The sequence below is a fragment of the Pseudomonas sp. 1 R 17 genome (assembly GCF_900067035.1).
GTDB classification, from domain to species: Bacteria; Pseudomonadota; Gammaproteobacteria; order Pseudomonadales; family Pseudomonadaceae; genus Aquipseudomonas; species Aquipseudomonas marginalis.
In genome coordinates this window covers 1-56792 of record NZ_FKLB01000021.1, presented here as the reverse complement: position 1 = coordinate 56792, position 56792 = coordinate 1, and the positions used below count along the sequence as shown (strand labels likewise).

At 61.4% G+C, this 56792-nt stretch carries 57 protein-coding genes (1 of these 57 running past the window's edge); 47 read left to right on the top strand and 10 right to left on the bottom strand.

The annotated features are described in order from the left end of the window. From BFP99_RS05615 to BFP99_RS05605, 3 genes are all read right to left on the bottom strand, one after another. Nucleotides 1–647, bottom strand: the start of a protein-coding gene (locus BFP99_RS05615) for a hybrid sensor histidine kinase/response regulator (RefSeq protein ID WP_065946838.1). The gene continues 2824 nt to the left of window position 1, outside the view; only the first 647 of its 3471 coding nucleotides appear in the window; the start codon lies at nt 645–647; its stop codon lies beyond the left edge, outside the window. Nucleotides 648–766: 119 nt separating this feature from the next. After that, the gene (locus BFP99_RS05610) at nt 767–1150 is read right to left on the bottom strand and encodes a YbaN family protein (RefSeq protein WP_065946837.1); all 384 of its coding nucleotides are present in this window, start codon (nt 1148–1150) and stop codon (nt 767–769) included. Between the two features lie 20 nt (nt 1151–1170). Further along, nucleotides 1171–1758, bottom strand: a complete 588-nt coding sequence (locus tag BFP99_RS05605; RefSeq protein ID WP_027603822.1) for a UPF0149 family protein — start codon at nt 1756–1758, stop codon at nt 1171–1173. A gap of 279 nt (nt 1759–2037) precedes the next feature. Between BFP99_RS05605 and recQ the strand changes: the two genes are divergently transcribed. Beyond that, nucleotides 2038–4164, top strand: a complete 2127-nt coding sequence (gene recQ, locus BFP99_RS05600) for a DNA helicase RecQ (protein ID WP_065946836.1) — start codon at nt 2038–2040, stop codon at nt 4162–4164. Between the two features lie 121 nt (nt 4165–4285). Then, the gene (locus BFP99_RS05595; RefSeq protein WP_065924937.1) at nt 4286–4720 is read left to right on the top strand and encodes a MarR family transcriptional regulator; all 435 of its coding nucleotides are present in this window, start codon (nt 4286–4288) and stop codon (nt 4718–4720) included. Nucleotides 4721–4927: 207 nt separating this feature from the next. On the opposite strand, the gene BFP99_RS05590 is transcribed toward BFP99_RS05595, so the two are convergent. Further along, nucleotides 4928–7117, bottom strand: a complete 2190-nt coding sequence (locus BFP99_RS05590; protein ID WP_065924938.1) for a patatin-like phospholipase family protein — start codon at nt 7115–7117, stop codon at nt 4928–4930. 84 nt (nt 7118–7201) lie between these two features. Here BFP99_RS05590 and BFP99_RS05585 point away from each other — a divergent pair, with 84 nt between their 5' ends. After that, on the top strand, nt 7202–7489 hold the full coding sequence (locus tag BFP99_RS05585; RefSeq protein ID WP_065924939.1) for a SelT/SelW/SelH family protein: 288 nt from the start codon (nt 7202–7204) through the stop codon (nt 7487–7489). Nucleotides 7490–7530: 41 nt separating this feature from the next. Here BFP99_RS05585 and BFP99_RS05580 read toward each other — a convergent pair whose 3' ends face one another. From BFP99_RS05580 to BFP99_RS05570, 3 genes are all read right to left on the bottom strand, one after another. Continuing rightward, the gene (locus tag BFP99_RS05580; protein WP_027603827.1) at nt 7531–7812 is read right to left on the bottom strand and encodes a hypothetical protein; all 282 of its coding nucleotides are present in this window, start codon (nt 7810–7812) and stop codon (nt 7531–7533) included. A gap of 131 nt (nt 7813–7943) precedes the next feature. After that, complete coding sequence (locus BFP99_RS05575) at nt 7944–8828, bottom strand: DMT family transporter (RefSeq protein WP_065946835.1); 885 nt, start codon at nt 8826–8828, stop codon at nt 7944–7946. A gap of 99 nt (nt 8829–8927) precedes the next feature. Next, a complete protein-coding gene (locus BFP99_RS05570) occupies nt 8928–9677 on the bottom strand; it encodes a helix-turn-helix transcriptional regulator (protein WP_065946834.1) in 750 nt (249 codons plus the stop codon). Nucleotides 9678–9814: 137 nt separating this feature from the next. Between BFP99_RS05570 and BFP99_RS05565 the strand changes: the two genes are divergently transcribed. Further along, nucleotides 9815–10624 carry a UDP-2,3-diacylglucosamine diphosphatase gene (locus BFP99_RS05565; protein WP_065924942.1) on the top strand — a complete coding sequence of 270 codons (810 nt, stop codon included), beginning with the start codon at nt 9815–9817 and terminating at the stop codon, nt 10622–10624. 136 nt (nt 10625–10760) lie between these two features. Here BFP99_RS05565 and BFP99_RS05560 read toward each other — a convergent pair whose 3' ends face one another. The 3 genes from BFP99_RS05560 to phhA form a co-directional block, all read right to left on the bottom strand. Next, nucleotides 10761–11954 carry an amino acid aminotransferase gene (locus BFP99_RS05560; RefSeq protein ID WP_065946833.1) on the bottom strand — a complete coding sequence of 398 codons (1194 nt, stop codon included), beginning with the start codon at nt 11952–11954 and terminating at the stop codon, nt 10761–10763. Next, nucleotides 11954–12310 carry a 4a-hydroxytetrahydrobiopterin dehydratase gene (locus BFP99_RS05555; protein ID WP_010208721.1) on the bottom strand — a complete coding sequence of 119 codons (357 nt, stop codon included), beginning with the start codon at nt 12308–12310 and terminating at the stop codon, nt 11954–11956. The genes BFP99_RS05560 and BFP99_RS05555 overlap by 1 nt, the downstream gene beginning before the upstream one ends. A 105-nt stretch (nt 12311–12415) precedes the next feature. Then, nucleotides 12416–13207, bottom strand: a complete 792-nt coding sequence (phhA, locus tag BFP99_RS05550) for a phenylalanine 4-monooxygenase (RefSeq protein WP_065924944.1) — start codon at nt 13205–13207, stop codon at nt 12416–12418. 257 nt (nt 13208–13464) lie between these two features. Here phhA and BFP99_RS05545 point away from each other — a divergent pair, with 257 nt between their 5' ends. From BFP99_RS05545 to BFP99_RS05335, 43 genes are all read left to right on the top strand, one after another. Next, nucleotides 13465–15027, top strand: a complete 1563-nt coding sequence (locus BFP99_RS05545; RefSeq protein WP_065946832.1) for a sigma-54-dependent transcriptional regulator — start codon at nt 13465–13467, stop codon at nt 15025–15027. Between the two features lie 232 nt (nt 15028–15259). Next, nucleotides 15260–16000 (top strand): flagellar basal body rod protein FlgF, encoded by a 741-nt coding sequence (locus BFP99_RS05540; protein WP_065924946.1) that lies wholly within the window; start codon nt 15260–15262, stop codon nt 15998–16000. Nucleotides 16001–16072: 72 nt separating this feature from the next. Continuing rightward, nucleotides 16073–16858 (top strand): flagellar basal-body rod protein FlgG, encoded by a 786-nt coding sequence (flgG, locus tag BFP99_RS05535; RefSeq protein ID WP_027603835.1) that lies wholly within the window; start codon nt 16073–16075, stop codon nt 16856–16858. A 52-nt stretch (nt 16859–16910) separates the two neighbouring features. Further along, entirely contained in the window at nt 16911–17606 is a 696-nt protein-coding gene (flgH, locus tag BFP99_RS05530; RefSeq protein ID WP_065946831.1) for a flagellar basal body L-ring protein FlgH, read from the top strand. A gap of 27 nt (nt 17607–17633) precedes the next feature. After that, nucleotides 17634–18722, top strand: coding sequence for a flagellar basal body P-ring protein FlgI (locus BFP99_RS05525; protein WP_033901075.1), 1089 nt, complete (start codon nt 17634–17636; stop codon nt 18720–18722). A gap of 4 nt (nt 18723–18726) precedes the next feature. Further along, on the top strand, nt 18727–19995 hold the full coding sequence (gene flgJ / locus BFP99_RS05520; protein WP_065924948.1) for a flagellar assembly peptidoglycan hydrolase FlgJ: 1269 nt from the start codon (nt 18727–18729) through the stop codon (nt 19993–19995). A 10-nt stretch (nt 19996–20005) separates the two neighbouring features. After that, nucleotides 20006–22054 (top strand): flagellar hook-associated protein FlgK, encoded by a 2049-nt coding sequence (gene flgK, locus BFP99_RS05515; RefSeq protein ID WP_065946830.1) that lies wholly within the window; start codon nt 20006–20008, stop codon nt 22052–22054. 14 nt (nt 22055–22068) lie between these two features. After that, nucleotides 22069–23670: a flagellar hook-associated protein 3 gene (locus BFP99_RS05510; protein ID WP_065924950.1), complete on the top strand. Its 1602-nt coding sequence runs from the start codon at nt 22069–22071 to the stop codon at nt 23668–23670. Nucleotides 23671–23944: 274 nt separating this feature from the next. Beyond that, a complete protein-coding gene (locus BFP99_RS05505) occupies nt 23945–24874 on the top strand; it encodes a ketoacyl-ACP synthase III (protein WP_065924951.1) in 930 nt (309 codons plus the stop codon). 274 nt (nt 24875–25148) lie between these two features. After that, nucleotides 25149–26573 carry a flagellin N-terminal helical domain-containing protein gene (locus BFP99_RS05500; protein ID WP_065924974.1) on the top strand — a complete coding sequence of 475 codons (1425 nt, stop codon included), beginning with the start codon at nt 25149–25151 and terminating at the stop codon, nt 26571–26573. A gap of 74 nt (nt 26574–26647) precedes the next feature. After that, complete coding sequence (locus BFP99_RS05495) at nt 26648–26998, top strand: flagellar protein FlaG (protein WP_065946829.1); 351 nt, start codon at nt 26648–26650, stop codon at nt 26996–26998. A gap of 80 nt (nt 26999–27078) precedes the next feature. Then, nucleotides 27079–28470, top strand: a complete 1392-nt coding sequence (gene fliD, locus BFP99_RS05490) for a flagellar filament capping protein FliD (protein ID WP_065924953.1) — start codon at nt 27079–27081, stop codon at nt 28468–28470. A gap of 141 nt (nt 28471–28611) precedes the next feature. Beyond that, nucleotides 28612–29016: a flagellar export chaperone FliS gene (fliS, locus tag BFP99_RS05485; protein WP_065924954.1), complete on the top strand. Its 405-nt coding sequence runs from the start codon at nt 28612–28614 to the stop codon at nt 29014–29016. Nucleotides 29017–29057: 41 nt separating this feature from the next. After that, a complete protein-coding gene (gene fliT / locus BFP99_RS05480; protein ID WP_027603846.1) occupies nt 29058–29354 on the top strand; it encodes a flagellar protein FliT in 297 nt (98 codons plus the stop codon). 168 nt (nt 29355–29522) lie between these two features. Beyond that, nucleotides 29523–30998 (top strand): sigma-54 dependent transcriptional regulator, encoded by a 1476-nt coding sequence (locus BFP99_RS05475; protein WP_027603847.1) that lies wholly within the window; start codon nt 29523–29525, stop codon nt 30996–30998. A gap of 110 nt (nt 30999–31108) precedes the next feature. Next, nucleotides 31109–32320, top strand: a complete 1212-nt coding sequence (locus tag BFP99_RS05470; protein WP_065924955.1) for a sensor histidine kinase — start codon at nt 31109–31111, stop codon at nt 32318–32320. Between the two features lie 4 nt (nt 32321–32324). After that, nucleotides 32325–33701, top strand: coding sequence for a sigma-54-dependent transcriptional regulator (locus BFP99_RS05465; protein ID WP_065946828.1), 1377 nt, complete (start codon nt 32325–32327; stop codon nt 33699–33701). 128 nt (nt 33702–33829) lie between these two features. Further along, the gene (gene fliE / locus BFP99_RS05460) at nt 33830–34159 is read left to right on the top strand and encodes a flagellar hook-basal body complex protein FliE (RefSeq protein ID WP_005790083.1); all 330 of its coding nucleotides are present in this window, start codon (nt 33830–33832) and stop codon (nt 34157–34159) included. A gap of 16 nt (nt 34160–34175) precedes the next feature. Continuing rightward, nucleotides 34176–35954, top strand: a complete 1779-nt coding sequence (gene fliF, locus BFP99_RS05455; protein ID WP_065924957.1) for a flagellar basal-body MS-ring/collar protein FliF — start codon at nt 34176–34178, stop codon at nt 35952–35954. Further along, nucleotides 35947–36963 carry a flagellar motor switch protein FliG gene (gene fliG / locus BFP99_RS05450; protein ID WP_017527617.1) on the top strand — a complete coding sequence of 339 codons (1017 nt, stop codon included), beginning with the start codon at nt 35947–35949 and terminating at the stop codon, nt 36961–36963. Before fliF ends, fliG begins: the two co-directional genes overlap by 8 nt. 10 nt (nt 36964–36973) lie before the next feature. Next, on the top strand, nt 36974–37738 hold the full coding sequence (gene fliH, locus BFP99_RS05445) for a flagellar assembly protein FliH (RefSeq protein ID WP_065946827.1): 765 nt from the start codon (nt 36974–36976) through the stop codon (nt 37736–37738). Next, a complete protein-coding gene (gene fliI / locus BFP99_RS05440; protein ID WP_027603852.1) occupies nt 37728–39086 on the top strand; it encodes a flagellar protein export ATPase FliI in 1359 nt (452 codons plus the stop codon). The genes fliH and fliI overlap by 11 nt, the downstream gene beginning before the upstream one ends. 3 nt (nt 39087–39089) lie before the next feature. Next, nucleotides 39090–39539 carry a flagellar export protein FliJ gene (fliJ, locus tag BFP99_RS05435; protein ID WP_027603853.1) on the top strand — a complete coding sequence of 150 codons (450 nt, stop codon included), beginning with the start codon at nt 39090–39092 and terminating at the stop codon, nt 39537–39539. 95 nt (nt 39540–39634) lie between these two features. Next, nucleotides 39635–39940 (top strand): STAS domain-containing protein, encoded by a 306-nt coding sequence (locus tag BFP99_RS05430; RefSeq protein WP_027603854.1) that lies wholly within the window; start codon nt 39635–39637, stop codon nt 39938–39940. Then, nucleotides 39937–41655 carry an ATP-binding SpoIIE family protein phosphatase gene (locus tag BFP99_RS05425; RefSeq protein WP_065946826.1) on the top strand — a complete coding sequence of 573 codons (1719 nt, stop codon included), beginning with the start codon at nt 39937–39939 and terminating at the stop codon, nt 41653–41655. The genes BFP99_RS05430 and BFP99_RS05425 overlap by 4 nt, the downstream gene beginning before the upstream one ends. A gap of 30 nt (nt 41656–41685) precedes the next feature. Then, nucleotides 41686–42030 (top strand): Hpt domain-containing protein, encoded by a 345-nt coding sequence (locus BFP99_RS05420; protein ID WP_065924960.1) that lies wholly within the window; start codon nt 41686–41688, stop codon nt 42028–42030. A gap of 86 nt (nt 42031–42116) precedes the next feature. After that, on the top strand, nt 42117–43457 hold the full coding sequence (locus BFP99_RS05415; RefSeq protein WP_065946825.1) for a flagellar hook-length control protein FliK: 1341 nt from the start codon (nt 42117–42119) through the stop codon (nt 43455–43457). A 273-nt stretch (nt 43458–43730) separates the two neighbouring features. After that, nucleotides 43731–44237, top strand: coding sequence for a flagellar basal body-associated protein FliL (gene fliL, locus BFP99_RS05410; protein WP_065924962.1), 507 nt, complete (start codon nt 43731–43733; stop codon nt 44235–44237). A gap of 9 nt (nt 44238–44246) precedes the next feature. Next, the gene (fliM, locus tag BFP99_RS05405; RefSeq protein WP_065924963.1) at nt 44247–45215 is read left to right on the top strand and encodes a flagellar motor switch protein FliM; all 969 of its coding nucleotides are present in this window, start codon (nt 44247–44249) and stop codon (nt 45213–45215) included. 38 nt (nt 45216–45253) lie between these two features. Continuing rightward, nucleotides 45254–45721: a flagellar motor switch protein FliN gene (fliN, locus tag BFP99_RS05400; RefSeq protein WP_027603860.1), complete on the top strand. Its 468-nt coding sequence runs from the start codon at nt 45254–45256 to the stop codon at nt 45719–45721. A gap of 1 nt (nt 45722) precedes the next feature. Next, nucleotides 45723–46157 carry a flagellar biosynthetic protein FliO gene (gene fliO, locus BFP99_RS05395; protein ID WP_065924964.1) on the top strand — a complete coding sequence of 145 codons (435 nt, stop codon included), beginning with the start codon at nt 45723–45725 and terminating at the stop codon, nt 46155–46157. After that, nucleotides 46157–46900: a flagellar type III secretion system pore protein FliP gene (gene fliP / locus BFP99_RS05390; protein ID WP_065924965.1), complete on the top strand. Its 744-nt coding sequence runs from the start codon at nt 46157–46159 to the stop codon at nt 46898–46900. Before fliO ends, fliP begins: the two co-directional genes overlap by 1 nt. A gap of 18 nt (nt 46901–46918) precedes the next feature. After that, nucleotides 46919–47188, top strand: coding sequence for a flagellar biosynthesis protein FliQ (fliQ, locus tag BFP99_RS05385; RefSeq protein WP_027603863.1), 270 nt, complete (start codon nt 46919–46921; stop codon nt 47186–47188). Nucleotides 47189–47192: 4 nt separating this feature from the next. Continuing rightward, a complete protein-coding gene (gene fliR / locus BFP99_RS05380; RefSeq protein ID WP_027603864.1) occupies nt 47193–47978 on the top strand; it encodes a flagellar biosynthetic protein FliR in 786 nt (261 codons plus the stop codon). Nucleotides 47979–47981: 3 nt separating this feature from the next. After that, nucleotides 47982–49118: a flagellar biosynthesis protein FlhB gene (gene flhB / locus BFP99_RS05375; protein ID WP_065946824.1), complete on the top strand. Its 1137-nt coding sequence runs from the start codon at nt 47982–47984 to the stop codon at nt 49116–49118. 116 nt (nt 49119–49234) lie between these two features. Then, nucleotides 49235–49441: a cold-shock protein gene (locus BFP99_RS05370; protein ID WP_027603866.1), complete on the top strand. Its 207-nt coding sequence runs from the start codon at nt 49235–49237 to the stop codon at nt 49439–49441. A gap of 236 nt (nt 49442–49677) precedes the next feature. Next, the gene (gene flhA / locus BFP99_RS05365; RefSeq protein WP_370737638.1) at nt 49678–51792 is read left to right on the top strand and encodes a flagellar biosynthesis protein FlhA; all 2115 of its coding nucleotides are present in this window, start codon (nt 49678–49680) and stop codon (nt 51790–51792) included. Nucleotides 51793–51804: 12 nt separating this feature from the next. Continuing rightward, nucleotides 51805–53121 (top strand): flagellar biosynthesis protein FlhF, encoded by a 1317-nt coding sequence (flhF, locus tag BFP99_RS05360; RefSeq protein ID WP_065924971.1) that lies wholly within the window; start codon nt 51805–51807, stop codon nt 53119–53121. Nucleotides 53122–53226: 105 nt separating this feature from the next. Further along, nucleotides 53227–54060, top strand: a complete 834-nt coding sequence (gene fleN, locus BFP99_RS05355; RefSeq protein ID WP_003192912.1) for a flagellar synthesis regulator FleN — start codon at nt 53227–53229, stop codon at nt 54058–54060. Beyond that, the gene (fliA, locus tag BFP99_RS05350) at nt 54057–54797 is read left to right on the top strand and encodes an RNA polymerase sigma factor FliA (protein WP_065924972.1); all 741 of its coding nucleotides are present in this window, start codon (nt 54057–54059) and stop codon (nt 54795–54797) included. Before fleN ends, fliA begins: the two co-directional genes overlap by 4 nt. 169 nt (nt 54798–54966) lie before the next feature. Then, nucleotides 54967–55341, top strand: a complete 375-nt coding sequence (locus BFP99_RS05345; RefSeq protein ID WP_160385018.1) for a chemotaxis response regulator CheY — start codon at nt 54967–54969, stop codon at nt 55339–55341. Between the two features lie 18 nt (nt 55342–55359). Then, entirely contained in the window at nt 55360–56148 is a 789-nt protein-coding gene (locus BFP99_RS05340; RefSeq protein ID WP_065924973.1) for a protein phosphatase CheZ, read from the top strand. Nucleotides 56149–56159: 11 nt separating this feature from the next. After that, on the top strand, nt 56160–56792 hold a 633-nt coding region (locus BFP99_RS05335), incomplete at its 3' end, for an Hpt domain-containing protein (protein ID WP_176719682.1).

The window sequence follows — 56792 nt, the reverse complement described above, 5'->3', positions numbered from 1 at the left end:
AGGCCGTAGGTCACAAACGCCCCGACCGCGAGAAAGGCGAACAGCTTCACCAACGATTCAAACGCAATCGCCAGCACCATGCCGCGGTGGTGTTCGGTGGCGTCGAGGTTGCGGGTACCGAACACAATGGTGAACAGCGCCAGCACCAGGGACACGATCAGCGCCGTGTCCTGGGCTCGGGTGCCGGTGGTATCGGCACCTGCGCCAATCAGCAGGTTGACCCCCAGCACGATGCCTTTGAGTTGCAGGGCGATATAAGGCAGCACGCCCACCAGGCAGATCAGCGCGACCACCACCGCCAGGGACTGGGATTTGCCATAGCGTGCGGCGATGAAGTCGGCGATGGAGGTGATGTTTTCCTGCTTGCTGATCAGGATCATCTTCTGCAGGACCCAGGGTGCCAACACCAGCAACAGCACCGGTCCCAGGTAGATCGGTAAGAACGCCCACAGCTGTTCGGCGGCCTGGCCTACGGCGCCGAAGAAGGTCCAGCTGGTGCAATAAACTGCCAGCGACAGGCTGTACACCCAGGCACGCATACGCGGCGGCAATGGCGCACGGCGACGGTCACCGTAGAAGGCGATGGCAAACATAATGGCCATATAGGCCAGGGCAACGGCGGCGATCAGCCCGCTGGACAGCGTCATGGTAACTCCGAGCATGAGAACACCCAGGCATTCCAGGCCCGGTTGGACAGTCTCGCATGATGCCTGGGGTTAGTCAGTGTCGACCAAGGTCGTGTGGGATCTAATGTCGCAGGGGGCGCTCAGCGCGGTGGCAAGGTTTTCTGGCGCAGGATGTAGATTGTCACCAGCACGGCGCTGGTCAGCATGAAGCCACGTGCCCATGGCAACGGCACCAGGTAGCAGGAAAAACCGATACTCAGCCACATCAGGCCGATGGCGTAGAACTTGCCCTTGAGCGGGATGCCGTTGCCGTCCAGGTAGTCACGAATCCAGGGGCCCAGGCGCGGGTGTTCCACCAGCCACTGATAGAAACGCGGGGAGCTTCGAGCGAAGCAGGCGGCGGCGAGCAGGAGGAAGGGGGTGGTCGGCAATACCGGCAGGAAAATACCGATCACTCCCAACGCTACGCTCAGCCAGCCGATGGCCAGCAGCACGTAGCGCAGGAGCAGCGAGCGATTGCCCATGGGTGTCACGGGCAAGCGACTCAGTGGTGGCGTGGCTTGAGGATCGCCGGTTTTTCGTCAGGGGCGTTGCACAGCAGGTACAGGGCGGTCAGCGCTTCGGGGATCTGTACGATCATGTCGTCCATCAGGTTGGCGTCGGCGGCGATGTCGGAAAATTCAGCTTCTTCCTCAAACAGCCCCGAGCCGACCATGATCGGCAAAAGCATTTCGCTGACTTCTTCCTCGGCGGTTTCGAACCAGGCGGCTTCACGCAGGAACACACCTTCCATGAAGCCGATGCACCAGCCGCGCAGGTCGGAGTCGTCCGGCTCCTCGCCCAGGTCCAGCTCGCACGGCAACTCGAACTCTTCATCGGAGGCCAGTTGGCGAGAGATGTGGGCCTTGAGGGCCAGCAGGGTGGATTCGATTTCTTCGCGCTGGGCGGCGTCGGCGTAGTGCGGCTCTTCGGCGAACAGTGCGTCGATCCATTCACGGTCGGGAACGACCTCGGAGCAGATCGACAGGGCGGTCAGGTAGCCGTGGGCGGCCACGTAGTCCAGCGCCTCGTCATGCAGCTCATCGGCGTCGAGGAAGGCTTGCAGGCGGGTTAGTTGCTCAGCGAAGGACATTGAAGGACTACCTTGGGAATAAACGATGCTGAATTCTAGGCTTTCTTGCGCGCCCAAGCCAGTCGGCGTGCATATTTGCCAGGTTTTAGAGACGGGCTGCAATTCGTCAGCGGCGCCCTTTGCCGGATGACGCTCGGGTATACTGCCGCGTTTTGTGATGCCCCTGCAGGCCAAGCGCCAGGTCGAGAAAACTTCGCTTACGGATTATTTTCCGTGAGCCCGTATTTTTTCGACCAGCCTGTACAGAGGGATTTCGGCACTATTTTGTTGGAGTTATACATGCTCGATCAGGCTCAACGCGTCCTCAAGGACATCTTCGGCTACGACAGCTTTCGTGGCCGCCAGGGTGCGATCATTGAGCGCGTGGCCAAGGGCGGTGATGCCCTGGTCCTGATGCCTACCGGTGGTGGCAAGTCGTTGTGCTTCCAGGTGCCGGCGTTGTTGCGCAACGGGCTGGCAGTGGTGGTGTCGCCCCTGATCGCGTTGATGGACGACCAGGTTGCGACCCTGGAAGAACTTGGCGTCGCTGCCGCCGCCTTGAACTCCACCCTCAGTGCCGAGCAGCAACGCGACCTGGCCGCGCGGATCAAGCGCGGTGAAGTGAAGATGCTTTATCTGGCACCTGAGCGCCTGGTGCAGCCGCGCATGCTGGCGTTTTTGCAGAGCCTGGAAATTGCCCTGTTCGCCATCGACGAAGCCCACTGCGTATCGCAATGGGGGCATGATTTCCGCCGCGAATATTTGCAGCTCGGTCAACTGGCGGAGCTGTTCCCGGACGTCCCGCGCATCGCCCTGACCGCCACGGCCGACAAGCGCACCCGTGAAGAAATCGTCGAGCGCCTGCACCTGCAGAACGCCGAGCGGTTCCTGTCGAGTTTCGACCGGCCGAATATTTTCTACCGCATCGTACCCAAGGAGCAGCCGCGCAAGCAGTTGCTGGCATTCCTTTCCGAGCGACGCAGCGATGCGGGCATTGTCTATTGCCTGTCGCGCAAGAAGGTCGATGAAGTGGCCGCGTTCCTCTGCGAGCAGGGCTACCCGGCGCTGCCGTACCACGCCGGACTGCCCAACGAAACGCGCGCTGCCCACCAGAAGCGTTTTCTCAACGAGGAAGGCCTGATCATGGTGGCCACCATCGCGTTCGGCATGGGCATCGACAAATCCAACGTGCGCTTCGTGGCCCATATGGACCTGCCCAAGTCCCTCGAGGCCTATTACCAGGAGACCGGTCGTGCCGGCCGTGATGGCCTGCCGGCGGATGCCTGGATGGTCTACGGCCTGCAGGACGTGGTGATGCTCAAGCAGATGCTGCAGAACTCCGAAGGCGATGAGCGCCACAAGCGCCTGGAGCAGCACAAGCTCGACGCGATGCTCTCGTTGTGTGAAGAGACCCGCTGCCGCCGCCAGACCTTGCTGGCCTACTTCGACGAGGACATGCCGCAACCGTGCGGCCACTGCGATAACTGCATCGATGGGGTGCAGACCTGGGACGCCACCGAGCCCGCCCGCCAGGCGTTGTCGACGATCTATCGCACCGGCCAGCGTTATGGCGTCGGTCATCTGGTGGATGTATTGCTGGGCAAGGACAACGAAAAAGTACGCAGCTTCGGCCACGAGAAACTCTCGGTCTACGGCGTCGGCAAGGCCCGTGCCGAGGGCGAATGGCGTTCGTTGTTCCGACAGATGGTCGCGCGCGGTCTGGTGGACATCGATATCGAAGGGTATGGCGGCCTGCGCCTGAACGACAGCTGCCGGCCGTTGCTCAAGGGCGAGGTGAGCCTGGAACTGCGCCGCGACCTAAAGCCGCAAACCACCGCCAAGACCAGCACCAGCCAGGCCAGCCAGCTTGTACGGGGCGAGGAGCGCGAACAGTGGGAAGCCCTGCGTACCCTGCGACGCAAACTGGCCCAGGAACACAGCGTGCCGCCGTACGTTATTTTTCCCGACTCCACGTTGCTGGAGATGCTGCGCGAGCAGCCCACCACCATGGCCGAAATGGCACGGGTCAGCGGCGTCGGTGCGCGTAAGCTGGAGCGCTACGGCCAGGCATTCCTCGAAGTGCTTGGTGGCCAGGCCGAAGCGCCGAAGGAAATCGCCGATATTCGCCATGAACTGATCAGCCTGGCCCGCGCCGGCATGACCCCGATCCAGATCGCCGGCCAGTTGCAATGCACGGAGAAAAACGTCTACACCTTGCTGGCCGAAGCCATCGGCAAGCAGCAGTTGTCATTGGAGCAGGCCCTTGATTTGCCGGAAGATTTGCTCGGCGAAATCCAGGATGCATTCCTGGACGGAGAAGGCGAATTGCCACCGGTTGCGGAGATTGCACCGCTGTTTACCGGGCGTGTTCCTGAGGGGGTTTTGTACTGCGTGCGGGCCGCTTTGCAGTCTGAATTCGAAATTTAGTGTGCCAATTACGACAATGTAACGAATCAGTACATAGCAACTCTTGCCTAGTGACATGGCTCATGCTTAGCTGACTAATAATTAGCCATACTTTATTTTCAGTCTAAACCATGAGTTTTTTATGCCGTTAACCGATCAACACCGTTTTGGCATGCAACTGGCGCAAATGTCCCGAGGTTGGCGCGCCGAGCTCGACCGCCGTTTGGCCGGGCTGGGCCTGTCCCAGGCGCGCTGGCTGGTGCTGCTGCACCTGGCCCGTTTTGAAGAAGCTCCCACCCAGCGTGAGTTGGCGCAAAGCGTCGGTGTAGAAGGGCCGACCCTGGCCCGGTTGCTCGACAGCCTCGAAGGCCAGGGCCTGGTGCAACGCCAGGCCGTGGTGGAAGACCGTCGCGCCAAGCGCATCTTGCTATGTGACACCGCCAAGCCGTTGATCGAGCAGATCGAGACTATTGCCACGGCTTTGCGCCAGGAGCTGTTTATGGGCGTTGACGAAGAAGATATGCGTGTCTGCATGCGGGTGCATGGGCACATTCTGGCGAACCTGGAAAAGTCCTGATCCCAGGTGAAGTGACGATCAAAATGTGGGGGACTTGCTGTGGTGAGCGGGCTTGCCCCGCGCTGGGCTGCGAAGCGGCCCCAATGAGCCCGCCGCGATTCTTCAGAAAAACCGCAGGGCCTGGTTTCAGGGCCGCTCCGCAGCCCAGCGCGGGGCAAGCCCGCTCACCACAATTAATAGCCGCTCCAACACGGGTGCAGCGTTGTATCAGAACGTCTGCCCCAGGTTCAGGTACACCGCCTTCTGATTATCATCGTTGAAGCCATAGCTGAAATTCAGCGGCCCCAGCGGTGTATCAAACCCGAGGAAAATACTCGCGGCGTTGATATAGCCGCTGTCGAATTCATTGTCGTTGTTCCATGCCCGGCCGCGTTCCAGGGACGCGCCCAGGTACAGCGGGAAATCCAGCGGCAGGTAGGAGCGCGGTGTCAGCCGGCGGTAGTACACCGCGCGCATCAAGCTGATGTTCTGCCCGGATATCGCATCCTGGCGGAAGCCCGACAACTGCCGCGCCCCCCCCAGCAGGAAGCTGGAAATCACCACGTCCGAATCATCCAGGGTACGCCCGTAGCGCCCGCCCAGTACCAGGGTGTCCGGACCATGGCTCATGGCCTTGTCCAGCTTGAACTCCCATTGTCGATAGCGCTGGTCCGAGCCCAACCCCGGTTCGAATTCGCGAAACGCCAAGCCAATGTCCTCGCCGCTGTGGGGGAAGTACACGTTATCCAGGGAGTCGAATGAATACTTCAGTTCATAGAAGCCTTCGCTGAAGCTCACACTTGGCAGGTCGCGGTCGCCGATGCGCACATCCGCCTTGCCCCAGGCCTCGCCGACGCCGAAGCGGATCTCACCGCTGTTGCCGATCTGCCGCCCCACGTTGAGGCCGAAGCCGTAGCGTTCCAGGCGGTATTCGGAGATGGGGTCGTTGTCCAGGATCAGCTCGACGTTCTGTGCCTGGGCGCTGATATACGGCGCGACAAAATAGCGCGAACCGGTATCCATCGGCTGGTAGAACTCGCTGTAAAGCTCCTGCCGATCACCGATCTGTACCCGCGTCAGCCACTCGGCGCCCAGGCGATTGATGCCGTTCATGCGGTAGCTGGCGCCGAGGTTGAAGGCGCTGTCGCCGCGCATGTCGTCCGACAGGTTCAGGCCCAGGCGCAGGTAGTCGGTGCCGCTGCGTTTGCCGCGCGCGCTGATCACCAGGGTGTTGTCCTGGCCCTTTTTCACCACGCGGTATTGCACCTGCTCGAAGTAATCCAGGCCATACAGGGTGCCCATGTCGGTCTGCAGGCGGCCAAGTTCCAGCGGTTGGCCCAACGGTTGGCGGATGTAGTAGCGGATCACGTCGTCGCTGACCTTCGAGTCGTTCTCCACCTTGATCGCGGTTATCACCGGGGTGCGTTCGCCCGGGGTACGCGCGGCTACCAGTTGCGGGTCGATCGGCTCGGCGGGGCGCAAATGGGCCAGGCGAACGTCAAGGGCGCGGGTGGCGCGGTAGCCGGCATCGATCATGTCCTTGGCGCGGCCGAAATCCGTCACGCCATAGGCGGCCAGCGGCGGCTGGATCAGTACGTCCTTGGGATGCAGGGCCTTGAGTTGTTCTTCGGAGTTGCGCCGGGTCATCAGGGTGATGGACTGGTTGAGCACGTCCACCACCGTTGCCAGTTGCTTGCGTGAACGCAACGGGGTGCCGATGTCGACCACGATGGCGATGTCCACGCCCATCTCACGCGCCACATCCAGTGGGATGTTATCGGTCATGCCGCCATCCACCAGCAGGCGACCATCCAGCTCCACCGGCGCGAACACGGCCGGGATCGACATGCTGGCGCGGATCACCTGGGGCAGGTGGCCCTTGCTGAATACCACTTTCTCGCCGGTGGTGATGTCGGTGGCCACGGCGCGAAAGGGGATCGGCAGCTTGTCGAAATTACGCGTGTTGCTGGTGTGGGCGAACATGCTTTCCAGCAGCAGCGCCAGGTTCTGGCCCTGGATCACTCCAAGGGGCAGGCCGAGGCTGCCGTCATCGCGGAAGCTGAGCTTCTGCTTGACCAGGAAATCCCGGTCATCCTGCTTGCGTCGAAACGGCACGTCTTCCCGTGGCGGTGCGTCGGACAGCGCCTGTTGCCAGTCGATGCCCAGGGCCAGTTTTTCCAGCTCATCGATCTTGTAGCCCGACGCATACAGCCCGCCAATCACCGCGCCCATGCTGGTGCCGGCAATCGCGTCGATATGAATACCCTGTTCCTCCAGGGCCTTGAGCACGCCGATATGGGCCAGGCCTCGGGCGGCACCGCCGGACAACACCAGGCCGATTTTGGGGCGGGGCGTCTCAACGGCGTCGGCAAGAAGCGGGAGCAGGCACAGGAACAGGCAGGACAACAGGCGGCGCATCATGAATCTCGAGGCTGGGCGATAAAGGCCGGTATTATAGCCATCCGATCCGCCGAGCCCGTCACACCAGGAGCCTCTCAAATTATGTCGCTGAGCAAACCCGAGATTGTCATCACCTATTGCACCCAGTGCCAGTGGCTGCTGCGCGCCGCGTGGCTGGCGCAGGAGTTGTTGAGTACGTTTGCCGATGACCTCGGCCGGGTGGCGCTGGAACCGGCCACCGGCGGGGCGTTTCGGATCACCTGCGATGGCGTGCAGATCTGGGAGCGCAAGGCGGATGGTGGCTTCCCTGAAGCCAAGGTGCTCAAGCAACGGGTGCGCGACCAGATCGATCCACAGCGCGACCTGGGCCACAACGACCGTACGCCATGAAGGTCACCGCCACATCAGGGCGGTGACCCCTCAGTGCGCCGCTATTTGGCGGCCATCTTGCTTTTGATGAAGCCCACGACCCAGGTCAGCACCAGGCCGCCCACGCCGCCGCCGACGATATTGCTGCCGACTGCCGCCACATCCAGCGCCTCGCCGCCCGATGTGCCGGTCAGCGCGGCCACGACCTGGCCCAGCACGAGCCCGCCGACACCCCCCAGCATGGTATTGAGCCCGGTGCCCAGGCTTTGTTTGGTCATGCCGGCCAAATTGCCACCGACGGCACCGCTGATGATCTGAACCAACAAGCTGATGAACATTTCCATGATGAAACCCCTGCATCGCGTTGATGGAGTGACCACTCGCGTGCAGCAACTGCAGAAAACACCATGGCTGTCGTCGAGGAGTCTTTATCCGTTGAACGACGGCTGACTGTTGCGGATGTTTAAAGTATAGATCAGGCCGTTGCAGCGGGCTGTCTGGCCTGGCTGGCGCTGCCCATCAGCCCGGAAAGCACGATGGCGACGATGATCAACGCGCCGCCCAGCAACATGCGCAGGGTCGGGGTTTCGGCAAACAGCAGCCAGGCCACGGTGATGCCGTAGACCGGCTCCATGGCGAACACCACCGAGGCGGTGCGCGCCTTGATCACCGCGAGGCTGGCAACAAACAGGCTGTGGGCCAGGCCGGTGCAGAACACCCCAAGCAGGCCGATCCACAACCAGTCCAGCGCGCGCACGTCCGCCAGCCCCGGCGCGGCCACGGGCAGCAGGCACACCGCGACCACCACGTTCTGGCACAGCGCTGCCTGCACGGCGGGAATCCGTCCGGAGCTGGCGCGGTTGTTCAGCGACAACAATGAGAACAGCAAACCCGAGACAATCCCCCAAAGCAGGCCGCCCGTGGCTTCGCTGGCGAGATTGAAGTCCGGCGTCACCAGCACCAGGCCAACGGTGACCAAGGCCACCAGCACGATTTCATTGGCGCGGATACGCTCGCGGAAGATCAGCCCTTCGAGGATCACGGTAAACGCCGGGAATGCGGTGAACCCCAGCGTGGCGACGGCTACGCCGGCGACCTTGACGGCAATGAAGAACGTCACCCAATGCGCCGCCAGCAACACGCCGCTGACCAGCAGGCGGCGCCAGTCCTGCAGCGCCAGGGTTTTCCAGGGGGCGTTGCTGGCGAAGCGTGCAAACACTGCCAGGGCAATCACGGCAAACGCGGCGCGCCCGAAGACGATGATGGCCGGGGAGGCGGCCGCCAGCTTGCCGAATACGCCGGTGAGGCCAAACATCAGTGCGCCGATATGCAGGGCGCCGAGGGCTGAGCGGGGAGTCATTGCGATCCTTGAACCAACGGGAGTGACAGGTTCGCAGTCTAGAGGGTGCCGGTGTGTGCGTCTGTCGTGGGACTCGCGATTTTTAGCGCAAGGCTCGCCCTATGTGGCGCGCCGCAACGCGCCGGGAGAGGCGCCGAATTCGCGCAGCATAGCGGCGGCAAAGGCGCTTTGTGAGGTGTAGCCAACCCGCACGGCGATTTCACCGACGGGCAGCGGCGTCTCGCGCAGCAGGTTCAGGGCCAGTTGCAGGCGCCGGCTGCGGATGTAATCCATGGGCGTCTGCCCGCATTCGGCGATAAAGCGCGCATGCAGGCGCGCCACCGACAGGCCGGCGATGCGCGCCAGGTCGGCGACCTGCAACGGATGGGCAACGTGTCGCTCGATATGCGCATTGAATGCCGCATACGGCAGGCGGCGGCCCGGCACCTGCGGGGCCTGCGGATGATTGAGGCTGGCCAGCAACAGCACCGCACCGTGTTGGGCGATCAATGGATCATCCACGGGGCTGTGCGCCAGCCATTGCACCAGTTGGTGCTGCCGGGAATCCAGGGCCACGCGTGCCGGTTGATCGAGCAGGCGGCGGCTGGCGTCGGCGTGTTCGCCCAGGGATTGCAGGAGCCAATGCTCCGTGGGCACATCCAGCACCAGGCAACGGCTGCCATCGCGACTGGCACAGGCGTGGTGGGCGGAGAAGGGCAGCACCATCACGCTGCTTTCGCGCACCTGGCTGCCACGGCCGTCGACTTCCAGGTCCAGGTGGCCGGACAGGCCGAACACCAACTGCGCATGGTCATGGCTGTGGGCGATGGGCGCTTCGAGGTAGTGGCGTAGCGTGAGCGACGGTCTCATCGCGGTCTCCTGGGCGGCAGGGCGCCAGTCTACAACGCTTCGCGGCCGGCGGGCGCTGTCATCGGACTGACGCACGACTGTCATGGGCTATTAATCGCCAGGGCGCAAGCTCGCGAAAACAGCGTCGAGGGATGCCCATGACCAGTGCCGAGTTCACCAAGCCCAGCCGCAAGCAGCGGGTTCGTACCCTGTGGATTTCCGACGTGCACCTGGGCACCCGGGATTGCCAGGCCGAACACCTATCGCAGTTCCTCAAGGGCTACCACGCCGATAAGGTCTACCTGGTGGGTGATATCATCGACGGCTGGAAAATGCGCGGCGGCATGTATTGGCCCCAGGCCCATACCAACGTGATCCGTCGCCTGCTGACCATGGCCAAGCGCGGTACCGAGGTGATCTACGTCACCGGCAACCACGACGAGTTCCTGCGCCGCTACTCCAAGCTGATCCTGGGCAATATCCAGTTGGTGGATGAGGCGGTGCACGTGACGGCCGACGGTCGCCATCTGCTGGTGATCCACGGCGACCAGTTCGATGTGATCACCCGCTATCACCGTTGGCTGGCGTTCCTGGGCGACTCGGCCTACGAGTTCACACTCACCTTGAACCGCTGGTTGAACCACTGGCGCGCCCGCTACGGCTATGGCTACTGGTCTTTGTCGGCGTACCTGAAACACAAGGTCAAAACCGCCGTGAGCTTTATCAGCGATTTTGAAGAGGCCATCGCCCACGAAGTGACCCGGCGCGAGTTGCATGGCGTGGTGTGCGGGCATATCCACCATGCGGAGATTCGCAAGGTGGGCGAGGTGGATTACCTCAACTGCGGGGATTGGGTGGAGTCGTGCACGGCGTTGATCGAGCACTGGGACGGGAGCATCGAGTTGTATCGGTTGGCGGATGCCCAGGCGAAAGAAGCGCAGTTGAAAGCTGAGATGATCACAAACTGAAGGCCAACCACAGTCCAACTGTAGGAGCGAGCTTGCTCGCGAAAAACGTCAACGATAACGCGTGCAGCCTGAATAGGCGCGGTGCTTATGAGTTCTTCGCGAGCAAGCTCGCTCCTACGATTGGTTTTGTGTTTCTTCAGTGGGAGACGTCGGCGATGGCTTCGGCCAGAAGTGTCAGGCGTGTCGCATCAATACCCGCCACGTTGGCCCGCCCCGAACTGACCATATACACGCTGTGCTTCTCGCGCAGTTGCTTGACCTGCTCGGCACTCAAGCCGGTGTAGGAAAACATCCCGCGTTGCGCCCCGATGTGCGCAAACCGTTCCGATAGACCATGGGGCGCCAACGCCTCCACCAGTCCGGAACGCAACTGCGCGATTCGCGCACGCATGGCTTCGACTTCCTCGCTCCACTGCTTTTTCAGCTCGGCATCCCCCAGGATGGTCGCGACCACCGCCGCACCATGGTCCGGCGGCGTCGACCACAGGTTGCGCGCGGTATTCGCCAGTTGGCTGCGTACATCCTTCAGCTTCTCGGCATCCGCCGCGCACACGATCAACGCGCCGACACGGTCGCGGTACAGGCCGAAGTTCTTCGAGCAGGAGCTGGTGACCAGTACTTCCGGCAGTTCAGCCGCAAACAAGCGCACCGCCCAGGCGTCCTGCTCCAGGCCGTCGCCAAAGCCCTGGTAGGCGAAGTCGATCAGTGGCAGCAACTGGCGCTCACGCACGATGTGCAGTACCTGGCGCCAGTCATCCTGGGACAGGTCGAAGCCGGTCGGGTTATGGCAGCAGGCGTGCAGCAAGACCACGTCGCCCTTGGGCACGGTGGAGAGGGTTGCCAGCATCGCCGCCACATCCAGGCGGTTATCCGCGCCCACGTAGGGGTAATGGCTGACCCTGAGCCCGGCCTTGGCAAAGATGGTTTCGTGGATCGGCCAGGTCGGGTCGCTCAACCACACGCCACGGCCGGGCAGGTTGTGGGCGATAAAGTCGGCGCTCAGGCGCAGGGCGCCGGTGCCGCCTGGGGTCTGGGTCGCGCCGGCACGGTGTTCGCGCAGTAGGGCGGAGTCGGCGCCCAGCACCAGTTCGCTGATCAGTGTGCCGAAGGCTGCATCACCGTGGCCGCCGATATAGGTCTTGGTGGCCTGGGTGTCGACCAGGCGCTGTTCGGCGCGCTTCACCGAAGCGGGAATCGGCGTCAGGCCCTGGTCGTCCTTATAAACGCCCACGCCGAGGTCGAACTTGTGCGGGTTGGCGTCCTGGGCATACAGGTCCATCAAGCCGAGGATCGGGTCGCCGGGCACGCGGCCTATGGCATCGAAATGCATTACTTGCGGCCCTCGGCGTCCTTGGCCACTTCGTCGGTGCGCGCGGCCATGATGAAGTCGTTGCGGTGCAGGCCCTTGATGGAGTGGCTCCACCAGGTCACGGTGACCTTGCCCCACTCGGTGAGCAGGCCTGGGTGATGGCCTTCGGCTTCGGAGATTTCACCCATGGCGTTGGTAAAGGCCAGGGCGAACTTGAAGTTCTTGAACAGGAAAACCTTTTCCAGCTGCATCACGCCGTCGCGCACTTCGATGTTCCAGTCGGGGATCTGCTTGAGCAGCACCGGCAGTTCTTCATCGCTGACTTGCGGGGCATCGGCGCGGCAGGCTTCGCAGTGGGCTTGGTTCAAGGTGGTCATGTGGTGGTGTCCTGAATTCGAGTGTTTAAAAACGGTCGTCAGTGGCGTCACCCTAAAGCAACGCGGGGCCAGGGAACAGACTCACCTGGCCTTAAAAGCTGAGGCTCACGCGGCTTTGGGCTTGGGTGGGAACTTCGGCGCGTGCAAGCCCAACTGCATACCGTGCTCGACCATGCCCATGATGTCTTCCTGCGCCACTTCGAACAGGCGCTTGAGGTTGGGCAATACGAAATACAGCGGTTGCAGGATGTCGATGCGATACGGGGTGCGCATCGCTTCCAGCGGGTCGAAGGCTTGATGTTCAGGCTGGTCGGACAGGCAGTACACGCTTTCCTTGGGCGACGACAAAATCCCGCCACCGTAGATACGCCGGCCGTCGGGGGTATCCACCAGGCCGAACTCGATGGTCATCCAGTACAGGCGCGCCAGGTATACCCGTTGCTCCTTGCTGGCCGCCAGGCCGAGCTTGCCGTAGGTGTGGGTGAACTCGGCAAACCACGGGTTGGTCAGCAGCGGGCAGTGGCCAAAGATCTCGTGGAAAATATCCGGCTCTTGCAGGTAATCCAGTTCTTCGCGGGTACGAATAAAGGTCGCCACCGGAAACTGCTTGTTGGCGAGTAATTCGAAGAAGGTCTGGAAGGGGATCAGCGCCGGCACGCGAGCGACTTGCCAGCCGGTGGTCGCGGCCAGCACCTGGTTGATTTCACCCAGTTGCGGGATGCGATCCAAGGGCAGGCCGAGCTTGTCGATGCCGTCCAGGTACTCTTGGCACGCGCGGCCCTCGATCACTTTCAACTGGCGGGTGATCAGGGTGTTCCACACCGCGTGTTCTTCCGGCGGGTAGTGGATAAAACCTTGCGCATCGGGCTCGCGGGCCACGTAGTGCGTCTGCTTCATACGGCTCTCCTGCTAGGCATTCGTTCTTGTTATGTCCTGGAATGAGCCTATTGATACGCCGTGCGGGGCAAGATTCCATCGGCTTCAAAAGCGCTCATGTAGGAAAATTTACCGATTTTCGTAAAGTATTCGTTACGCTTGCTTGGCTCAATACGGTATTGGGCTGGGAAAAGCCCCCAAGCTGTCACATAATCTTGACGACTATCTGCGCCCAGCGAAAAAAAGACGCGGCGCCTACCCACTTTTCGAGCCTTTTCATGCGTATCAAAGTGCACTGCCAGAACCGCATCGGCATCCTGCGGGACATCCTCAACCTGTTGGTGGAGTACGGCGTCAACGTCGCCAAGGGTGAGGTGGGTGGCGAGCATGGCAACGCCATTTACCTGTTCTGCCCAAACCTGGTGAACATGCAATTCCAGGCGCTGCGCCCGCAGTTCGAGGCGATTGCCGGGGTGTTTGGCGTTAAACGGGTAGGGCTGATGCCCAGTGAGCGTCGACATATGGAGCTCAATGCGCTGCTCGGTGCGCTTGAGTTTCCGGTGCTGTCCATCGACATGGGCGGCTCCATCGTTGCCGCCAACCGTGCGGCCGCGCAGTTGCTCGGGGTACGGGTGGACGAGGTGCCGGGCATTCCGCTGTCGCGCTACGCCGAGGATTTCGACTTGCCGGAACTGGTGCGCGCGAGTAAATCGCGGATCAATGGCCTGCGGGTCAAGGTCAAGGGTGACGTGTTCCTGGCGGATATCGCACCGCTGCAATCCTCCGAACATGACGACAGCGAAGCCATGGCCGGTGCCGTGTTGACCCTGCACCGTGCCGACCGTGTGGGTGAGCGTATCTACAATGTGCGCAAACAGGAGCTGCGCGGTTTCGACAGTATTTTCCAAAGCTCCAAGGTCATGGCCGCCGTGGTGCGTGAAGCCCGGCGCATGGCGCCGTTGGATGCGCCTCTATTAATAGAAGGCGAAACCGGCACCGGCAAAGAGTTGTTGGCACGCGCTTGCCACCTGGCCAGCCCGCGCGGGCAATCGCCGTTGATGGCGCTGAACTGCGCCGGGCTGCCCGAGTCGATGGCCGAGACCGAATTGTTCGGCTACGGCCCCGGCGCTTTTGAAGGCGCGCGGGCCGAAGGCAAGCTCGGGCTGCTGGAGCTGACGGCCGGCGGTACGTTGTTTCTCGATGGCGTCGGCGAAATGAGCGCGCGCTTGCAGGTGAAATTGCTGCGCTTCCTGCAGGACGGCTGCTTTCGGCGCGTGGGCAGCGACGAAGAGGTGTACCTGGATGTGCGGGTGATCTGCGCCACCCAGGTGGACCTGTCCGAACTCTGCGCCCGTGGCGAATTCCGCCAGGACCTCTATCACCGCCTCAACGTGCTGTCCTTGCATATCCCGCCCCTGCGCGAATGCCTCGACGGCCTTGCTCCCCTGGTCGAGCACTTTCTCGACCAGGCCAGCCGGCAGATTGGCTGCCCGCTGCCCAGGCTGGCGCCTGCCGCCATGGACAAGCTCAGCCACTACCACTGGCCGGGGAATGTGCGGCAGCTGGAAAACGTGCTGTTCCAGGCGGTATCGCTGTGTGACGGCGGGACGGTCAAGGTCGAACACATCCGCCTGCCGGACTACGGCGTGCGCCAACCCCTTGGCGACTTTTCCCTGGAGGGCGGTTTGGAGGCGATCGTCGGACGCTTCGAGAAGGCGGTGCTGGAGAGCCTGTATGCCGAGCATCCCAGCAGCCGGCAGTTGGGGAAACGCCTGGGGGTGTCACACACCACCATCGCCAATAAGTTGCGTGATTACGAAATCCTCAAGGCGGACAAATAACCAACTGCCCCTCCCGCATTGGTTCTCTGTCACCCGTAAGACGGGTACTTGCCGTAAGCGGCATAAGTCCGCCGTTTTTTCGACTATCTCCAGTCCTTCAAATCCTGCTGCTTGCCCGCAAACCCCAGTCCCGCCTGGACTTTCCCCTGTTTTTAAAAGTTGGTTCGCAAATTGCTTAAGCCTCATCAGTACAGCGGTGGGCGGCAAGCCTGCGTCAGAAAGAGGAAAGAGCGTGGACAAGTACCTTTATGTGGCAATGACCGGCGCCAGCCAGAATGCACTGGCGCAGAAGGCCCATGCCAACAACTTGGCGAACATTTCCACCAACGGTTTTCAACGTGACCTGGAACAGGCGCGTTCGATGCCGGTGTTCGGTGACAGCTTTCCGGCGCGTGCGTTTGCCATGACCGAACGTCCCGCGACCGACTTCAGCCCTGGCGCCATGATCGAGACCGGTCGCGACCTGGATGTGGCGGTGAACGGCAATGGCTGGATGGCGGTGCAAACCCCCGATGGCGGTGAAGCCTACGTGCGCAGTGCCAGCATGAACGTCGATGCGCTGGGTGTACTGCGCGCCGGCAACGGCATGCCGATCATGGGCAACGGTGGCCCGATCGCCGTACCGCCGCAGCAGAAAGTCGAAGTGGGCGCCGACGGCACCATCAGCATCCGCGCCATGGGCGAAGGCCCGCGGGTGATGGCTGAAGTGGACCGCATCAAGCTGGTCCAGCCCGACCTCAAGAATATGAATAAAGGCCTGGATGGCACCATCCATACCAAGGATGGCCAGCCGGCCGTCGCCGATGCGAACGTCACGCTGACCTCGGGTTTCCTGCAGGCGAGCAACGTCAACGCGGTTGAAGAAATGACCGCTGTCCTGGCGCTTTCCAAGCAGTTCGAGTTGCACATCAAGATGATGAACAGCGCCAAGGAAGACGACCAGGCCATGACCCGCGTAATGGCGATGAGCTGATAGCCGCGTTATTGACCGACTACTAATTTTTGCAGCGCAGCGCCAACAAACAGGCGCACGAAGGAGAACAGCATGCTTCCGGCTCTATGGGTTGCCAAAACAGGTCTGTCCGCCCAGGACACCAACCTGACCACCATTTCCAACAACTTGGCCAACGTGTCGACCACGGGTTTCAAACGTGACCGCGCCGAGTTCCAGGACTTGCTCTACCAGATCAAACGCCAGCCAGGCGCCCAGTCGACCCAGGACAGCGAATTGCCGTCGGGCCTGCAACTGGGTACCGGTGTGAAGATCGTCGGCACCCAGAAGAACTTCAACGCCGGTAACCTGCAGCAGACCGGGCAGCCGCTGGACATGGCCATCAACGGTAAAGGGTTCTTCCAGATCCTGCAGCCGGATGGGACCACTTCCTACACCCGTGACGGTACCTTCCACCTGGACTCCAATGGCCAGATCGTGACGGCCAACGGTTTCGCCCTGGAACCGGCTATCGTCGTGCCGAACAACGCCCAGACCTTCACCGTCGGCAACGACGGCACCGTGTCGATCACCGTGGCCGGTAACCCGGCGTCGCAAGTGATCGGCAACCTGCAAACCGCCGACTTCATCAACCCGGCCGGCCTGCAGGCGATGGGTAACAACCTGTTCCTGGAAACCGCTTCCAGCGGCGCGCCGCAAATCGGCACCCCTGGCCTGAACGGTTTCGGCACCACGCTGCAAAGCACCCTGGAAACCTCCAACGTCAGCACCGTTGAAGAGATGGTCAACATGATCACCACTCAACGCGCCTACGAGATGAACTCCAAGGTGATCTCCACCGCCGACCAGATGCTTTCGTTCGTAACGCAGAATCTGTAATCAAGTCTAGGGGCGCTCCTTAGGGCGCCTGCAACACCGTGAGGTAAGGGTCATGAATCGCTTTGTTTCTGTCTTGGCATTGAGTGGGATTACCGTGCTCGCGGGCTGTGTCGCCCCGACGCCAAAACCCAATGACCCGTACTACGCGCCGGTGTTGCCGCGCACGCCGTTGCCGGCGGCTGCCAACAATGGCTCGATCTACCAGGCCGGTTTCGAACAGAACCTGTACAGCGACCGCAAGGCGTTCCGGGTCGGTGACATCATCACCATCACCCTGAACGAACGCACCCAGGCCAGCAAGAATGCCAACTCCCAGGTGGGCAAGAACAGCACCGCCAGCCTTGGTTTGAGTTCTCTGTTTGGCGCCGTGCCCAACGTCAATAACCCGTTGAGCGACGGTGACCTGACCTTGAACGCCGGCTACAGCGGCAGCCGCGCTACCGACGGCAAGAGTGCGGCGGGGCAGGGCAACAGCCTGACCGGCTCGATCACCGTGACGGTCGCTGACGTATTGCCCAACGGCATCATTGCCGTGCGCGGCGAGAAGTGGATGACCCTCAACACTGGTGACGAATTGGTGCGCATAGCCGGTATGGTCCGCGCCGATGATATTTCCACGGACAACACCGTGCCTTCCACGCGGATTGCCGATGCACGCATTACCTATTCCGGTACCGGTGCTTTTGCTGATGCGAGTCAGCCCGGTTGGCTCGACCGTTTCTTCCTCAGCCCGCTGTTCCCTTTCTAGGTGACTACTTTGAAATTCAAACAGCTGATGGCGGCCGCACTGTTGCTGAGCCTGAGCGCAGTCGCCCAGGCCGAACGCCTGAAAGACATCGCCAGCATCTCCGGCGTGCGTTCCAACCAGTTGATCGGCTACGGCCTGGTGGTGGGGCTCAACGGAACGGGTGACCAGACCACCCAGACCCCGTTCACCCTGCAAACCTTCAACAACATGCTCTCGCAGTTCGGCATCAAGGTGCCGGCGGGTTCGGGCAACGTGCAGTTGAAGAACGTCGCGGCGGTGTCGATCAGTGCCGACTTGCCGGCGTTTTCCAAGCCGGGCCAGGTGGTCGACATCACTGTGTCGTCCATCGGTAACTCCAAAAGCCTGCGTGGCGGCACCCTGCTGATGACGCCGCTGAAAGGTATCGACGGCAACGTCTACGCCATCGCCCAGGGCAACCTGGTGGTGGGCGGGTTTGACGCTGAAGGTCGCGACGGTTCGAAGATCACTGTCAACGTGCCGTCGGCCGGGCGTATCCCGGGTGGCGCCACGGTTGAACGCACGGTGCCGAGCGGTTTCAACCAGGGCAACAGCCTGACCTTGAACCTCAACCGTTCGGACTTCACCACCGCCAAGCGTGTAGTCGACAAGATCAACGACATGCTCGGCCCTGGCGTGGCCCAGGCCATCGACGGCGGCTCGATCCGCGTCACCGCGCCGCTGGACCCCAGCCAGCGTGTGGACTACCTGTCGATCCTGGAAAACCTCGAAGTCGATCCGGGCCAGGCGGTGGCCAAGGTCATCATCAATTCGCGCACCGGTACCATCGTGATCGGCCAGAACGTCAAGGTCTCGCCGGCGGCGGTGACCCACGGCAGCCTGACCGTGACCATCACCGAAGACCCGATCGTCAGCCAGCCTGGGCCGTTGTCCAATGGCCAGACGGCGGTGGTGCCACGCTCGCGAGTGAATGCCCAGCAAGAAGCCAAGCCGATGTTCAAGTTCGGCCCCGGCACGACGCTGGATGAGATTGTGCGTGCGGTGAACCAGGTGGGCGCAGCGCCAGGCGACTTGATGGCGATCCTCGAAGCGTTGAAGCAGGCCGGTGCGTTGCAAGCCGACCTGATCGTGATTTAAGGCCATGGCCATGGACATGCGTAACAGCGGCCTGACCAGCACGGCGGATTCGGGTTCGTATTCCGACTTGAATCGCCTGAACCAACTGAAGGTCGGCGACAAGAACAGCGAAGGCAACATGCGCAAGGTGGCGCAGGAGTTCGAGTCGCTGTTCTTGAGCGAGATGCTCAAGTCCATGCGCTCGGCCACCGAGGCCCTGGGCAAGGACAACCCGATGAACACCCCGGCCGCCAAGCAGTACCAGGAAATGTACGACCAGCAACTGGCGGTGTCGATGTCCCGCGAAGGCGGCGGTATCGGCCTGGCCGATGTGCTGATGCGCCAGATGCAGAAGAACAAGCCGGTGGACGCCCAGGCGGCCACCTTGCAGGGCCCGGCGGCGGCCGAGGCGGTCAAGAAAGTCGATGTGCCGACGCAAATTGCCGCCGGTACCCAGGCCGAGGGCCCGCTGGGGCGTTCCAATGGCCAGCGTCCACTGTGGGCCTATCGCGTGGCGGAGCCCCAGGCGGGCGCTGCAGCGGCCCATAGCAATGACATCGCACTGATGAACCAGCGCCGTATCGCCTTGCCGAGCAAGCTCACCGATCGCCTGCTCGCCGGTATCGTGCCGAGCACCGACACCACCACCGTTGCCCAGGCGGCGCCGTTGCGTAACAGCGCGGCCGCCGACAATGTGGTCAACAGCACGGCGCGCACGTTTGCCGTGCCGAGCGGGCGCATGCAGGTCTACGGCCGCGCCGTGGCCCAGCCGCCATTGGCACCGGTGAAGAAGGCGTTCAGCTCCCAGGATGAGTTTGTCGCGACCATGTTGCCGATGGCCAAGGCGGCGGCCGCGCGTATCGGTGTCGATCCGAAGTACCTGGTGGCCCAGGCCGCCCTGGAAACCGGTTGGGGCAAGTCGGTGATGCGCGCCGAGGATGGCAGCAGCAGCCACAACCTGTTCGGCATCAAGGCCGGCCAGAGCTGGCAGGGCGGCCAGGCCCGTGCAATCACCAGCGAGTTTCGTGATGGGGCGATGGTCAAGGAAACGGCGCAGTTCCGGTCCTACGATTCTTACCAGGACAGCTTCCATGACCTCGTGACATTGCTGCAAAGCAATGATCGCTATAAAGATGTTGTGAAATCGGCCGACAACCCGGAACAGTTTGTACGCGAGTTGCAAAAAGCCGGGTACGCCACGGACCCGGCCTACGCCAGCAAGATTTCGCAGATCGCAAAAACCATGAACAGTTACCAGAATTACGCTGCCGCGGGCGCGACCACTCATTTATAAGGTCTGAACCATGAGTTTGCTCAATATCGGGATGTCGGGGCTTAACGCCGCTCAAGGATCGTTGTCGGTCTTGAGTAACAACATCGCCAACGCCAATACCGCGGGTTATTCGCGTCAGCAGACCACCCAGAGCGCAAATGCGTCGAACCAGTATGGCGGCGTGTTCATCGGCAGCGGCACCACCCTGGCCGACGTGCGCCGGGTGTACAACGAATACCTGGACACCGCCTACCAGAACAGCACCTCGCTCAACAGCGATGCCAAGGCTTACCTTGATCAGGTCAGTGCCGTCGACAAGACCCTGTCGGACAAGACCACCGGCATGTCCGCCGTACTCAGTTCATTCTTCGCTGCTGTGCAGACCGCCTCGGCGAACCCCAACGATACCTCGGCCCGCCAGATCCTGCTCACGAACGCCCAGACGCTGAGCAACCGGTTCAACTCCATTTCCAGCCAGTTGAGCCAGCAGAAAGAGACCATTAACAGCCAGTTGTCCTCGATGAGCGATCAGGTCAACCAACTGACTTCGTCGATTGCCTCTCTCAACAAGCAGATCGCCCAGGTGCAGGGTTCGTCGAACACCACCCCGGCCAACCTGCTGGACTCGCGCGCCGAAGCCGTGCGTTCGCTCAATGAGCTGATCGGCGTGACCGCCACTGAGAAGAACGGCGTGTTCAGTGTCAGCACCGGTAGCGGCCAGTCCCTGGTGCTGGGTGATAAGTCCAATACCATTTCCGCCGTACCGAGCAAGAGCGACACCAGCCAGTACACGATCCAGCTCAATGCGGCCGGCGGTACGACGATGGACCTGGGCAACGTAATCAGCGGCGGTAGCATCGGCGGCCTGTTGCGCTATCGCAGCGACGCGTTGATTCCTGCGATCAATGATCTGGGGCGCATCGCGATTGCCACCGCCGATACGGTCAACAGCCAGTTGGGCCAGGGCCTGGACCTCAATGGCGAGTTCGGCGCCTCGATGTTCACCGACATCAACAACGCAGCCTCGGTTGCCCTGCGTAGCCTGGCTGCCCAAGGCAACCTGGGCGACGGTGCCCTGGGCGTGACGATCAAGGACAGCACTCAGCTGACCAACTTCGATTACAAGGTCATCTTCAACGACGGCACCGACCTCAACAAGGTCACGGTACTGCGTTCCGACGGCAAGGCCATGGGCACCTATGACCTCAGTGCCACGCCGCCTCCGGTCATCGATGGCTTCACCCTGGCGGTCAAGAGCGGTACGGTGCAGGCCGGTGACAGCTTCAAGGTCAGCCCCACCGCCAACGGCGCCAAGGAAATCGGCACGGTCCTCAGCGACCCCAGCAAGATTGCCTTTGCCGCGCCGTTGCAGGGCGAGGCCAGCAAGACCAACCAGGGCACCGGCACCTTCACGCCGCCGACGCTCACCGTGCCCCTGGACATACAGGGTGGTGCCGATACGGCACAACTGCGTACCGGCATCGAATACTCGATGCCGGTGAAGATGGTTTTCGGTAAACCGGCGGCCGATGGCACCCAGCCTTATACGCTGAGTAACGCCCAGGGTGATCCCATCGGTTCCGGCACCATCATTCCGGGACAGGCCAATAAGATCAGCATCAGCGTGCCGATGCGTGATGCCAGCGGTGCCTTGGTGTCGCCAGCCAAGAACTTCAGTTTCGACACCACGGTGGGCGGTTCGCCGGCCAACGGCGACGGCACCTCGTTCTCGTTCAATGCCACCGGCAAGTCCGACAATCGCAACGCCCAGGCACTGCTCGACCTGCAGACCAAGGCAACCGTGGGCCTGGCGGCCGATGGCAGCGGCGGTACCAGCCTGGTGGGCGCCAACAGCAAGCTGGTCTCCACCGTGGGCGCCAAGGCCGCTTCGGCCGGCACTGACAACACCGCTACCGGTGCGCTGCTGGCCGCCAACAAGAACGCGCGCAACTCCGTATCCCAGGTGAACCTGGATGAAGAGGCGGGCGACATGATCAAGTTCCAGCAGTACTACACGGCGTCGTCGCAGATCATCAAGGCTGCGCAAGAAACCTTCAGCACGCTGATCAATAGTCTTTAAGGGAGTCTGGGACGATGCGCATTTCTACACAGCAGTATTACGACACCAGTGCCGTCAAGTATCAGAACAACTATTCCAGCGTTGTGAAGGCCCAGGAACAGGCGAGCTCCGGCGTTCGTGTACAGACCGCTTCGGATGATCCGGTTGCCGCCCAGCGCTTGCTGATGCTGCAACAGCAAAAAGACATGCTGGCCCAGTACAGCGGCAACATCACCAGCATTCAAAATACGCTGACGAACGAAGAAAGCGTGCTGGAGGCGATCAATACCACGATCCAGGCCGGCAGCCAGTTGGCGCTGCGTGCGGGTGGCGTGACCAGCGATGCTGACCGCAAGTCCATTGCGGTCGAGGTGGGCGCGCTTGAAAATCAGCTGTTGGGTTTGCTTAACAGCAAGGATGCGGCGGGCAACTATCTGTTCTCCGGTTCCAAGACCGACACGCCACCGTATTCGCGCAACAATGATGGTACTTATAGCTATCAAGGCGACGAAAACGAGCTGAGCCTGCAGGTTTCCGAGACGCTGAAGGTGCGCACCAGCGATACGGGCAAGACCATCCTGGAAGGCGCGGTCAACACCAGCCGCACCCAAGCCACCTACACGACGCCTGCAACGGTGGATGACCACAAGGTCGCGATCTCGGCAGGCCTGGTAACGTCGGGCATCGATTACACCAAGCAGTTTGCCGACGGCCAGCCCTATAAGGTGACCTTTACCAGTAGCACGCAGTACGTTGTGACCGACAAGGACAACAACGACATTACTTCGCAGCTTCCAGGTAATGGTACGTTCGACTCCACCAAGGAAGGCAGCGCCAGTATCAATGTACGCGGGGTCAAATTCGATATCACCGCAGACCTCACCGGCGTGGCCACCGGGCCGGATGCCGATGCGTTGGTTGCAGGGCGTGAGTTCACCCTGGCCGCCAAGCCGGACGCGTTCAATGTCTCTCGCACCGCAAGCAACACTTCGGCGGCGCAACTGACCAATGCCCGCGTCAGCAGTGCAGCCGACTACTCCAGTACGTTTCCCAACAGCGGCGTACTGATCAAGTTCGACGATGTCGACCCGACTGCTTATAAGGTGTATGCCCAGCCGTATACCCCCGACAGCAAGCCGATTGTCGATAATGGCGTGATCGTCAGCGGTACGCCGCCAGCCAAGGACACGATCACCGCCGCGGGTGTCACCTTCGAGTTGAGCGGTACGCCGAACACCGGCGATCAGTTTTCGGTCGGCAACACCACCCAGAAAACCCAGAATGCCCTCGACACCCTGAGCGAGCTGCGCCAGGCCCTGGAACAGCCGGCGGATGGTATTCCCGGTGCGCGGGTCAAGCTTCAGGACGCCCTGAACGCCGCGGTCAGTAACCTGACCAACTCGGCCGACCAGGTGGACAACGTGCGTGGCTCCATCGGTGCGCGACAGAATGCACTCACGGTGCAGTCCAGTGAAAACACCAGTGTCGGCCTGGCCAACAAGACCACGATGAGTGACCTGGCCAACATTGACATGGGCGAGGCAGCGATCAACCTGACCCTGCAGCAAACCATGCTGGAGGCCTCGCAGCTGGCTTTCGTGAAAGTCTCGCAGTTGAGCTTGTTCAACAAGATGTAAGTGGCGTCAAGTCAAGCGGCCCGCTCTGGAAACAGGGCGGGCCGTTGCCGTTTCTGGGACTTAATTGTTTGAAGGTTTTGCACAAAGCACACACAATTGAGTGACCTGTGAGTCATAAAGCGCATCTTCACTGTATCGTGTGAAAAGGATAAGTCGTCACAGGGTCCTTGCGGGGCGGCTTTCAGCGAGATTTTTATGGGGTTATCCCCTTTATTGTCAGCACTCCAGGCCACGTCTGGGGTGTTCTCCAGCTATTTAGTATTGGGAAGCCACAATGATTGGCATAAAAAGCATCGCCAGTTACGTGCCGGCAGACGGGATCGATAACTACGCCCAGGGTGCCAAGTTCGCCAAGGATGAAGAATTCATCATCGGCAAGATCGGTTCGGCGTTCCTGCCGCGCAAGGAAGCCGCGCAGGAAACCTCCGATCTGTGTGTCGAGGCGGTCAACGCTTTGTTTGCCAACAATCCGGATTTGAAGCGCGAGTCCATCGATGCGCTGATCGTCGTCACCCAGAACGGCGATGAAGAGGGTTTGCCCCATACGGCCGCGATCGTCCAGGACAAACTCGGCCTGCCCACCCACGTGGCGGCGTTTGATATTTCCCTGGGCTGCTCCGGCTACGTCTACGGCATCTACGCGATGAAGGGCTTCATGGAAGCCACCGGCCTGAAAAACGGCCTGTTGGTCACCGCCGACCCGTATTCGAAGATCGTCGACCCGGAAGACCGCAACACCACCATGCTGTTCGGCGATGCCGCCACCGCCACCTGGATGGGCGAAGACGCGCCGTGGTTGCTGGGCAAGTCCAAGTTCGGCACGGACGGTTCCGGCGCACCGCATCTCAAGGTCAGCGATGGCGTGTTCTTCATGAACGGTCGCCAGGTGTTCAACTTCGCCTTGCTCAAGGTGCCCGCGCATTTGCACGAGCTGCTCGACGAGTCGGACCTTGCGGCCGATGACATCGATGCGTTCTGCATTCATCAGGGCAGTGCGGCGATTGTCGACGCCGTGGCCCGGCGTTTCGAAGACGCGCCGGTGGAGAAGTTCATCAAGGACATGGTCGAGACCGGCAACACCGTGTCGTCGAGCATTCCGTTGCTGCTGGAAAAGCATGTGATGGACGCCACCTGGAAGCGCGTGGCAATCAGCGGTTTTGGCGTGGGCCTGTCGTGGGGATCGGCGATTCTCTATCGTCCGTGACGCTTCGATAGACTGCTTTCTGCGTAAAAGCAAACGCCGATGCTCGAAAGAGCATCGGCGTTTTTTATTTGGCGCCAGAAAACCCAATGAAATATGGGTTTTTAGCCGGCGTAAGCCCTTGAATTACAAGGGGTGGCACGGCGCCATTAAAAAAATCAAAAAAAATCCTCAAGCAACCGGCTACCACGACGATAACTATTACGTAGGTTCTCAGGCCACACCCGGCGGTTGCCAGGGCCGGAAGCCGCAGTATCCATCCAACGAGGATTTCGTCATGGCTTTAACAGTAAACACCAACATTGCTTCGATCACTACTCAGGGCAACCTGAACAAAGCCGGCGGCGCCCTGGCCACCTCCATGCAGCGCCTGTCTTCCGGCCTGCGTATCAACAGCGCTAAAGACGACGCAGCCGGCCTGCAGATCGCTAACCGCCTGACCAGCCAAATCAACGGCCTGGGCCAAGCTGTAAAAAACGTGAACGACGGTATCTCCATCGCTCAGACCGCTGAAGGCGCGATGCAGGCTTCGACCGACATCCTGCAAAAAATGCGTACCCTGGCTCTGTCTTCCGCGACTGGTTCCCTCAGCCCTGACGACCGTAAGTCGAACAACGACGAATACCAGGCTCTGACTTCGGAACTGACCCGTATCTCCAACACCACCACTTTCGGTGGCCAGAAGCTGCTGGACGGTTCGTACGGTACCAAGGCCATTCAGGTTGGCGCCAACGCTAACGAAACCATCAACCTGAGCCTGGAAAACGTTGCAGCCAACAACATTGGTTCGCAGCAGATCAAAACCAAGGCCATCGTGCCTAGCGCAACTGGCCTGGCTGGCGGCAGCATCACAGTAACCGGCAACGGCCAAAGCAAAGCCGTTACTTATGCAGCAGGCGCGTCGGCTAAAGACATTGCTTCCGGCCTGAACGGTTCGATCGGTGGCCTGACCGCTACCGCCAGCACCGAAGTCAAGCTGGAAGTGGGTGCCGCAACCCCGTCGAACTTCACTCTGGCTGTTGGTAACAGCGGCGCTGTGAGCTTCGTAGGCGTTACCGATCTGGCTGGCCTGGCTGACCAACTGAAGTCCAACGCTGCCAAGCTGGGTATCAGTGTCAACTACGACGAAGTTAACAAGAGCCTGTCGGTTAAGTCGGATTCCGGTGAAAACCTGTCGTTCGCTGGCGCTGATGCCAACGCTCAGACGAACATCCTGGTTGGCGCGAAAGATGGCGCTGGCGCATTCGCTACCCCGGCTGCTCTGGGTGCTGCTGCAATCGTTGTTACCGGTCAAGTCTCCCTCGACTCGGCTAAAGGCTACTCCTTGAGCGACGCCGGTACCGGTGTTTCGGACTTGTTCTCGGCTGCTACCGTTTCGTCGACCAAAACCTCCATCGCCCAAACCGACGTGACCGACGCTACCAACGCTCAAAACGCCCTGGCTGTTATCGACAAGGCCATCGGCACCATCGACGGCGTTCGTTCGGGCCTGGGTGCTACCCAGAACCGTCTGACTACCACTGCAGACAACCTGCAGAACATTCAGAAGAACTCCACCGCTGCACGTTCCACCGTTCAGGACGTCGACTTCGCTTCCGAAACCGCCGAACTGACCAAGCAACAAACCCTGCAGTCGGCTTCTACCGCGATCCTGTCGCAGGCTAACCAGCTGCCATCCGCTGTACTGAAGCTGCTTCAGTAATCCCAGCGCTTGGTAACTAACGGAAGGGCGCGTCTACGTGCCCTTCCGTTTTTTCGGTTTAGAGGAGATTGGACATGGACATGAGTGTAAAGCTGAACCAGTCTTATCCGCCGGTTGCACCTCAAAGCGCACCTGCCAAGGTAGTGACTGACAACGGTGTCAAGAATGTCCAGGCAACGCCCGCGACCAGCCAAGAGCCCGCACGCGCCGACCTGGAAAAAGCAGTAACCGATATTCGTGATTTCGTTCAGGCTACCCAGCGTAGCCTGGACTTTTCCATTGATGACTCCACCCACCGCGTGGTGGTCAAGGTCATCAATACCGACAATGGTGAAGTGATTCGCCAGATTCCGTCGGAAACAGCCTTGAAGCTGGCACAGAACCTCAGCAGCGCAAGCAACTTGTTGTTTGAAGACAAGGCCTGAGCTGGCATGAAACTTGTTGCTGTCTGGTCTTGAGGCGTAATAAGTCAAGATAACGGCAGCCACCGAACAGGAGATAGATGATGGCGGGTTCAACGGTAAGTGGTATCGGTTCGAACATCGATACGCAAGCGATCGTGACATCCTTGGTCAACGCCGAAAAGGTGCCCAAGCAAACGCAGATCAATACCGCGTCTGCGAAGGCGACCACCACGCTGTCTTCGATCGGCAAGGTTCAGGCCGCGCTGGATGCGTTTCGCAGTGCCTTGGACACCATGGCCAAGGACAGCAGTTTCACTGGCTTGACCGGTTCGTCCTCGGATGAAAAGACCGCGACCATGACGGCCAGCAACACGGCCTCGAACGGCAGCTTCCGGCTGGTCGTCGATCAGTTGGCCCAAGCGTCCAAGCTGTCGAGCAAGAACTTCAGCGGTGGCACCTCGACGGTAGTCAACGCGACGGACAAGCCGACGACGCTGACCATCAGTCAATCGGGCAAGTCATACGACCTCAATGTTCCCGCGGGTGCGACCCTGCAGCAGGTGCGTGACTCGATCAATACCCAGTTTGGTACTTCGGGGCTGAGCGCCAACATTCAAACCGACTCCAACGGTTCGCGATTGATCCTGACCTCTACCACCATGGGGACCGGCTCGGACCTTACACTCTCTGGCACTTCGGGCCTCGATGTGGGTGCCACGGTCGTCGATCCGCCCAAGGATGCGCTCTACAGCATCGATGGGGTTGCGTCTGTGTCCAAGTCCAACACCATCACAGGCGCTCTTAGCGGGGTGGATATCAAGCTGGTAGCTGCGTCGACTTACAAGACCAATTCCACCGTCGATAAAAACGTAACGCTCATCACCGTCAGCACCAACAACACCGCACTCAAGTCCGGGGTCAAGGGTTTCATTGATACCTACAACGCCCTGATCACTGCCATGAACGCCGAAACCAAGGTCACCACGAACCTGGACGGCAGCACTACAGCGGCAGCGTTGACCGGCGACTCGACCATGCGTTCGTTGCAGAGCGCTATCCGCAATGAGTTCAACGCGCTGTCGGGCACCGGTGCGTTCAAGTCCCTGGCGCAGTTCGGCGTGACCACCAGTTCGAGTACGGGTCTGCTGGCGATCGATGACAAGAAGTGGGACGCGGCGGTTAAAACCAACGGCGCCGACATCAACAGCATGTTCAGCGGTAAGGACGGCATGCTGGCACGGATGAAAAGCGCCACGGATGACTTTGCCAAATCCACTACCGGCATTCTGGCGACCCGCTCGACGTCCTTGTCCGACACGCTCAAGGACCTGACCAAGCAGCAGTCGACGCTGGACGAGCGCATGACCCTGCTCACCAGCAGCCTGTCGGCCAAGTACAACGCCATGGACACCCTGGTCGCCCAGTTGCGCCAGCAAAGCACCAGCGTGATGACCACGCTCAATGCCTTGAACAATCCAAAGACCAATACTTGATCCCCTGCCGAACAAAAAAAGGCCAGGCAATCTGCCTGGCCTTTTTTATCGCGGGACGACGGGGGCTAAAGCTTTTTGCAAACCCGTCGACATATTGGTTACTAGAATCCTTTTCGCTGTCGCCTGTCACGAGGTAGAAACATGAATCCCATGAGAGCCCTTCGCCAATACCAGAAGGTCAATTCCCATGCCCAGATCTCTGAAGCCAGCCCGCATCGCCTGGTGCAGATGCTGATGGAGGGCGGCCTGGACCGCATGGCCCAGGCCAAGGGTGCGCTGGCTCGTGGCGACATCGCCCAGAAGGGCCTGATGCTGGGCAAGGCCATCGATATCGTGATCGGCCTGCGCGACGGCCTGAATGCTGAAAAGAGTGACAACCCGGCTTACGTCCAGCAGTTGGAAAGTCTGTATGCGTACATGACTAACCGCCTGATGGAAGCGAACCTGCATAACGATGCCGACATGATCGACGAAGTCGCCCGTTTGCTGATTACCGTGAAAGAAGGCTGGGATGCCATCGCCGCGCCACAGGCTGCAACCGAGTAAGGCGCAGCAAAGAAGGGCCTGAGGGCCTTGAGGAATACGTCATGAGCCAAGCACTGCAACGCATTGATGAAACCCGTGAAGCGCTGATCGGCGCGCTGGCAGACCGTAACTGGGACGCCATTGGCGAGCTGGACATGGGCTGTCGCAACGTGATCGACGAGGTGCTCAGCGAAGCGCCGGTGGATGAGGATGCGTTGCGTGAAAAGCTTGAGAGCCTGTTGGCGGTATACCAGCAGTTGCTTGAGGTGACGACGGGCGAGCGCCAGGCGATTTTTGAAGAGATGTCGCAGATCAACCAAGCGAAGAACGCGTCAAAGGTTTACCATTTGTTCGGCTGAACAGACGCAGTTAATCCGAACGGCGCGTCATAAATTTGACCGTGCCAGCTTTTTTGACTTAACTAGTGCTGTTTTCAGATTTCAGACGTCTATAAAGTAAGAAGTCTTACGGCCGTCTCGATTGCCCTTACACTGGGCAGAGCGTTTTACTAGGGAAGTTGCTATTGCATGTGGCGTGAAACCAAAATTCTGCTGATCGATGACGATAGCGTCCGCCGCCGCGATTTAGCGGTGATTTTGAATTTTCTTGGCGAAGAAAATCTGCCCTGCGGCAGCCATGACTGGCAGCAGGTAGTCAGCTCATTGTCATCGAGCCGTGAAGTCATTTGTGTGCTGATCGGGACGGTAAACGCTCCTGGCGCTGTTTTGGGCTTGTTAAAGACACTGTCAACCTGGGATGAGTTCCTTCCGGTGTTGCTAATAGGCGATATTTCTTCTGTCGACCTGCCCGAAGACCAGCGCCGTCGTGTGCTTTCCACCCTGGAAATGCCGCCCAGCTACAGCAAATTGCTCGATTCCCTGCACCGTGCCCAGGTCTATCGCGAGATGTACGACCAGGCCCGCGAGCGCGGTCGCCACCGCGAGCCCAACCTGTTCCGCAGCCTCGTCGGCACCAGCCGCGCCATCCAGCACGTGCGCCAGATGATGCAGCAGGTGGCCGATACCGACGCCAGCGTGCTGATCCTCGGCGAGTCGGGCACCGGCAAGGAAGTGGTCGCGCGCAACCTGCACTATCACTCCAAGCGCCGCGACGGGCCTTTTGTGCCGGTCAACTGCGGAGCGATCCCGGCAGAGCTGCTTGAAAGCGAACTATTCGGTCACGAGAAGGGCGCCTTTACCGGGGCGATCACCAGCCGTGCCGGGCGTTTCGAGCTGGCCAACGGCGGCACCCTGTTCCTCGACGAAATCGGCGACATGCCGCTGCCGATGCAGGTCAAGCTGCTGCGCGTCTTGCAGGAGCGCACCTTCGAGCGCGTGGGCAGCAACAAGACCCAGAGCGTCGACGTGCGCATCATCGCCGCGACCCACAAGAACCTCGAAAGCATGATCGAGGTCGGCAGCTTCCGCGAAGACCTGTACTACCGCCTCAACGTATTCCCGATCGAGATGGCCCCGCTGCGTGAGCGCGTGGAGGACATCCCGTTGCTGATGAACGAACTGATCTCGCGCATGGAGCACGAAAAGCGCGGTTCGATCCGCTTCAACTCGGCCGCGATCATGTCCCTGTGCCGCCACGGCTGGCCGGGCAACGTCCGTGAACTGGCCAACCTGGTGGAGCGCATGGCGATCATGCATCCCTACGGTGTGATCGGCGTGGTCGAGTTGCCGAAGAAGTTCCGCTACGTCGACGACGAAGACGAGCAACTGGTCGACAGCCTGCGCAGCGACATGGAAGAACGGGTTGCCATCAACGGCCACACCCCGGACTTCGGCTCCACCGCCATGCTGCCGCCCGAAGGCCTGGACTTGAAAGACTACCTCGGTAACCTCGAGCAGGGGCTGATCCAGCAGGCCCTGGACGACGCCAACGGCATCGTCGCCCGTGCCGCCGAGCGCCTGCGCATCCGTCGAACCACCCTGGTGGAGAAGATGCGCAAGTACGGAATGAGCCGCAAAGAAGGTGATGAACAGGCAGATGATTGACGCCTGTTTTCCAAGCCGCTGATATTTCAGCGGTTTTTTTTCGGCACAACTATTGCTACAGCCCTCGCAACGTTCCGTTTAACTGACGGTCAGCCAAGCGAGAGAGCATCATGCCCCACGCCGCCCAACTATCTTCGGCCCCTGCCATCCAGGGGCTGGTTCCGCCTGTCGAGCCGCCGACCCGCCAGGGTCTTGAGCAGGCGTTCTCGCAGTTCAGCCAGATGTCGAGCCAGCTGACCGACTCCTACAGCCTGCTGGAAGCCCGGGTCTCCGAGCTGAAAGGCGAACTGGCGGTAGTCAGCGCCCAGCGCATGGAAGAGTTGGCCGAAAAAGAGCGCCTGGCCAACCGTTTGCAAAACCTGTTGTCGCTGTTGCCCGGTGGCGTGATCGTCATCGATGAAGAAGGCCGCGTGCGTGAAGCCAACCCGGCGGCCTGCGACATGCTCGGCCTGCCGCTGGAAGGCGAGCTGTGGCGCCATGTCATCACCCGCTGCTTTGCGCCGCGTGAGGACGATGGCCACGAAATCTCCCTGAAGGACGGGCGCCGCCTGTCCATCGCCACCCGTTCCCTGGATGCGGAGCCGGGCCAGTTGGTGCTGCTTAACGACCTGACTGAAACCCGTCATCTGCAAGACCAGTTGGCGCGCCATGAGCGTTTGTCCTCGTTGGGGCGGATGGTCGCTTCGTTGGCGCATCAGATCCGTACGCCGTTGTCGGCCGCGTTGATCTACGCCAGTCATTTGACTGATGAGCAATTGCCCGCCGCCACGCACCAGCGCTTTGCCGGGCGCCTGAAGGAGCGTCTGCATGAGTTGGAGCACCAGGTCCGCGACATGCTGGTGTTTGCCCGCGGCGAATTGCCGCTGACCGACCGCGTGACGCCGGCCCAGCTGATGCAGGCCCTGCAAGCGGCGGCCGCTGCCCATATCCAGGACGTGCACGTGCGTTGGCAGTGCGACAGTCACCTCGGCGAGCTGCTCTGCAACCGCGACACCCTGGTGGGCTCGCTGCTCAACCTGATCGAAAACGCCACCCAGGCCAGCGGCCCCGGCGCGCGGCTCAAGGTGCACCTGTACAACCGCGAGCAAACCCTGCGCCTGTGCATCAGCGACAGCGGCAGCGGTATCGACCCGGTGGTGCTCAAGCGCCTGGGTGAACCCTTTTTCACCACCAAGACCAACGGTACCGGCCTGGGCCTGACCGTGGTCAAGGCGGTGGCGCGTGCCCATCAGGGAGAATTGCAGCTGCATTCCCGCGTTGGGCGTGGCACCTGTGCATTGATGACCTTGCCGCTGTTTTCATGCGCGGCAAGCGCGGAGTAAGGATATGGCTATCAAGGTTTTGTTGGTGGAAGACGATCGCGCCCTGCGTGAAGCATTGGCTGACACGCTGTTGTTGGCGGGCCATGACTATCGGGCGGTCGGTTCTGCCGAGGACGCCTTGGACGCGGTGGAGCAGGAAGCCTTCAGCCTGGTGGTCAGCGACGTGAACATGCCCGGCATGGACGGCCACCAGTTGCTCAGCCTGCTGCGTGCGCGTCAGCCGCAACTGCCGGTGCTGCTGATGACCGCCCATGGTGCGGTGGAGCGTGCCGTGGACGCGATGCGCCAGGGCGCCGCGGATTACCTGGTCAAGCCCTTCGAGCCTAAAGCCCTGATCGAACTGGTGGCGCGCCACGCCCTGGGGGTGATCCCGGCCAACGAAGGCGAGGGCCCGATCGCCTTCGAGCCGGCCAGTGCACAATTGCTTGAGTTGGCGGCCCGTGTGGCGCGCAGTGATTCCACCGTGCTGATCTCCGGCGAGTCCGGCACCGGTAAAGAGGTGCTGGCGCGTTATATCCACCAGCAGTCGACCCGCGCCCAGCAACCGTTTATCGCCATCAACTGCGCGGCGATCCCCGACAACATGCTTGAGGCCACCCTGTTCGGTCATGAGAAAGGTTCGTTCACCGGTGCCATCGCGGCCCAGGCGGGCAAGTTCGAACAGGCCGATGGCGGCACCATTTTGCTGGATGAAATCTCGGAAATGCCCCTGGGCCTGCAAGCCAAGTTGCTGCGGGTGCTGCAAGAGCGGGAAGTGGAGCGGGTTGGCGCGCGCAAGCCGATCCAGTTGGACATCCGTGTGGTCGCCACCACCAACCGGGACCTCGCCGGCGAAGTGGCGGCGGGGCGCTTCCGGGAAGACCTGTTCTATCGGCTTTCGGTGTTCCCCCTGGCCTGGCGCCCGCTGCGTGAACGCCCGGCAGATATCATTCCGCTGGCCGAGCGCCTGCTGAACAACCACGTCAAAAAAATGAAGCACGCCCAGGCGCGGCTGTCGGCGCAAGCCCAGGCCTGCCTGGTGAGTTATCCATGGCCCGGCAACGTGCGGGAATTAGATAACGCCATCCAGCGCGCCCTGATCCTGCAGCAAGGCGGCTTGATCCAGCCCCAGGATTTCTGCCTGGCCATGGGCAGTGGTGCGGCGCCATTGCCCTCGTTGGCGCCTGCGCCGGTGGTTGCAGAGGCTGAGTCTGCCGGTGCCCTGGGCGACGACCTGCGTCGCCGCGAATTCCAGATGATCATCGACACCCTGCGCGCCGAGCGCGGCCGACGCAAAGAGGCCGCGGAGCGCCTGGGCATCAGCCCGCGCACCCTGCGCTACAAGCTGGCGCAGATGCGTGACGCCGGAATGGATGTGGAAGCGTATCTATTCGCCACGTAACCGGTAAGAAGGTCGACAAGGTTTGTCGCCTTTTCTTACGAGTTGATGCGGATCTGGCACCCTTGTTGCTACCTCCCCTAGTAATCGCTGCGTAGTGTCAAAAAATTGCAGGTTGGAGAGAGAAGGTCATGAGCCAGGGTATTGAGTTCAATCGGTTGATGTTGGACATGCGCGCCATGCAGATGGATGCCATGGCTCAACCGAAATCCGTCGCGCCAGCGCCGGAATTGGGCCAAAGCAGCTTCGCCGACATGCTCGGCCAGGCCATCAACAAAGTCAGTGACACCCAGCAAGCTTCCAGCCAGTTGGCCACTGCGTTCGAAATCGGCAAAAGCGGCGTGGACCTCACCGATGTGATGGTCGCCTCGCAAAAGGCCAGCGTCTCCTTCCAGGCCCTGACCCAAGTGCGTAACAAGCTGGTTCAGGCCTATCAAGACATCATGCAGATGCCGGTTTAAGGGCGAGATTTAAGTCATGGCAGAAGCAGTCTCCGACAACGTACCCGCCAAGACAGACGGCAAGCCGCCGCTGTTTGGCCTGTCGTTCCTGGAAAACCTCTCGGAAATGACCATGCTGCGTCAGGTGGGCCTGATGGTCGGCCTGGCTGCCAGCGTGGCGATTGGTTTTGCCGTGGTGTTGTGGTCGCAGCAACCCGATTACCGGCCGTTGTACGGCAGCCTGGCGGGTATGGATTCCAAGCAGATCATGGAAACCCTTGCCGCCGCCGACATCGCCTACACCGTGGAGCCCAACTCCGGCGCGTTGCTGGTCAAGGCCGACGATGTGGCCCGTGCGCGCATGAAGCTGGCCGCCGCCGGCGTGACCCCGTCCGACAGCAATATCGGTTTCGAGATCCTCGACAAGGACCAGGGCCTGGGGACCAGCCAGTTCATGGAAGCCACCCGCTACCGTCGTGGCCTTGAAGGCGAGCTGGCGCGCACCATTTCCAGCCTCAACAACGTCAAGGGTGCCCGCGTGCACCTGGCGATCCCGAAAAGCTCGGTGTTTGTGCGCGACGAGCGCAAGCCAAGTGCTTCGGTCCTGGTCGAACTGTTTTCCGGCCGCTCCCTGGAGCCTGGCCAGGTCCTGGCGATCATCAACCTGGTGGCCACCAGCGTTCCCGAACTGAGCAAGTCGCAGATCACCGTGGTCGACCAGAAGGGCAACCTGCTGTCCGACATGGCCGAAAACTCCGCGCTGACCCAGGCCGGCAAGCAGTTCGACTACAGCCGCCGCATGGAAAGCATGCTCACCCAGCGTGTGCACAACATCCTGCAACCGGTGCTGGGCAATGACCGCTACAAGGCGGAAGTGTCTGCCGACGTGGACTTCAGCGCCGTCGAGTCGACCTCCGAGCAATTCAACCCGGACCAGCCGGCCCTGCGCAGTGAGCAATCGACCAGCGAACAACGCACCGCCAGCAATGGCCCGCAAGGTGTGCCGGGTGCCCTGAGCAACCAGCCGCCGGCCCCGGCCTCGGCGCCGCAAACCACCGGTGGCGCCGCAGCCACCGCTGGCGCGATCCAGCCTGGCCAGCCACTGTTGGATGCCAACGGCCAGCAGATCATGGACCCGGCCACCGGCCAGCCGATGCTCGCGCCGTACCCGGCGGACAAGCGTAACCAGTCCACCAAGAACTTCGAACTCGACCGTTCCATCAGCCACACCAAGCAGCAGCAGGGTCGCGTCAATCGCCTGTCGGTGTCGGTGGTGGTGGATGACCAGGTCAAGGTCAACGCCGCTGACGGTGCCGTAACACGTGCACCGTGGAGCGCCGACGAATTGGCGCGCTTCACACGCCTGGTGCAGGACGCCGTTGGTTTTGACGCCAGTCGGGGTGACAGCGTCAGCGTAATCAACATGCCGTTCTCCGCCGAGCGTGGCGAAGTGATCGCCGAAGCGGCGTTCTACACCCAGCCGTGGTTCTGGGACATCGTCAAGCAAGTGCTGGGTGTGTTGTTCATCCTGGTGCTGGTGTTCGGTGTGCTGCGCCCGGTGCTCAACAACATCACCGGCAACGGCAAGAAACAACTGGCGGCCTTCGGTGGCAGCGATGTCGAATTGGGTGGCATGGGCGGCCTGGACGGCGAACTGGCCAACGACCGCGTCAGCCTCGGCGGCCCGCAAAGCATCCTGTTGCCGAGCCCGAGCGAAGGCTATGACGCTCAGTTGAACGCAATCAAAAGTCTGGTAGCAGAAGACCCGGGCCGTGTGGCCCAGGTCGTGAAAGAGTGGATTAACGCAGATGAGTGATCGAGCCGCTGTTGCCAAGCTCTCCCGGGTCGACAAAGCCGCAGTCCTGCTGCTGTCCCTGGGGGAAACCGACGCCGCCCAAGTGCTGCGCCACATGGGCCCCAAAGAGGTCCAGCGGGTGGGCGTGGCCATGGCGCAAATGCGCAATGTGCACCGCGAGCAAGTCGAGCAGGTGATGAGCGAGTTCGTCGAGATCGTCGGCGACCAGACCAGCCTGGGCGTCGGCTCCGACAGCTACATCCGCAAGATGCTCACCTCGGCCCTGGGCGAAGACAAGGCCAACGGCCTGATCGACCGCATCCTGCTGGGCGGCAACACCAGTGGCCTGGACAGCCTCAAGTGGATGGAACCGCGCGCGGTCGCCGACGTGATCCGCTACGAGCACCCGCAGATCCAGGCAATCGTGGTGGCCTACCTCGACCCGGACCAAGCCGGTGAAGTGCTTGGCCACTTCGACCATAAGGTGCGCCTGGACATCATCCTGCGCGTGTCGTCGCTGAACACCGTGCAGCCGGCGGCCCTGAAGGAACTCAACACGATTCTCGAGAAACAGTTCTCGGGCAACTCGAACGCCTCGCGCACCACCCTGGGTGGTATCAAGCGCGCGGCCGACATCATGAACTTCCTCGACAGCTCGGTCGAAGGCCAGTTGATGGACTCGATCCGCGAGATCGACGACACCCTGTCCGGCCAGATCGAAGACCTCATGTTCGTATTCAACAACCTCTCCGATGTCGACGACCGTGGCATCCAGGCGTTGCTGCGCGAAGTGTCCTCCGACGTGCTGGTACTGGCCCTCAAGGGCTCGGACGAAGGCGTCAAGGAGAAGATCTTCAAGAACATGTCCAAGCGTGCCTCCGAGCTGTTGCGCGACGACCTGGAAGCCAAGGGGCCGGTGCGCGTCAGCGACGTGGAAACCGCCCAGAAAGAAATCCTCACCATTGCCCGCCGTATGGCCGAAGCCGGAGAAATCGTTCTCGGTGGGAAGGGCGGCGAAGAAATGATCTAAGGCGCTCCCCATGTCGAACAAAGATGAGGCGCCCAGCGATCTGATTCGCGCACGGGACGTCGGTGGGTTCGACATCTGGTCGTTGCCCAGCTTCGATCCGCATGTGCCCGAGCCCGAGCCGGAACCGGTTGAAGAGCCGCCGGTGGAAATGGAAGAAGTGCCGCTGGAGGAAGTCCAGCCACTGACCCTGGAAGAGTTGGAAAGCATCCGTCAGGAGGCCTACAACGAAGGCTTTGCCGCTGGCGAGAAAGACGGTTTTCGCAGCACCACCCTCAAGGTGCGCCAGGAAGCCGAGGCGGCGCTGAGCGTCAAGCTGGCCAGCCTGGAGCGCCTGATGGGCAACCTGTTCGCGCCCATCGCCGAGCAGGATTCGCAAATCGAAAAAGCCATGGTCGGCCTGGTACAGCACATCGCCCGCCAGGTGATTCAGCGCGAACTGGTGCTGGATTCCAGCCAGATCGAAAGCGTGATGCGCGAAGCCCTCAAGTTGCTGCCCCTGGGCGTCGGCAATGTGCGGCTGTACATCAACCCGCAGGACTTCGAACAGGTCAAAGCGATGCGCGAGCGCCATGAAGAAACCTGGCGCATCGTCGAAGATGCGGCGCTGCAGCCCGGCGGTTGCCGGGTCGAGACCGAGCACAGCCGCATCGATGCCACGGTGGAAACCCGCATCAGCCAGATCATGGCCAAGCTGCTTGATCAACAACACGAGCAGGCGCTGAACCCGGCCGAGCCGGACCTGAGCGTGGACCTGGACGCCCCCGATGCGCCTTGATCGCACCAGCTTCGCCAAGCGCCTGGGCGGCTATGCCGAGGCCACCGAATTGCCCGGCCAGCCAATCCTCGAAGGGCGTCTGTTGCGCATGGTCGGCCTGACCCTCGAAGCCGAGGGCCTGCGCGCCGCCATGGGCAGCCGTTGCATGGTGATCAACGACGACAGCTACCATCCGGTGCAGGTCGAAGCCGAAGTGATGGGTTTTTCCGGCAACAAGATTTTCCTCATGCCCGTCGGCAGCCTGGCCGGCATCGCCCCCGGCGCCCGCGTGGTGCCCCTGGCCGACACCGGCCGCCTGCCCATGGGCATGAGCATGCTCGGCCGGGTGCTGGACGGCGCCGGTCGCGCACTGGACGGCAAGGGCGGCATGAAAGCCGAAGACTGGGTGCCGATGGACGGCCCCACCATCAACCCGCTCAACCGCAACCCCATCAGCGTGCCGCTGGACGTGGGGATTCGCAGCATCAACGGTTTATTGACGGTCGGCCGTGGCCAGCGTCTGGGCCTGTTCGCGGGTACGGGTGTGGGTAAGTCGGTGTTGCTCGGCATGATGACGCGCTTTACCGAGGCCGACATCATCGTGGTGGGCCTGATCGGCGAGCGGGGCCGCGAGGTGAAGGAGTTCATCGAACACAGCCTCGGCGAAGAAGGCCTCAAGCGTTCGGTGGTGGTCGCATCCCCAGCGGACGATGCACCGTTGATGCGTCTGCGCGCGGCCATGTACTGCACGCGCATCGCCGAATATTTTCGCGACAAGGGCAAGAACGTCCTGTTGCTGATGGACTCGCTCACCCGTTTCGCCCAAGCCCAGCGGGAAATCGCCCTGGCCATCGGCGAGCCCCCGGCCACCAAGGGCTACCCGCCGTCGGTGTTCGCCAAGCTGCCCAAGCTGGTGGAGCGCGCCGGTAATGCCGAGGCCGGTGGCGGCTCGATCACCGCGTTCTACACCGTATTGTCCGAAGGCGATGACCAGCAGGATCCCATCGCCGACTCGGCGCGGGGCGTGCTCGACGGCCACATCGTGCTGTCGCGGCGTCTGGCCGAGGAGGGGCACTACCCGGCCATCGACATCGAAGCGTCCATCAGCCGGGTCATGCCGGCGGTGGTCACGCCGGAGCATATGGCCCGCGCGCAGCAGTTCAAGCAGCTGTGGTCGCGTTATCAACAGAGCCGCGACTTGATCAGCGTCGGCGCCTACGTGGCCGGCGGCGACCGCGACACCGACCTGGCGATCGCCCTGCAACCGCAGTTGGTGACTTACTTGCGCCAGGGCCTCAACGACAAGATCAGCATGGGTGAAAGCGAAGCGCACCTGGGTTCGATCTTCGCCCCTGCGCCGGGCGGCTAAGCCATGGCCAACAGCCGCGCTGCGCGCCTGGCCCCGGTGGTCGACATGGCCGAAAAAGCCGAGAAAACCGCGGTCCAGCGCCTGGGGTATTTCCAGGGCCAGGTGCGTTTGGCGGAAAGCAAGCTGGGCGACCTGGAGCGCTTTCGTGGCGAGTACCAGCAGCAATGGATCGAACGCGGCACGCAAGGTGTATCGGGGCAATGGCTGATGGGTTACCAGGGCTTTCTCAATCAGCTGGAGACGGCCGTCGGCCAGCAGCGCCAAAGCCTGGCCTGGCACCAGAACAACCTCGACAAGGCCCGCGAGAGCTGGCAGCAAGCCTTCGCCCGCGTCGAGGGCCTGCGCAAACTGGTGCAGCGCTACATCGACGAAGCGCGGGCATTGGAAGACAAGCGCGAGCAGAAATTGCTCGACGAATTGTCCCAGCGCCTGCCGCGCCAATCACAATACTGACGGTTGCCCGCCTGCCACATTTGGTCTGTCGTGTTGCTGGTATCCCATTCGCCTGCTACACCTTGTGTCTATGCCTATGACAAGGAAGCAGTCGCATGTCAATCGAGTCAGAAGTATCCCTGGACGGGAAGAAGTTGACGATCGCAATCAAGGGTCGGTTCGATTTCAGCAGCCACCAGGCGTTTCGTGAGGCTTACGAGCGTTTCTACAAGGTGCCTGAGTCGTATGTGGTCGATCTGAAGGAAACCACTTATATGGACAGTTCGGCCCTGGGCATGCTCCTGCTGTTGAGGGACCATGCCGGCGGCGAGGAGTCGGAGGTCCAGGTGATCAACACCAACTCCGATGTGCGCAAGATCCTCGCCATCTCCAACTTCGACAAATTGTTCGACATCAATTGAGCGCCCTGGCCCCCGCGGTTGAGCCGCTGACGATCCTGATCGCCGAAGACAGTGCCGCCGACCTGCTGTTGCTGTCGACCATTGTGCGACGCCAGGGGCACCAGGTGCTCACTGCAACCAATGGCGAGGAGGCCGTTGAACTGTTCGCGCGCGAGCGTCCGCAACTGGTGTTGATGGACGCGATCATGCCCGTGATGGATGGCCTGGCCGCCGCGCGGTGGATCAAGCAGTTGGCGGGGGAGGAGCTGGTGCCGATCATCTTCCTCACGTCCCTGCGCGAAAGTGCCGCCCTGGCCGAGTGCCTGGATGCCGGCGGCGATGATTTCCTGCCCAAGCCCTACAACCAGCTGATCCTGGCGGCCAAGATCAACGCCATGGACCGCCTGCGCCGGCTGCAGGCGACGATGCTGCAGCAGCGTGACCAGATCGCCAGGCACCATGAGTACCTGTTGCGTGAGCAGCGGGTGGCCAAGGCGGTGTTCGATAAAGTCGCCCATTCCGGCTGCATCAACGCGGCGCCGAATATCCGCTACCTGCAATCGCCTTATGCGCTGTTCAACGGCGACCTGCTGCTGGCGGCATATACGCCGTCGGGCGACATGCACGTGCTGCTCGGCGATTTCACCGGCCATGGCCTGCCGGCGGCGGTGGGCGCCATGCCCCTGGCGGAGGTGTTCTACGGCATGACTGCCAAGGGCTACGGCCTGGCGCAGATCCTGCGGGAGATGAATGCCAAGCTCAAGCGCATCCTGCCGGTGGATATGTTCTGCTGCGCCACCCTGCTGTGCCTGAGCACGCAGCGACGGGTGGTGGAGGTGTGGAACGGCGGCATGCCCGAAGGCTATGTGCATGAAGTCGCCAGCGGCAAGCGCGCGCCGCTGCAGTCGCGGCATTTGCCGTTGGGGGTGCTGTCGGCTGAGGCATTTGATGATCGCACCGAGGTCTGGCCCATGGCGCTGGGTGACCGCGTGTTCCTGCTCTCCGATGGCGTGCTGGACACCGCCGACGCCAACGACCAGCTGTTTGGCGTCGAGCGCTTGCAGCAGGTCTTTGCCGCCAACCGTGAGCCCGACCGGCTCTTCGACGACATCGAGCAGGCCCTGGCGGCCTTTCGCGGTGTGACGCGGGATGATGTGAGCATGGTGGAAATCACACTGCGTCCCGGGCAGCCGCTGCGGGCCACCGGGCCGTTGTATGCCGACAGCGGCCAGTCGTGCCCGCTGGATTGGTCGGTGAGTTTCGAATTTCGTGCCGAAACCCTCAAGCGTTACAACCCCTTGCCCTACCTGCTGCAACTGCTGCTGGAGATTCAGGGGCTGCGCGAGCAGAGCGGGGCGCTCTACAGCGTCATGGCCGAGTTGTATTCCAATGCGCTGGAACATGGTGTGCTGGGCCTGGACTCGCGGCTCAAGCGCGATGCCCGGGGTTTTGCCGAGTATTATCGCCAGCGCAATGACCGCCTGGCGCAGTTGAACAGTGGTTATGTGCGCGTGCATGTGCAGGTGGTGCCCACCGAGGCGGGCGGCAAGATGACCCTGCGCGTTGAAGACAGTGGGCCAGGGTTCGACGTGGAGCAGGTGCTGGCCCGGCCGCTGGACATTGATTGCCTGTCCGGTCGGGGCCTGAGCCTGGTGCGTCAACTCAGCAGCGAGGTGCGCTGGTCCGACGGCGGGCGCAGTGTCTGCGTAGAGTTTTGCTGGGGGGCTCTGGCATAATCCGCCGATTCTTGATCAAGGAGCGAGCAAGTGGCTGAGATTCATATGGACCCGGACGTGTTGTCGGGTTTGCAGGAGGTCATGGAAGGCGAGTACCCCAAGCTGCTCGATACCTTCCTCGATGATTCCCAAAAACGCGTCGAAGCGTTGCGCAAGGCACGGGACGACGCCAAGGCACTGGGGCGTATCGCCCATAGCTTCAAGGGCAGCAGTGGCAACCTCGGCGCAGTGCGGTTGGCGTACCTGTGCCAGCGCTTGGAGGCGGAGTCGGTCGAGGCCGCGGCGGACCTGGGGGCGCTGGTGGATCAGATCGATCATGAGTTTGCCTTGGTGAAGCCGATGTATGAGTCGGAGCGGCAGCGGTTCCAGATTTGATTCCATCAGTTTGAAAACCTGGCCCGACTCTTGCTCTACCTCCTGATACTGCATCCCCGATCCCCATGCAGTGGAGACCTTTACCTATGCCAGTCGCCCCGAATTCGCTTCTCCAGGCTGCCCCTGCGGCCAAGCCTCAAGCGCCTGCCGTCAATCCACCGGCAGTGGCTGCGGACCCACGGGACAAGGGCCCTGGCTTCGCTCAGGTGTTCGCCAGCCAGGGTTCCAAACCCACGGTCAAGGCTGATGACAACTCGGCCAAGCCCACGCGGGACAAGCCTGTCGATGCCAGCGCCAAGCCTGCGGCGGGCAACGACAAACCTGCCGCCGCCACGCCAGCGGTTGCCGATAGCGGCAATACCTTGCCTGCCAAGCCTGCGGCATCGTCCGACGACACTGCCAGCAAGGATGACGCTGCACCTGTGGATCCGGCCCTGGCGCAGCAGCCTGCGGTGGACCCGGTGGTCGACCCGGCATTGATTGCCACGGTCACCCCTGTGGTGGTGGTGCCAGTACCGGTGGAAACCCCGGCACCCGTTGCCGCTGCCAAGGATGATAAGGCCGCACCCGTGGTTGCGGCGCCAATCGCAGCGACCGAGGACGCCACGCCGGCCTTCGACCCTGAGGCCGATCCCCTGGACGCCATGCCGGCCGTACGCCTGGCAATGGAGCAGGGCGGGCATGTGTCGGCCAGCAGCCAGGCACCGGCCAAAACCGCACCGACGACCACCCAGGACCAGCCAACCGCCGCCCAGAACTTTGCCGCTGGCCTGGCCACCATGGTCGACCAGCAAGCCACCAAGGACAGTACGGACCAGGGTGGCGACAAGGCCTTCAGCGGCTTGATCGAAGGCGGCCTCAAGGACTTGAAGGAGGCCAGCAGCGACACCCGCGTCGATGACTTCGCCAACCGCCTGGCCGCATTGACCCAGGCGGCCACGCCGAAAACCGCGAATGCCTTGCCGCCGGTGACGAATGCGCCGCTGGCCATGCATCAGAGCGGCTGGACCGACGAGATCGTCAACCGTGTGATGTACCTCTCCAGCGCCAACCTCAAGTCGGCGGAGATCCAGTTGCAACCGGCCGAACTCGGGCGCCTGGACATCAAGGTCAACATGACCGCCGACCAGCAGGCCCAGGTCAACTTCATGAGCGCCCACCCGGTGGTGCGTGAAGCCCTGGAAAGCCAGTCCGGTCGCTTGCGCGAGATGTTCGCCCAGCAGGGCATGGGGCAGGTGGATGTGAACGTGTCCGACCAGTCCCGTGGCCAGGAGCACCAGCAACAGCAGGCGCAGACGGGGGGCGTTAGTCGCAGCGGGCGGGGTGGCGACAGCGGCGACAGCGGCAGCCACATTGAAGTGGCCGAAGCCGTGGCGCCCGTGACTTCGACGGTGATCGGCTCCAGCGCCGTCGACTACTACGCCTGATGTAAGTCTGGCATAGGACAAAATGTGGGTGCTGGCTTGCTGTGGTGGGTGGGCTTGCTGTGGTGGGTGGGCTTGCTGTGGTGAGCGGGCTTGCCCCGCGCTGGACTGCGCAGCAGTCCCATTGTCGGTGAACAAGCCCACCCACCACAGCCCCCCTTCCACATTTTTTTTGCGGCATTCCCTTGTCTGTGTCCAGCCAGACAACTCTGGCATAACACTTGCTCTTGCCTTTCCGTAGATCTATGAATCCCCGAATAGTGACGGATTATTGGCATGGCGAAGAGCGACGACGCAGCAAAAGCACCCGCACCCGCAGGCAAAGGCAAGCTCAAGCTTATCCTGATGATTGTCGTGGGCCTGCTCCTGGCCATCGGCGCCTCGGTGGGCGGCACCTGGTACATCATGCACAGCAGTGCCAGCAAGCCGGCACCTGCCGCCGAAACCGCCACTAACGCCAAGCAACCGGCAATCTTCGAGCCGATGCTTCCGGCCTTTGTCGCCAACTTCAATCAGAACGGTCGTCAACGCTACCTGCAGGTGAGCATCACTTTGCTGGCGCGTAACCAGTCGGACCTGGATGCCCTCAAGGTGCATATGCCCGTGATCCGCAACAACCTGGTGATGCTGTTTTCCGGGCAGAGTTTCGACACCCTGGCCACCCCGGTGGGCCAGGAAATGCTGCGCCAGAAGGTCACTGCCAGCGTGCAGGAAGTGGCCCAGAAGGAACTCGGCAAAGTCGTGATCGAGCAGGCGCTCTTCACTAATTTCGTATTGCAGTAGGATCACCCCATGGCCGTGCAGGACCTGCTGTCCCAGGATGAAATCGACGCGCTGTTGCATGGCGTCGACGACGGTCTGGTACAGACTGAAATGGCTGCCGAGCCCGGCAGCGTCAAAAGTTATGACCTGACCAGCCAGGATCGCATCGTCCGTGGACGCATGCCGACCCTTGAGATGATCAACGAACGTTTCGCCCGTTACACCCGGATCAGCATGTTCAACATGCTGCGCCGCTCGGCGGACGTGGCGGTGGGCGGCGTGCAGGTGATGAAGTTCGGCGAGTACGTGCACTCGCTGTACGTGCCCACCAGCCTCAACCTGGTCAAGATCAAGCCATTGCGCGGTACCGCGCTGTTCATCCTCGACGCCAAGCTGGTGTTCAAGCTGGTGGACAACTTCTTCGGCGGTGACGGCCGTCACGCCAAGATCGAGGGCCGTGAATTCACCCCTACCGAATTGCGCGTTGTGCGCATGGTGCTGGAACAGGCCTTCATTGACTTGAAGGAAGCCTGGCAGGCGATCATGGAAGTCAATTTCGAGTACATCAACTCGGAAGTGAACCCGGCCATGGCCAACATCGTCGGGCCGAGCGAGGCCATTGTGGTGTCCACGTTCCACATCGAGCTCGATGGCGGTGGCGGCGACCTGCACGTGACCATGCCGTACTCGATGATCGAGCCGGTGCGCGAAATGCTCGACGCCGGCTTCCAGTCCGACCTGGACGACCAGGACGAACGCTGGGTCAAGGCCCTGCGCGAAGACCTGCTGGATGTCGACGTGCCGCTGAGCGCCACCGTGGCCCGGCGCCAGTTGCGCCTGCGGGATATTTTGCACATGCAGCCGGGGGACATTATCCCGGTCGAATTGCCGAACGAAATGATCATGCGCGCCAACGGCGTGCCGTCGTTCAAGGTCAAGCTGGGGTCCCACAAGGGCAACCTCGCTTTGCAAGTGGTTGAGCCGATCAACCGTCGCTGATCCCTATTTATGAATGTTTGCTCCGCCGAGGACATGTAATGGCTACCGAACACGAAAACACTTCCGCCGAAGACCAGGCCCTGGCTGACGAGTGGGCTGCGGCCCTGGAAGAGACCGGCGATGTTGGCCAGGATGATATCGACGCACTGCTGGCCGCTGATGCCGCCACAGCACCAGCGGGTAATCGCCTGCCCATGGAAGAGTTCGGCAGCGTGCCGAAGAACAACGACCCGGTGACCCTCGATGGGCCGAACCTGGACGTGATCCTCGACATCCCGGTGTCGATCTCCATGGAAGTGGGCAGTACCGACATCAACATCCGCAACCTGCTGCAACTCAACCAGGGCTCGGTGATCGAGCTGGATCGCCTGGCCGGTGAGCCGCTGGACGTGCTGGTCAACGGCACCCTGATCGCCCACGGCGAAGTGGTGGTGGTCAACGAAAAGTTCGGCATCCGCCTGACCGACGTGATCAGCCCAAGCGAACGCATCAAGAAGTTGCGCTGATATGAAACGGCTGATGGTGGGACTGTTCGCCGCGCTGCCATTGGTGGCGTGGGCGGCGGAGCCGGCGGCCCAAGTTGCCGCTGCGCCCGTCGGCGGCAGCGTTGGCGGGCAACTGACGCAGCTGGTGCTGGGCCTGTTGCTGGTGGTCGGCTTGATCTTCGTGTTGGCCTGGCTGATGCGTCGTGTGCAGAGCATCGGCCCGGGCAATGCCCAGGTCATCGAAATGATCGGCTCGCGCGCCCTCGGCCCGCGTGACCGGCTGGTGCTGGTGCAAGTGGGCGAGGAACAGATCCTGCTGGGCATTACCCCCGGCCGAATCACGCCGCTGCATGTGCTCAAGACCCCGGTGCCCACCACCCAATCCCAGCCCGCCACGCCAGAATTCGCCCAGCGCCTGATGGAATTGCTGGGCAAGGATCAGAAGGATAAGAAGTAATGCGCGTTTTATTGACGCTCATGCTGTTGCTGGCCGCGCCATTGGCGCTGGCCGCCGACCCGTTGTCGATCCCGGCGATTACGCTGGGTACCAACGCCGCGGGGGCCCAGGAGTATTCGGTCAGCCTGCAGATCCTGCTGATCATGACTGCGCTGAGCTTTATCCCGGCGTTTGTCATGCTGATGACCAGCTTCACGCGGATCATCATCGTGTTCTCGATCCTGCGTCAGGCCCTGGGCCTGCAGCAGACGCCGTCGAACCAGATCCTCACCGGCATGGCATTGTTCTTGACGCTGTTCATCATGGCGCCGGTGTTCGACAAGGTGAACCAGCAAGCCCTGCAGCCGTACCTGGCCGAGACCATCACGGCCCAGGTTGCGATTGACCGGGCGCAAGGGCCGATCAAGGATTTCATGCTGTCGCAGACCCGCTCCAGCGACCTTGAGCTGTTCATGCGCCTGTCCAAGCGTACCGACATCGCGACCCCGGACCAGGCGCCGCTGACCATCCTGGTGCCGGCGTTCGTCACCTCGGAACTGAAGACCGCATTCCAGATCGGCTTCATGATCTTTATCCCGTTCCTGATCATCGACCTGGTGGTGGCGAGCGTGCTGATGGCCATGGGGATGATGATGCTGTCGCCGCTGATTATTTCATTGCCGTTCAAGATCATGCTGTTTGTGCTGGTGGACGGCTGGGCGCTGATTATCGGCACGTTGGCCGGCAGTTTCGGAGGGGTGTGATTTGTTAGGTGAAGCAGCATGACCCCAGAAGTCGCCGTCGACCTGTTCCGTGAAGCACTGTGGCTGACCACCGTGATGGTTGCCGTGCTGGTGGTGCCGAGCCTGTTGGTGGGCCTGCTGGTGGCGATGTTCCAGGCCGCGACCCAGATCAACGAACAGACCTTGAGTTTCCTGCCGCGCCTGCTGGTGATGCTGATCACCCTGATTGTCGCCGGCCCGTGGCTGGTGCAAACCTTCATGGAATACATCCTGCAGCTGTACGGCAGTATTCCGCAGTTGATCGGCTGACCCGATGCAGTCCTTGCTGGCATTGACCGACACCCAGATCAGCACGTGGGTGGCCTCGTTCATCCTGCCGTTGTTCCGGGTGACGGCGGTGCTGATGAGCATGCCGGTGTTCGGTACTACCCTGGTGCCGCGCCGCATCCGCCTGTATTTCGCCGTGGCGATCACCGTGGTGCTCGTGCCTGGCCTGCCGCCGATGCCCCCGGTCAACGCACTCGACCTCAGTGCCTTGATGCTGATTGCCGAGCAGATCCTGATCGGCTCGCTGCTGGGCTTTTCGCTGCAACTGTTCTTCCAGGCGTTCGTGATCGCCGGGCAGATCATCTCGATCCAGATGGGCATGGGCTTCGCGTCCATGGTCGACCCCACCAACGGCGTATCGGCGGCGGTGATCGGGCAGTTCCTGACCATGCTGGTGACCTTGTTGTTCCTGGCCATGAACGGCCACCTGGTGGTGTTCGAGGTGTTGACCGAAAGCTTCACCACCTTGCCGGTAGGCTCCGGGCTGGTGGTCAATCACTTCTGGGAGCTGGTGGGGCGTCTCAGTTGGGTGCTCGGTGCCTCGCTGTTGCTGGTACTGCCGGCGATCACGGCCTTGCTGGTGGTCAACATCGCGTTTGGCGTCATGACCCGCGCGGCGCCACAGCTGAACATTTTCTCCATTGGTTTCCCCTTGACCCTGGTGCTGGGCATGGGGATTTTCTGGGTCGGCCTGGCCGACATTCTCAATCAGTATCAACCGCTGGCGACCGACGCCTTGCAGTTCCTACGTGATCTGGCACGGGCGCGCTGAGCCATGGCCGAGAGCGAGAGTGGTCAGGACAAGACAGAAGACCCCACGGAGAAGCGTAAAAAGGACTCCAGGGAAAAGGGCGAGATTGCCCGTTCCAAGGAGCTCAACACCGTTGCGACCATGATGGCCGGATCCGGTGCCTTGCTGATCTATGGTGGCGGCCTGGCGCTGGACTTGATGGAGCTGATGAAGCACAACTTCACCTTGCCCCGCGATGTGCTGCTCAACCCTGGCTCCATGGGTCAATACCTGCTGCACTCGGGCAAGATCGCGATATTGGCGGTGCAGCCGATCCTGATCACCCTGCTGCTGGCCGCACTGATCGGCCCGGTCGCCCTCGGCGGCTGGCTGTTCGCCGCCGGCAGCATGGCACCCAAGTTCAGCCGCATGAACCCTGCGGCCGGTCTCAAGCGCATGTTCTCCGCCAAGGCCCTGGTGGAGCTGCTCAAGGCCCTGGCCAAGTTCATCCTGATTCTGTTCGTGGCACTGATGGTGTTGTCGTCCGACATCGACGACCTGCTGCGCATCGCCCATGAACCCCTGGAGTCGGCGATCATCCACAGTGTGCAGGTGGTGGGCTGGAGTGCGCTGTGGATGGCCGCCGGGCTGATCATCATCGCGGCGGTGGATGCGCCGATCCAGTTGTGGGAAAGCCACAAGAAACTGCTGATGACCAAGCAGGAAGTGCGCGACGAGCACAAGGACCAAGAAGGTCGCCCCGAGGTCAAGCAACGCATCCGCCAGCTGCAGCGGGAAATGTCCCAGCGCAAGATGATGGCCTCGGTGCCCGACGCCGACGTGGTCATCACCAACCCGACCCACTACGCCGTGGCCCTCAAGTACGACCCGGAGAAGGGCGGCGCGCCGATGCTGCTGGCCAAGGGCAGCGACTTTACCGCACTGAAAATCCGTGAAATCGCCGTGGCCCACGACATCCTGCTGCTGGAATCGCCGGAGCTGGCGCGGTCGATCTTCTACTCCACCGACCTCGACCAGGAAATCCCGGCGGGGTTGTACCTGGCCGTGGCCCAGGTGTTGGCGTATGTCTATCAGATTCGCCAATACCGCGCGGGTAAGGGGAAACGCCCGGATCCGCTCAAGGACCTGCCGATTCCGCCGGAGTTGCGTCGCGATTCCTGACCTCTTACCACTCGTCACTAACTGCCGTCTACCTGTCAACTTTGACAGTAGTCAATCTTATTTCCAGCGCGTTTGATAAGGCTCAGGTCTTAAAACAAGCAGGGTGGAGAAGGTTAATGGCAACCGGCATCGTAAAGTGGTTCAACGCAGAAAAGGGGTTTGGTTTCATCAAGCCGGACGATGGTTCTGAAGATGTATTTGTGCATTACTCGGGGATCGTTTCCGGCGGTTTCAAAAGCCTGGATGAAAACCAAAAGGTCGAATACGTGCTTGCCAACGGCCCCAAGGGGCTGCAGGCAACTGAAGTTAAAACTGTGAGCTAGCCCGCGGGCGCTAGTTTCGCTGTCGGCAATGGATGTGCACAGAACCGACTGCGGGAGGGGGCTTGTCCCTCCCGCAGTTGGAGTGTTTACATCCGATAGAGCTCGGGCGCCTGTAGCGATCCACCTCCTCAAAAGCAAAGTTGGAAGGCTTCTTGCAATACCGCCTCCAGGACGCCTCCCGGCGTCAAAAGTTTGCTTCAAGGAAACGAGGAATACCGGTGGTGGATCGCTCTCAAATGTTCAGCACGGCCCGTGGCACCCTGACTGACCTCTCGCGGGGCAATCTGGGTGTGCCGTTGTTGTTGCTGGTCATGCTGGCAATGATGATGTTGCCGATGCCGCCGTTCCTGCTGGACGTGTTCTTCACCTTCAACATCGCCCTGTCCGTCGTCGTGCTGCTGGTGTGCGTCTACGCCTTGCGGCCGCTGGATTTCGCGGTGTTCCCGACGATCCTGCTGGTGGCAACCCTGTTGCGCCTGGCGCTGAACGTGGCGTCCACCCGTGTGGTCATGCTCCACGGCCAGGATGGCCACGCCGCTGCCGGTAAGGTGATCCAGGCCTTCGGTGAGGTGGTGATCGGCGGTAACTACGTGGTCGGTATCGTGGTGTTCGCGATCCTCATGATCATCAACTTCGTGGTGGTGACCAAGGGCGCCGGGCGGATTTCCGAGGTGAGCGCACGCTTTACCCTCGACGCCATGCCCGGCAAGCAGATGGCTATCGACGCCGACCTCAACGCCGGCCTGATCGACCAGAACCAGGCCAAGACCCGCCGCTTGGAAGTCGCCCAGGAAGCCGAGTTCTACGGTTCCATGGACGGTGCCAGTAAATTCGTGCGCGGTGACGCCATCGCCGGCCTGCTGATCCTGTTCATCAACCTGATCGGCGGCATGGCGGTCGGGATCTTCCAGCACGGCATGACCTTCGGCGATGCGGGCAAGGTGTACGCCCTGCTGACCATCGGTGACGGTTTAGTGGCGCAATTGCCATCACTGTTGTTATCTACAGCTGCCGCCATCATGGTGACCCGTGCTTCGGGCTCCGAAGACATGGGCAAGCAGATCAGCCGCCAGATGTTTGCCTCGCCCAAGGCCTTGGCTGTGGCGGCCGGCATCATGGCGATCATGGGGATCGTGCCGGGCATGCCCCATGTGTCGTTCCTGAGCATGGCGGCCCTGGCCGGCGGCGCTGCCTACCTGTTCTGGAAAAAGCAGAATGCGGTCAAGGTCCAGGCCCTGCAAGAAGTTGCGCGCCAGCAGGAACTGCTGCCATCCCCGGCCCGCGCCCAGGAAACCAAGGAGTTGGGCTGGGACGACGTGACCCCGATCGACATGATTGGCCTGGAAGTGGGCTACCGCCTGATCCCCTTGGTGGACCGCAACCAGGGCGGCCAATTGCTTGCGCGGATCAAGGGCGTGCGCAAGAAGCTGTCCCAGGACCTGGGCTTCCTGATGCCCACCGTGCATATCCGCGACAACCTCGACCTGGCCCCCAGTGCCTACCGCCTGACCCTGATGGGCGTGATCCTGGCCGAAGCCGAGATCTACCCGGACCGCGAGCTGGCAATCAACCCCGGCCAGGTATTCGGCAGCCTCAACGGCATTACCGCCAAAGATCCGGCTTTTGGCCTGGAGGCGGTGTGGATCGAAATCAGCCAGCGCAGCCAGGCGCAGTCCCTGGGCTACACCGTGGTGGACGCCAGTACCGTGGTCGCAACCCACCTCAACCAGATCCTGTACAAGCACTCCCACGAGCTGATCGGCCACGAAGAAGTCCAGCAATTGATGGGCTTGCTGGGCAAGGCCTCGCCAAAACTGGCAGAAGAGCTGGTGCCGGGCGTGCTGTCGTTGTCGCAACTGCTCAAGGTGCTGCAGGCGCTGTTGGCCGAACAGGTGCCGGTACGCGACATTCGCAGCATTGCCGAGGCTATCGCCAACAATGCCGCCAAGAGTCAAGATACCGCCGCGCTGGTGGCGGCGGTGCGTGTCGGATTGTCCCGCGCAATCGTGCAAAGCATTGTAGGGCTTGACTCCGAGCTGCCTGTGATCACCTTGGAACCAAGGTTGGAACAGATATTGCTCAATAGTATTCAGAAGGCAGGACAAGGCCAGGAAGAGGGCGTTCTGCTGGAGCCAAGCATGGCTGAGAAACTGCAGCGTTCGTTGATCGACGCCGCACAGCGCCAGGAAATGCAGGGCCAACCGGTGATTCTGCTGGTGGCGGGTCCGGTCCGGGCGATGCTGTCGCGGTTTGGACGTCTGGCAGTACCGAATTTGCACGTTTTGGCTTATCAGGAAATTCCTGACAACAAGCAAGTGACTATCGTTGCGACAGTAGGGCCCAACGGCTGAGGGTAGTGGGTTATGCAAGTTAAGCGTTTTTTCGCCGCCGATATGCGTCAGGCCATGAAACTGGTCCGCGATGAGCTAGGCGCCGATGCCGCGATTATCGGTAATCGTCGTATTGCCGGCGGTGTCGAGCTGACGGCTGCCCTGGACTACACCCCCTCGGCGTTGGCGCCGCGTGTGCCGAACATGGAACTCGAAGACGAGCTGCGCAAGACCGCTTCGCGCATCGTCTCGGCCCAGGCTGAGCTGAGCATGCGTGGCGACAGCGATGCCACCACCAATCGCCAGTTGTTCGCCGGCCTGCCGCTGACCGCCGCCGAGCCGCTGGTTGAGCCAACGTTCATCGAACCGCCACGTCCTGCCGCGCCAGCCCCGGCCGCCGCAGTCGACCAGCGCGTCTTCGACTCGATGCGTTTTGAACTCAACGGCCTGCGCGAATTGCTGGAAGTGCAACTGGGTTCACTGGCCTGGACCCAACTGCAAGGCAGCAAACCGCACCAGGCCAACCTGTGGCGCCGCCTGCAACGCATCGGCCTGTCCGGCCCGTTGTCCCGCGACCTGTTGGCCCTGACCACCGAAATCGAAGAGCCTCGCCAGGCCTGGCGCATGTTGCTGGCCCACCTGGCGCGGATGATCGCCACCCCGGAAATCGAACCCCTGGAAGAGGGCGGTGTGATCGCCATGGTCGGCCCTGCCGGCATGGGCAAGACCACCACCCTGGCCAAGCTGGCGGCGCGCTATGTGCTCAAGTACGGCGCGAACAGCATCGCGCTGGTGAGCATGGACAGCTACCGCATCGGCGCCCAGGAACAGCTCAAGACCCTGGGCCGTATCCTCAATGTGCCGGTCACCCACGTCGACCCGGGCCAATCCCTGGCCAACGCGCTCGATCCGTTGCTGCGCAAGCGCGTGGTGCTGATCGACACCGCCGGCCTGCAGGCCAGCGATCCGGCGTTGCGCCTGCAACTGGAAAGCCTGGCCGGGCGTGGTATCAAGTCGAAAAATTACCTGGTGCTTGCAACCACCAGCCAGAAACAGGTTCTTACCGCTGCGTACCATAGCTACAAGCGTTGCGGTCTGGCCGGCTGCATCCTGACTAAACTGGATGAAACCGCCAGCCTGGGCGAAGTGTTGAGCCTGGCTATCAGCCATGAACTACCGGTTGCCTACCTGACCGACGGCCCGCGGATCCCGGATGATTTGCATCTGCCGCGCCGTCATCAACTGGTCAGCCGCGCTGTCAGCGTGCAAATGCAAGAAGAGCCTAGCGAGGAAGCGATGGCCGATATGTTCGCCGACCTTTACCACAACCCGGCAAAGCGGGTGGGTTGAGGCGCGATGAACACCGTGAAATGTACCTACATCGATGGTCTGCAAGCGATTCACGCGGCCAAGCCATGTAGCCTGCGTCTAAGCAAGACAAGGTAAAGAAATAAAATGGGCAGCATGCATCCCGTACAGGTGATCGCGGTGACCGGCGGCAAAGGTGGCGTCGGAAAAACTAACGTGTCAGTGAATTTGTCCCTGGCCCTGGCAGAGCTTGGCCGTCGCGTCATGCTGCTGGATGCTGACCTGGGGCTGGCGAACGTCGACGTTCTGCTGGGACTGACGCCCAAACACACCCTGGCCGATGTGATCGAGGGGCGCTGTGAGCTGCGCGACGTGCTGCTCCAGGGCCCAGGCGGGATCCGCATCGTGCCGGCCGCCTCCGGTACCCAGAGCATGGTGCACCTGAGCCCGGCGCAGCATGCCGGCCTGATCCAGGCATTCAGTGACATCGGCGACAACCTCGACGTGCTGGTGATCGACACCGCCGCCGGGATCGGCGAGTCCGTGGTCAGCTTCGTGCGCGCGGCGCAGGAAGTCTTGCTGGTGGTCTGCGATGAACCCACCTCGATCACCGACGCCTACGCCCTGATCAAACTGCTTAACCGTGACTACGGCATGAACCGCTTCCGCGTCCTGGCCAACATGGCCCAGAGCCCGCAGGAAGGTCGCAACCTGTTCGCCAAGTTGACCAAGGTCACGGATCGCTTTCTCGATGTCGCCTTACAATACGTCGGTGCAGTTCCCTACGACGAGTGTGTGCGCAAGGCTGTGCAAAAGCAGCGTGCAGTCTACGAAGCGTTCCCTCGTTCCAAGTGCGCATTGGCGTTCAAGGCTATTGCCCAGAAGGTCGATACCTGGCCGTTGCCTGCCAACCCTCGGGGGCATCTGGAGTTTTTCGTCGAGCGATTGGTGCATCAGACGAGTGCAGGACCGGTGCTATGACAGCGAACGGCTATAACGCTTACAAGAAGTCTGCCCGTGACAGCCAGGGCGAGTTGATCGAGCGCTATGCGCCACTGGTCAAGCGCATCGCCTATCACCTGCTGGCACGCCTGCCCGCCAGCGTCCAGGTCGAAGACCTGATCCAGGCGGGCATGATCGGCCTGCTCGAAGTGTCGACCAAGTACGACGCGAGCAAGGGCGCGAGCTTCGAGACGTATGCGGGCATCCGCATCCGTGGCGCGATGCTCGACGAAGTGCGCAAAGGCGATTGGGCGCCGCGTTCGGTGCACCGCAATACACGCATGGTCAGTGACGCAATTCGTGCAATTGAAGCAAAAACCGGTCGCGACGCTAAAGATCACGAAGTTGCGGCCGAACTCCAATTGAGTCTCGACGATTATTACGGGATTTTGAACGATACCTTGGGCAGCCGCCTGTTCAGTTTCGACGACCTGTTACAGGACGGCGAACACGAAGGGCTGCATGAGGACGGCGCGAGCACGCATATGGAGCCGTCGCGTGACCTGGAAGATGAGCGTTTCCAGGGAGCGTTGGCGGACGCCATTGCCAACTTGCCGGAGCGCGAGCGGTTGGTGTTGGCGCTGTACTACGACGAAGAGCTGAACCTCAAGGAAATCGGTGAGGTCCTGGGGGTCAGCGAATCCCGTGTCAGCCAGTTGCACAGCCAGTGCGCGGCCCGCTTGCGGGGGCGTCTGGGAGAGTGGCGAGCGCGCTGACAGGCAGTGTGGGGAGCATTGCAAAGCGATACCGCGAAGGTGATAGCCTTCGCGGGCTCGGGCCGTGGTGCCCTCGGCAGTCCTTTTTGTGTAATGCCTGTTGATTGAAATGGCGCGTCCAGGTGCTGGGCGCGTTTAAGACTGCTTGGAGGTCGAATTGGACAAGAACATGAAAATCCTCATCGTTGATGACTTCTCAACGATGCGGCGGATCATAAAAAACCTGTTGCGTGACCTTGGGTTCACAAACACGGTCGAGGCGGATGACGGCCTTACGGCGATTCCGATCCTCAACAGCGGGAGCATCGACTTTCTGGTAACGGACTGGAACATGCCGGGGATGACCGGTATCGACTTGTTGCGCCACGTGCGTGCCGACGAAAAATTGCGCAGCCTTCCCGTGTTGATGGTGACCGCCGAAGCCAAGCGTGAACAGATCATCGAAGCCGCCCAGGCCGGGGTCAACGGTTACGTGGTCAAACCATTCACTGCACAGGCCTTGAAAGAGAAGATCGAAAAGATCTTCGAACGCATCCACGGCTGATGCCATCGCGGGGGAGCTATGGAGCATAAAGAAACGTCACAGGGAGACTTTGAGTCGACCCTGAAAAAGCATGCTCACCAGTTGGTCGACAGCCTTGAAAAAGGCCAGTTCGGCGATGCGGTGCAGTTGATCCATGAGCTCAACCAGACCCGTGACCGAGGCCTGTACCAGGAAGTGGGCAAGCTCACACGCGAGCTGCACAGCGCGATCGTCAATTTCCAGATTGACCCGCACATGCCCCAGGCCGAAGAGATTTCGCAGATCACCGACGCCACCGAACGCCTGTCCTATGTGGTCAGGCTGACCGAGGCGGCGGCCAACCGCACCATGGACCTGGTGGAAAACGCCACGCCCCTGGTCAACGGCATGGCCACGGAAGCCCACGCCCTGAGCGTTGACTGGGGCCGCTTCATGCGCCGTGAAGTCGGTGCGGAAGAGTTTCGTGAGCTGGCACGTCGGGTCGAAGGGTTTTTGTCGCGCAGCGAGCAGGAAAACCGCACGGTTTCCAGCAACCTCAATGACATTCTGCTCGCCCAGGATTACCAGGACCTGACCGGTCAGGTGATCAAGCGTGTGACCCAGTTGGTCACCGAAGTGGAAAGCAACCTGCTCAAATTGGTACTCATGGCCGGCCAGGTCGACCGTTTTGCCGGCATCGAACATGACCGCGAAGCGATCCTCTCTGAAAAAGATCCACAAAAACATCTCGCCAAGGGTGAAGGTCCGCAGATTCATGCCGATAAACGTGAAGACGTTGTGTCAGGTCAGGATGACGTAGATGACCTGTTATCCAGTTTAGGCTTCTAAGGAGCACCCACATGAGCTTCGGCGCCGATGAAGAGATCCTTCAGGATTTCCTTGTAGAGGCCGGCGAAATTTTAGAGCAACTGTCCGAACAACTGGTCGAGCTGGAAAGCCGCCCGGATGATGCGAACCTGCTCAATGCAATTTTTCGCGGTTTTCATACTGTAAAAGGGGGCGCCGGCTTCCTCCAGCTCCATGAGCTGGTGGAGTGCTGCCACATCGCCGAGAACGTGTTCGACATCCTGCGCAAGGGTGAGCGTCACGTTGATTCGGAGTTGATGGACGTGATTCTCGAAGCACTGGATGCGGTCAACGGCATGTTCAGCGAAGTGCGCGAGCGTGCCCCGATCACCGCAGCCACTCCGGAACTGCTGGCCGCCCTGGCGCGCTATGCAGAGCCGGCCGACACCTCGGCAGCGCCGGTGGTCGAAGCCGTACCGGAACCGGTGGCGGAGCCTGAAGCGGATGTGACGGACAGCGAGTTCGAGCAACTGCTCAGCTCCCTCAGTGCCGTCAAGGCCGAAGCCGAAGCGCCGGCTGCGGTTGCCCCGGCTGCCCCGGCTGCCGCGCCGACCAGCGAGGACATTACCGACGCTGAGTTCGAGTCCCTGCTCGATCAATTGCACGGCAAGGGCCAGTTCGCCGCC

Coding starts and splice junctions, on each gene's coding strand:
- fliN (WP_027603860.1), top strand. CDS start 45,254: ATGGCTACCGAACACGAAAACACTTCCGCCGAAGACCAGGCCCTGGCT.
- BFP99_RS05505 (WP_065924951.1), top strand. CDS start 23,945: ATGATTGGCATAAAAAGCATCGCCAGTTACGTGCCGGCAGACGGGATC.
- phhA (WP_065924944.1), bottom strand. CDS start 13,207: ATGAAGCAGACGCACTACGTGGCCCGCGAGCCCGATGCGCAAGGTTTT.
- BFP99_RS05570 (WP_065946834.1), bottom strand. CDS start 9,677: ATGAGACCGTCGCTCACGCTACGCCACTACCTCGAAGCGCCCATCGCC.
- BFP99_RS05465 (WP_065946828.1), top strand. CDS start 32,325: ATGGCTATCAAGGTTTTGTTGGTGGAAGACGATCGCGCCCTGCGTGAA.
- fliT (WP_027603846.1), top strand. CDS start 29,058: ATGAGCCAAGCACTGCAACGCATTGATGAAACCCGTGAAGCGCTGATC.
- fliE (WP_005790083.1), top strand. CDS start 33,830: ATGAGCCAGGGTATTGAGTTCAATCGGTTGATGTTGGACATGCGCGCC.
- BFP99_RS05370 (WP_027603866.1), top strand. CDS start 49,235: ATGGCAACCGGCATCGTAAAGTGGTTCAACGCAGAAAAGGGGTTTGGT.
- fliS (WP_065924954.1), top strand. CDS start 28,612: ATGAATCCCATGAGAGCCCTTCGCCAATACCAGAAGGTCAATTCCCAT.
- BFP99_RS05610 (WP_065946837.1), bottom strand. CDS start 1,150: ATGGGCAATCGCTCGCTGCTCCTGCGCTACGTGCTGCTGGCCATCGGC.
- BFP99_RS05565 (WP_065924942.1), top strand. CDS start 9,815: ATGACCAGTGCCGAGTTCACCAAGCCCAGCCGCAAGCAGCGGGTTCGT.
- BFP99_RS05415 (WP_065946825.1), top strand. CDS start 42,117: ATGCCAGTCGCCCCGAATTCGCTTCTCCAGGCTGCCCCTGCGGCCAAG.
- flgJ (WP_065924948.1), top strand. CDS start 18,727: ATGGCCATGGACATGCGTAACAGCGGCCTGACCAGCACGGCGGATTCG.
- BFP99_RS05510 (WP_065924950.1), top strand. CDS start 22,069: ATGCGCATTTCTACACAGCAGTATTACGACACCAGTGCCGTCAAGTAT.
- fliO (WP_065924964.1), top strand. CDS start 45,723: ATGAAACGGCTGATGGTGGGACTGTTCGCCGCGCTGCCATTGGTGGCG.
- fliR (WP_027603864.1), top strand. CDS start 47,193: ATGCAGTCCTTGCTGGCATTGACCGACACCCAGATCAGCACGTGGGTG.
- fliI (WP_027603852.1), top strand. CDS start 37,728: ATGCGCCTTGATCGCACCAGCTTCGCCAAGCGCCTGGGCGGCTATGCC.
- BFP99_RS05560 (WP_065946833.1), bottom strand. CDS start 11,954: ATGCATTTCGATGCCATAGGCCGCGTGCCCGGCGACCCGATCCTCGGC.
- BFP99_RS05545 (WP_065946832.1), top strand. CDS start 13,465: ATGCGTATCAAAGTGCACTGCCAGAACCGCATCGGCATCCTGCGGGAC.
- BFP99_RS05605 (WP_027603822.1), bottom strand. CDS start 1,758: ATGTCCTTCGCTGAGCAACTAACCCGCCTGCAAGCCTTCCTCGACGCC.
- BFP99_RS05500 (WP_065924974.1), top strand. CDS start 25,149: ATGGCTTTAACAGTAAACACCAACATTGCTTCGATCACTACTCAGGGC.
- BFP99_RS05470 (WP_065924955.1), top strand. CDS start 31,109: ATGCCCCACGCCGCCCAACTATCTTCGGCCCCTGCCATCCAGGGGCTG.
- BFP99_RS05555 (WP_010208721.1), bottom strand. CDS start 12,310: ATGACCACCTTGAACCAAGCCCACTGCGAAGCCTGCCGCGCCGATGCC.
- BFP99_RS05525 (WP_033901075.1), top strand. CDS start 17,634: ATGGCGGCCGCACTGTTGCTGAGCCTGAGCGCAGTCGCCCAGGCCGAA.
- flgG (WP_027603835.1), top strand. CDS start 16,073: ATGCTTCCGGCTCTATGGGTTGCCAAAACAGGTCTGTCCGCCCAGGAC.
- fliJ (WP_027603853.1), top strand. CDS start 39,090: ATGGCCAACAGCCGCGCTGCGCGCCTGGCCCCGGTGGTCGACATGGCC.
- BFP99_RS05430 (WP_027603854.1), top strand. CDS start 39,635: ATGTCAATCGAGTCAGAAGTATCCCTGGACGGGAAGAAGTTGACGATC.
- BFP99_RS05595 (WP_065924937.1), top strand. CDS start 4,286: ATGCCGTTAACCGATCAACACCGTTTTGGCATGCAACTGGCGCAAATG.
- fliA (WP_065924972.1), top strand. CDS start 54,057: ATGACAGCGAACGGCTATAACGCTTACAAGAAGTCTGCCCGTGACAGC.
- BFP99_RS05345 (WP_160385018.1), top strand. CDS start 54,967: ATGAAAATCCTCATCGTTGATGACTTCTCAACGATGCGGCGGATCATA.
- recQ (WP_065946836.1), top strand. CDS start 2,038: ATGCTCGATCAGGCTCAACGCGTCCTCAAGGACATCTTCGGCTACGAC.
- BFP99_RS05475 (WP_027603847.1), top strand. CDS start 29,523: ATGTGGCGTGAAACCAAAATTCTGCTGATCGATGACGATAGCGTCCGC.
- flhA (WP_370737638.1), top strand. CDS start 49,678: ATGTTCAGCACGGCCCGTGGCACCCTGACTGACCTCTCGCGGGGCAAT.
- fliQ (WP_027603863.1), top strand. CDS start 46,919: ATGACCCCAGAAGTCGCCGTCGACCTGTTCCGTGAAGCACTGTGGCTG.
- fliP (WP_065924965.1), top strand. CDS start 46,157: ATGCGCGTTTTATTGACGCTCATGCTGTTGCTGGCCGCGCCATTGGCG.
- flhF (WP_065924971.1), top strand. CDS start 51,805: ATGCAAGTTAAGCGTTTTTTCGCCGCCGATATGCGTCAGGCCATGAAA.
- fliF (WP_065924957.1), top strand. CDS start 34,176: ATGGCAGAAGCAGTCTCCGACAACGTACCCGCCAAGACAGACGGCAAG.
- fliM (WP_065924963.1), top strand. CDS start 44,247: ATGGCCGTGCAGGACCTGCTGTCCCAGGATGAAATCGACGCGCTGTTG.
- fliD (WP_065924953.1), top strand. CDS start 27,079: ATGGCGGGTTCAACGGTAAGTGGTATCGGTTCGAACATCGATACGCAA.
- fliG (WP_017527617.1), top strand. CDS start 35,947: ATGAGTGATCGAGCCGCTGTTGCCAAGCTCTCCCGGGTCGACAAAGCC.
- flhB (WP_065946824.1), top strand. CDS start 47,982: ATGGCCGAGAGCGAGAGTGGTCAGGACAAGACAGAAGACCCCACGGAG.
- fleN (WP_003192912.1), top strand. CDS start 53,227: ATGGGCAGCATGCATCCCGTACAGGTGATCGCGGTGACCGGCGGCAAA.
- BFP99_RS05580 (WP_027603827.1), bottom strand. CDS start 7,812: ATGGAAATGTTCATCAGCTTGTTGGTTCAGATCATCAGCGGTGCCGTC.
- BFP99_RS05590 (WP_065924938.1), bottom strand. CDS start 7,117: ATGCGCCGCCTGTTGTCCTGCCTGTTCCTGTGCCTGCTCCCGCTTCTT.
- flgH (WP_065946831.1), top strand. CDS start 16,911: ATGAATCGCTTTGTTTCTGTCTTGGCATTGAGTGGGATTACCGTGCTC.
- BFP99_RS05495 (WP_065946829.1), top strand. CDS start 26,648: ATGGACATGAGTGTAAAGCTGAACCAGTCTTATCCGCCGGTTGCACCT.
- BFP99_RS05575 (WP_065946835.1), bottom strand. CDS start 8,828: ATGACTCCCCGCTCAGCCCTCGGCGCCCTGCATATCGGCGCACTGATG.
- fliH (WP_065946827.1), top strand. CDS start 36,974: ATGTCGAACAAAGATGAGGCGCCCAGCGATCTGATTCGCGCACGGGAC.
- BFP99_RS05585 (WP_065924939.1), top strand. CDS start 7,202: ATGTCGCTGAGCAAACCCGAGATTGTCATCACCTATTGCACCCAGTGC.
- BFP99_RS05340 (WP_065924973.1), top strand. CDS start 55,360: ATGGAGCATAAAGAAACGTCACAGGGAGACTTTGAGTCGACCCTGAAA.
- flgK (WP_065946830.1), top strand. CDS start 20,006: ATGAGTTTGCTCAATATCGGGATGTCGGGGCTTAACGCCGCTCAAGGA.
- fliL (WP_065924962.1), top strand. CDS start 43,731: ATGGCGAAGAGCGACGACGCAGCAAAAGCACCCGCACCCGCAGGCAAA.